This window comes from Streptomyces sp. NPDC001880, from assembly GCF_053594575.1.
Genome location: NZ_JBSFET010000003.1, coordinates 1 through 55105, shown reverse-complemented (window position 1 = coordinate 55105; position 55105 = coordinate 1). Strand labels below are relative to the sequence as shown.

The 55105-nt window shown below is 70.7% G+C and carries 55 protein-coding genes, 1 tRNA gene and 2 pseudogenes (1 of these 58 cut by a window edge); 33 read left to right on the top strand and 25 right to left on the bottom strand.

Annotated elements, in window-relative coordinates:
- A protein-coding gene (locus ACWCQ6_RS02915) for an MMPL family transporter (protein ID WP_451085001.1) crosses the window boundary here: on the top strand, positions 1–306 show its 3' end. It extends 1911 nt beyond the left edge of the window; 306 of the gene's 2217 nt are visible here — the last part of the coding sequence; the start codon falls outside the window, past its left edge; the stop codon is at positions 304–306.
- A gap of 218 nt (positions 307–524) precedes the next feature.
- Here ACWCQ6_RS02915 and ACWCQ6_RS02910 read toward each other — a convergent pair whose 3' ends face one another.
- The gene (locus ACWCQ6_RS02910) at positions 525–887 is read right to left on the bottom strand and encodes an SsgA family sporulation/cell division regulator (protein WP_451085000.1); all 363 of its coding nucleotides are present in this window, start codon (positions 885–887) and stop codon (positions 525–527) included.
- A 177-nt stretch (positions 888–1064) separates the two neighbouring features.
- Here ACWCQ6_RS02910 and ACWCQ6_RS02905 point away from each other — a divergent pair, with 177 nt between their 5' ends.
- The 5 genes from ACWCQ6_RS02905 to ACWCQ6_RS02885 all read left to right on the top strand — a co-directional run bounded on the left by ACWCQ6_RS02905 (position 1065) and on the right by ACWCQ6_RS02885 (position 5816).
- Complete coding sequence (locus ACWCQ6_RS02905) at positions 1065–2120, top strand: energy-coupling factor ABC transporter permease (RefSeq protein WP_451084999.1); 1056 nt, start codon at positions 1065–1067, stop codon at positions 2118–2120.
- Position 2121: 1 nt separating this feature from the next.
- Positions 2122–2961 carry a cobalt ECF transporter T component CbiQ gene (gene cbiQ / locus ACWCQ6_RS02900; protein ID WP_451084998.1) on the top strand — a complete coding sequence of 280 codons (840 nt, stop codon included), beginning with the start codon at positions 2122–2124 and terminating at the stop codon, positions 2959–2961.
- The gene (locus ACWCQ6_RS02895) at positions 2958–3734 is read left to right on the top strand and encodes an energy-coupling factor ABC transporter ATP-binding protein (RefSeq protein ID WP_451084997.1); all 777 of its coding nucleotides are present in this window, start codon (positions 2958–2960) and stop codon (positions 3732–3734) included. Before cbiQ ends, ACWCQ6_RS02895 begins: the two co-directional genes overlap by 4 nt.
- A 121-nt stretch (positions 3735–3855) precedes the next feature.
- Complete coding sequence (locus ACWCQ6_RS02890) at positions 3856–5019, top strand: serine hydrolase domain-containing protein (protein WP_451085111.1); 1164 nt, start codon at positions 3856–3858, stop codon at positions 5017–5019.
- On the top strand, positions 5016–5816 hold the full coding sequence (locus ACWCQ6_RS02885; RefSeq protein WP_451084996.1) for an SDR family NAD(P)-dependent oxidoreductase: 801 nt from the start codon (positions 5016–5018) through the stop codon (positions 5814–5816). The genes ACWCQ6_RS02890 and ACWCQ6_RS02885 overlap by 4 nt, the downstream gene beginning before the upstream one ends.
- A 41-nt stretch (positions 5817–5857) precedes the next feature.
- Here the strand turns inward: ACWCQ6_RS02885 and ACWCQ6_RS02880 are convergent, their stop codons facing one another.
- The 4 genes from ACWCQ6_RS02880 to ACWCQ6_RS02865 form a co-directional block, all read right to left on the bottom strand.
- Positions 5858–6709 carry an EamA family transporter gene (locus ACWCQ6_RS02880; RefSeq protein WP_451084995.1) on the bottom strand — a complete coding sequence of 284 codons (852 nt, stop codon included), beginning with the start codon at positions 6707–6709 and terminating at the stop codon, positions 5858–5860.
- Positions 6706–6867, bottom strand: a complete 162-nt coding sequence (locus ACWCQ6_RS02875; RefSeq protein ID WP_451084994.1) for a hypothetical protein — start codon at positions 6865–6867, stop codon at positions 6706–6708. Before ACWCQ6_RS02875 ends, ACWCQ6_RS02880 begins: the two co-directional genes overlap by 4 nt.
- Positions 6868–6936: 69 nt before the next feature.
- The gene (locus ACWCQ6_RS02870) at positions 6937–8574 is read right to left on the bottom strand and encodes a penicillin-binding transpeptidase domain-containing protein (protein WP_451084993.1); all 1638 of its coding nucleotides are present in this window, start codon (positions 8572–8574) and stop codon (positions 6937–6939) included.
- A gap of 159 nt (positions 8575–8733) precedes the next feature.
- Positions 8734–10500 (bottom strand): dolichyl-phosphate-mannose--protein mannosyltransferase, encoded by a 1767-nt coding sequence (locus tag ACWCQ6_RS02865; RefSeq protein ID WP_451084992.1) that lies wholly within the window; start codon positions 10498–10500, stop codon positions 8734–8736.
- A gap of 53 nt (positions 10501–10553) precedes the next feature.
- Between ACWCQ6_RS02865 and rsmI the strand changes: the two genes are divergently transcribed.
- From rsmI to ACWCQ6_RS02840, 5 genes are all read left to right on the top strand, one after another.
- Positions 10554–11450: a 16S rRNA (cytidine(1402)-2'-O)-methyltransferase gene (rsmI, locus tag ACWCQ6_RS02860; protein ID WP_451084991.1), complete on the top strand. Its 897-nt coding sequence runs from the start codon at positions 10554–10556 to the stop codon at positions 11448–11450.
- 172 nt (positions 11451–11622) lie between these two features.
- Positions 11623–11991, top strand: a complete 369-nt coding sequence (locus ACWCQ6_RS02855) for a hypothetical protein (protein ID WP_451084990.1) — start codon at positions 11623–11625, stop codon at positions 11989–11991.
- A 218-nt stretch (positions 11992–12209) separates the two neighbouring features.
- Entirely contained in the window at positions 12210–13076 is an 867-nt protein-coding gene (locus ACWCQ6_RS02850) for a TatD family hydrolase (protein WP_451084989.1), read from the top strand.
- Between the two features lie 70 nt (positions 13077–13146).
- Positions 13147–14070 carry a 16S rRNA (adenine(1518)-N(6)/adenine(1519)-N(6))-dimethyltransferase RsmA gene (gene rsmA, locus ACWCQ6_RS02845; RefSeq protein ID WP_451084988.1) on the top strand — a complete coding sequence of 308 codons (924 nt, stop codon included), beginning with the start codon at positions 13147–13149 and terminating at the stop codon, positions 14068–14070.
- Positions 14067–14966: a 4-(cytidine 5'-diphospho)-2-C-methyl-D-erythritol kinase gene (locus tag ACWCQ6_RS02840; RefSeq protein WP_451084987.1), complete on the top strand. Its 900-nt coding sequence runs from the start codon at positions 14067–14069 to the stop codon at positions 14964–14966. The genes rsmA and ACWCQ6_RS02840 overlap by 4 nt, the downstream gene beginning before the upstream one ends.
- Here ACWCQ6_RS02840 and ACWCQ6_RS02835 read toward each other — a convergent pair.
- The gene (locus ACWCQ6_RS02835; RefSeq protein WP_451084986.1) at positions 14954–15214 is read right to left on the bottom strand and encodes a Txe/YoeB family addiction module toxin; all 261 of its coding nucleotides are present in this window, start codon (positions 15212–15214) and stop codon (positions 14954–14956) included. The two genes, ACWCQ6_RS02840 and ACWCQ6_RS02835, sit on opposite strands and share 13 nt — an antisense overlap.
- Positions 15211–15462 (bottom strand): type II toxin-antitoxin system Phd/YefM family antitoxin, encoded by a 252-nt coding sequence (locus ACWCQ6_RS02830; protein WP_189545522.1) that lies wholly within the window; start codon positions 15460–15462, stop codon positions 15211–15213. Before ACWCQ6_RS02830 ends, ACWCQ6_RS02835 begins: the two co-directional genes overlap by 4 nt.
- A gap of 150 nt (positions 15463–15612) precedes the next feature.
- On the opposite strand from ACWCQ6_RS02830, the gene ACWCQ6_RS02825 reads away from it, so the two are divergent.
- The 10 genes from ACWCQ6_RS02825 (at position 15613) to ACWCQ6_RS02780 (ending at position 30900) form a co-directional block, all read left to right on the top strand.
- A complete protein-coding gene (locus ACWCQ6_RS02825) occupies positions 15613–17430 on the top strand; it encodes an ABC-F family ATP-binding cassette domain-containing protein (protein WP_451084985.1) in 1818 nt (605 codons plus the stop codon).
- A 60-nt stretch (positions 17431–17490) separates the two neighbouring features.
- Positions 17491–19299 carry a collagen-like triple helix repeat-containing protein gene (locus ACWCQ6_RS02820; protein WP_451084984.1) on the top strand — a complete coding sequence of 603 codons (1809 nt, stop codon included), beginning with the start codon at positions 17491–17493 and terminating at the stop codon, positions 19297–19299.
- Between the two features lie 247 nt (positions 19300–19546).
- Positions 19547–21298: an outer membrane protein assembly factor BamB family protein gene (locus tag ACWCQ6_RS02815; protein WP_451084983.1), complete on the top strand. Its 1752-nt coding sequence runs from the start codon at positions 19547–19549 to the stop codon at positions 21296–21298.
- A 248-nt stretch (positions 21299–21546) separates the two neighbouring features.
- A complete protein-coding gene (locus ACWCQ6_RS02810) occupies positions 21547–23334 on the top strand; it encodes an outer membrane protein assembly factor BamB family protein (RefSeq protein ID WP_451084982.1) in 1788 nt (595 codons plus the stop codon).
- Positions 23335–23467: 133 nt separating this feature from the next.
- A complete protein-coding gene (locus tag ACWCQ6_RS02805; RefSeq protein WP_451084981.1) occupies positions 23468–25399 on the top strand; it encodes an outer membrane protein assembly factor BamB family protein in 1932 nt (643 codons plus the stop codon).
- 302 nt (positions 25400–25701) lie between these two features.
- Complete coding sequence (locus ACWCQ6_RS02800) at positions 25702–26394, top strand: response regulator transcription factor (RefSeq protein WP_451084980.1); 693 nt, start codon at positions 25702–25704, stop codon at positions 26392–26394.
- Between the two features lie 140 nt (positions 26395–26534).
- The gene (galT, locus tag ACWCQ6_RS02795; RefSeq protein WP_451084979.1) at positions 26535–27578 is read left to right on the top strand and encodes a galactose-1-phosphate uridylyltransferase; all 1044 of its coding nucleotides are present in this window, start codon (positions 26535–26537) and stop codon (positions 27576–27578) included.
- On the top strand, positions 27575–28555 hold the full coding sequence (gene galE / locus ACWCQ6_RS02790) for a UDP-glucose 4-epimerase GalE (RefSeq protein ID WP_451084978.1): 981 nt from the start codon (positions 27575–27577) through the stop codon (positions 28553–28555). The genes galT and galE overlap by 4 nt, the downstream gene beginning before the upstream one ends.
- Positions 28552–29748 carry a galactokinase gene (gene galK / locus ACWCQ6_RS02785; RefSeq protein ID WP_451084977.1) on the top strand — a complete coding sequence of 399 codons (1197 nt, stop codon included), beginning with the start codon at positions 28552–28554 and terminating at the stop codon, positions 29746–29748. Before galE ends, galK begins: the two co-directional genes overlap by 4 nt.
- Before the next feature lie 315 nt (positions 29749–30063).
- Entirely contained in the window at positions 30064–30900 is an 837-nt protein-coding gene (locus tag ACWCQ6_RS02780; RefSeq protein WP_451084976.1) for a LuxR C-terminal-related transcriptional regulator, read from the top strand.
- Here the strand turns inward: ACWCQ6_RS02780 and ACWCQ6_RS02775 are convergent.
- Positions 30859–31356, bottom strand: coding sequence for a MarR family winged helix-turn-helix transcriptional regulator (locus ACWCQ6_RS02775; RefSeq protein ID WP_451084975.1), 498 nt, complete (start codon positions 31354–31356; stop codon positions 30859–30861). The genes ACWCQ6_RS02780 and ACWCQ6_RS02775 overlap by 42 nt on opposite strands.
- An 88-nt stretch (positions 31357–31444) precedes the next feature.
- Here ACWCQ6_RS02775 and ACWCQ6_RS02770 point away from each other — a divergent pair, with 88 nt between their 5' ends.
- On the top strand, positions 31445–32242 hold the full coding sequence (locus tag ACWCQ6_RS02770) for a trans-aconitate 2-methyltransferase (protein WP_451084974.1): 798 nt from the start codon (positions 31445–31447) through the stop codon (positions 32240–32242).
- On the top strand, positions 32242–32607 hold the full coding sequence (locus ACWCQ6_RS02765) for a VOC family protein (RefSeq protein WP_451084973.1): 366 nt from the start codon (positions 32242–32244) through the stop codon (positions 32605–32607). Before ACWCQ6_RS02770 ends, ACWCQ6_RS02765 begins: the two co-directional genes overlap by 1 nt.
- A 3-nt stretch (positions 32608–32610) precedes the next feature.
- On the opposite strand, the gene ACWCQ6_RS02760 is transcribed toward ACWCQ6_RS02765, so the two are convergent.
- The 4 genes from ACWCQ6_RS02760 to ACWCQ6_RS02745 all read right to left on the bottom strand — a co-directional run bounded on the left by ACWCQ6_RS02760 (position 32611) and on the right by ACWCQ6_RS02745 (position 34594).
- Positions 32611–33213, bottom strand: coding sequence for a Uma2 family endonuclease (locus ACWCQ6_RS02760; protein WP_451085110.1), 603 nt, complete (start codon positions 33211–33213; stop codon positions 32611–32613).
- 92 nt (positions 33214–33305) lie between these two features.
- Positions 33306–33533, bottom strand: coding sequence for a hypothetical protein (locus tag ACWCQ6_RS02755; RefSeq protein WP_451085120.1), 228 nt, complete (start codon positions 33531–33533; stop codon positions 33306–33308).
- A gap of 99 nt (positions 33534–33632) precedes the next feature.
- Positions 33633–33935 (bottom strand): hypothetical protein, encoded by a 303-nt coding sequence (locus ACWCQ6_RS02750; protein WP_451084972.1) that lies wholly within the window; start codon positions 33933–33935, stop codon positions 33633–33635.
- Positions 33936–33949: 14 nt separating this feature from the next.
- Complete coding sequence (locus ACWCQ6_RS02745; RefSeq protein WP_451084971.1) at positions 33950–34594, bottom strand: hypothetical protein; 645 nt, start codon at positions 34592–34594, stop codon at positions 33950–33952.
- Between the two features lie 77 nt (positions 34595–34671).
- Here ACWCQ6_RS02745 and ACWCQ6_RS02740 point away from each other — a divergent pair, with 77 nt between their 5' ends.
- Positions 34672–35553: a hypothetical protein gene (locus ACWCQ6_RS02740; protein WP_451084970.1), complete on the top strand. Its 882-nt coding sequence runs from the start codon at positions 34672–34674 to the stop codon at positions 35551–35553.
- 24 nt (positions 35554–35577) lie between these two features.
- Here the strand turns inward: ACWCQ6_RS02740 and ACWCQ6_RS02735 are convergent.
- Positions 35578–35787, bottom strand: a pseudogene (locus ACWCQ6_RS02735) (ISAzo13-like element transposase-related protein); the annotation flags it as partial.
- A gap of 41 nt (positions 35788–35828) precedes the next feature.
- Between ACWCQ6_RS02735 and ACWCQ6_RS02730 the strand changes: the two are divergent.
- The 5 genes from ACWCQ6_RS02730 (at position 35829) to ACWCQ6_RS02710 (ending at position 37981) form a co-directional block, all read left to right on the top strand.
- Complete coding sequence (locus ACWCQ6_RS02730; protein WP_451085109.1) at positions 35829–36263, top strand: hypothetical protein; 435 nt, start codon at positions 35829–35831, stop codon at positions 36261–36263.
- Between the two features lie 85 nt (positions 36264–36348).
- Entirely contained in the window at positions 36349–36567 is a 219-nt protein-coding gene (locus ACWCQ6_RS02725; protein WP_451084969.1) for a hypothetical protein, read from the top strand.
- Positions 36564–36785, top strand: coding sequence for a DUF397 domain-containing protein (locus tag ACWCQ6_RS02720; RefSeq protein WP_451084968.1), 222 nt, complete (start codon positions 36564–36566; stop codon positions 36783–36785). The genes ACWCQ6_RS02725 and ACWCQ6_RS02720 overlap by 4 nt, the downstream gene beginning before the upstream one ends.
- A 10-nt stretch (positions 36786–36795) precedes the next feature.
- A complete protein-coding gene (locus ACWCQ6_RS02715; RefSeq protein ID WP_451084967.1) occupies positions 36796–37113 on the top strand; it encodes a hypothetical protein in 318 nt (105 codons plus the stop codon).
- 160 nt (positions 37114–37273) lie between these two features.
- Positions 37274–37981, top strand: a complete 708-nt coding sequence (locus ACWCQ6_RS02710; protein ID WP_451084966.1) for a peptidoglycan DD-metalloendopeptidase family protein — start codon at positions 37274–37276, stop codon at positions 37979–37981.
- A gap of 416 nt (positions 37982–38397) precedes the next feature.
- Here the strand turns inward: ACWCQ6_RS02710 and ACWCQ6_RS02705 are convergent, their stop codons facing one another.
- Positions 38398–39084, bottom strand: coding sequence for a TetR family transcriptional regulator (locus ACWCQ6_RS02705; RefSeq protein WP_451084965.1), 687 nt, complete (start codon positions 39082–39084; stop codon positions 38398–38400).
- Positions 39081–40082, bottom strand: a complete 1002-nt coding sequence (locus ACWCQ6_RS02700; RefSeq protein ID WP_451084964.1) for an acyl-CoA desaturase — start codon at positions 40080–40082, stop codon at positions 39081–39083. The genes ACWCQ6_RS02705 and ACWCQ6_RS02700 overlap by 4 nt, the downstream gene beginning before the upstream one ends.
- Before the next feature lie 324 nt (positions 40083–40406).
- Between ACWCQ6_RS02700 and ppc the strand changes: the two genes are divergently transcribed.
- On the top strand, positions 40407–43136 hold the full coding sequence (ppc, locus tag ACWCQ6_RS02695; protein WP_451084963.1) for a phosphoenolpyruvate carboxylase: 2730 nt from the start codon (positions 40407–40409) through the stop codon (positions 43134–43136).
- 69 nt (positions 43137–43205) lie between these two features.
- Here ppc and ACWCQ6_RS02690 read toward each other — a convergent pair whose 3' ends face one another.
- From ACWCQ6_RS02690 to ACWCQ6_RS02655, 8 genes are all read right to left on the bottom strand, one after another.
- Positions 43206–43994: an LPXTG cell wall anchor domain-containing protein gene (locus ACWCQ6_RS02690; protein WP_451084962.1), complete on the bottom strand. Its 789-nt coding sequence runs from the start codon at positions 43992–43994 to the stop codon at positions 43206–43208.
- A 208-nt stretch (positions 43995–44202) separates the two neighbouring features.
- Entirely contained in the window at positions 44203–44673 is a 471-nt protein-coding gene (locus ACWCQ6_RS02685; RefSeq protein WP_451084961.1) for a hypothetical protein, read from the bottom strand.
- Positions 44674–44839: 166 nt separating this feature from the next.
- Complete coding sequence (gene pth, locus ACWCQ6_RS02680; protein WP_451084960.1) at positions 44840–45433, bottom strand: aminoacyl-tRNA hydrolase; 594 nt, start codon at positions 45431–45433, stop codon at positions 44840–44842.
- A 140-nt stretch (positions 45434–45573) separates the two neighbouring features.
- Complete coding sequence (locus tag ACWCQ6_RS02675; RefSeq protein WP_451084959.1) at positions 45574–46161, bottom strand: 50S ribosomal protein L25/general stress protein Ctc; 588 nt, start codon at positions 46159–46161, stop codon at positions 45574–45576.
- Between the two features lie 183 nt (positions 46162–46344).
- Entirely contained in the window at positions 46345–47319 is a 975-nt protein-coding gene (locus ACWCQ6_RS02670) for a ribose-phosphate diphosphokinase (protein ID WP_451084958.1), read from the bottom strand.
- A 120-nt stretch (positions 47320–47439) separates the two neighbouring features.
- Positions 47440–48888 (bottom strand): bifunctional UDP-N-acetylglucosamine diphosphorylase/glucosamine-1-phosphate N-acetyltransferase GlmU, encoded by a 1449-nt coding sequence (gene glmU, locus ACWCQ6_RS02665; RefSeq protein ID WP_451084957.1) that lies wholly within the window; start codon positions 48886–48888, stop codon positions 47440–47442.
- 109 nt (positions 48889–48997) lie between these two features.
- A tRNA-Gln gene (locus ACWCQ6_RS02660) sits at positions 48998–49068 on the bottom strand.
- Positions 49069–49096: 28 nt separating this feature from the next.
- Complete coding sequence (locus ACWCQ6_RS02655) at positions 49097–49582, bottom strand: hypothetical protein (RefSeq protein WP_451084956.1); 486 nt, start codon at positions 49580–49582, stop codon at positions 49097–49099.
- A gap of 155 nt (positions 49583–49737) precedes the next feature.
- Between ACWCQ6_RS02655 and ACWCQ6_RS02650 the strand changes: the two genes are divergently transcribed.
- Complete coding sequence (locus tag ACWCQ6_RS02650) at positions 49738–51054, top strand: sensor histidine kinase (RefSeq protein ID WP_451084955.1); 1317 nt, start codon at positions 49738–49740, stop codon at positions 51052–51054.
- A gap of 277 nt (positions 51055–51331) precedes the next feature.
- Here ACWCQ6_RS02650 and ACWCQ6_RS02645 read toward each other — a convergent pair whose 3' ends face one another.
- Positions 51332–51865, bottom strand: a complete 534-nt coding sequence (locus ACWCQ6_RS02645) for an SUKH-3 domain-containing protein (RefSeq protein WP_451084954.1) — start codon at positions 51863–51865, stop codon at positions 51332–51334.
- Between the two features lie 10 nt (positions 51866–51875).
- Positions 51876–52400 carry a YwqJ-related putative deaminase gene (locus ACWCQ6_RS02640; protein WP_451084953.1) on the bottom strand — a complete coding sequence of 175 codons (525 nt, stop codon included), beginning with the start codon at positions 52398–52400 and terminating at the stop codon, positions 51876–51878.
- Positions 52401–52713: 313 nt separating this feature from the next.
- On the opposite strand from ACWCQ6_RS02640, the gene ACWCQ6_RS02635 reads away from it, so the two are divergent.
- Together ACWCQ6_RS02635 and ACWCQ6_RS02630 are read left to right on the top strand one after the other, a co-directional pair.
- Positions 52714–53691 carry an SMI1/KNR4 family protein gene (locus ACWCQ6_RS02635; protein WP_451084952.1) on the top strand — a complete coding sequence of 326 codons (978 nt, stop codon included), beginning with the start codon at positions 52714–52716 and terminating at the stop codon, positions 53689–53691.
- 5 nt (positions 53692–53696) lie between these two features.
- Positions 53697–55105 (top strand): annotated as a pseudogene (locus ACWCQ6_RS02630) (SUKH-4 family immunity protein); the annotation flags it as partial.

The following is a 55105-nucleotide window of genomic DNA, read 5'->3' as shown; positions in this document are numbered from 1 at the left end:
CGGGTCGTCACGGCCGCGGCCGTGATCATGATGGCGGTCTTCGCGGGCTTCATCGGCTCCAGCGAGCAGATGATCAAGATGATCGGCTTCGCGCTCGCCATCGCCGTCTTCTTCGACGCGTTCGTGGTCCGGATGGCGATCGTGCCCGCGGTCCTCGCGCTGCTCGGCCGGCGCGCCTGGTGGCTGCCGCGCTGGCTGGACCGGCTCCTGCCGAACGTCGACGTGGAGGGCGAGGGGCTGCGCGAGCAGTTCGACGAGACGTCCCGCGGTGACGCCGGGGGCGAGCGCGAGCCGACCCGGGTCTGAGCCCTGCGGCCCAGGGCCTGTCGGAGCCCTGCGGCCCAGGGCGGGGCCCCCGGGAGCGCGCCTGGTCGAGCCGTGGATGAGCATTTGGGGCCGTGTCCGAGCGGAGCGCGGCCCCAAGGCGCCGGTCATCCGTGGGGGACGGGGGACCAGGGCGCAGGAAGAAGCCCCCGTGCGGACGGGGGCTTCTTCCTGCGCGTGCAGGTGCGTCGCGCGGGGCGTCAGGCGGGTGCCGCGTCGGGCGCGGGGCCGGCGCCCTCGTCGGTGTGCGTGCGGTGCAGAAAGCGGATCAGCGGCGCGCTGTCGAACTGCACCACCTCCACGCCCTCCTTCGAATGGACCTCCACGACCAGCTGCGTCCGCCCGCAGGGCCAGACACGGACACCGCCGCGCTCGGTGGGGGCGTGCAGCCCGCCCTCCAGCAGATCGCGGCCGAATGTCCATTCGTCGCCGCCGGGGAAGGCGACGTGGACGGTGCGCGGGTCCTTGTCGGCGTCGTACAGCAGGTCGACCGGGACGGCAGGGAGATCGGGGGTGTCGTTGACGAGCCAGGCATCTGTCTGTTCACGGATCACCGGGGGCATGGAACGACTCCTCCTGTGCGTACGGCTTCGCCATCCAATGTCCCATATTTTCCGCAAGCGGTGCGCTCGGCGGCTGTGACGAACTCGCTCTTGCGAAGGGTTTGCAACAAGGTCCTATCATTGAGCGGTTCACGACATCGTCCGCAGTGACGCAGGACCGCAGGGAGCGGAGCCCCCATGCATGTACCCGACGGATTCATCGACGCGCCCGTCTCCGCCGCCGCCGGAGTCGTCGCGGCCGGTGCGGTCGCCGTCAGCCTGCGGGGTGCCCGGCGCGAACTGGAAGAGCGCACCGCGCCGCTCGCCGGCCTCGTCGCCGCGTTCATCTTCGCCGTGCAGATGCTGAACTTCCCGGTCGCGGCGGGCACCAGCGGGCATCTGCTGGGCGGGGCGCTGGCGGCGATCCTGGTCGGGCCCTGTACCGGCGTGCTCTGCATCACCGTCGTCCTGCTCATGCAGGGCATCCTTTTCGCCGACGGCGGCCTCACCGCGCTCGGCGTGAACGTGCTCGTCATGGGCGTCACCACCGTCGTCGTCGCGTACGCGCTCTTCCGCGGGCTGTTCAAGGTGCTGCCGAAGACCCGCCGCTCCGTGACCGCCGCGTCCTTCGTCGCCGCCCTGGTCTCCGTACCGGCCGCGGCCTGCGCCTTCACGCTGATCTACTGGATCGGCGGCACCACAGACATCCCGATCGGCAAGGTCTTCACCGCGATGGTCGGGGTCCACGTCCTGATCGGCATCGGCGAGGCCGTGATCACCGCGCTGACCGTCGGCGCCGTCATCGCCGTCCGCCCCGACCTGGCCCACGGCGCCCGTGGGCTCACCTCCTCGCTCAAGCTCCGGGTCGACGGCGAACTCGTCGACGCCCCCGCCCGGCAGCCCGTCGCCCCGGTCGCCGCCCGCTCCCACCGGGGGATCTGGGCCACCGGCCTGGTCACCGCCCTCGTCCTGGCGGGCTTCGTCTCCTATTACGCCTCCGCCAGCCCCGACGGCCTGGAGAAGGTCGCCGCCGACCAGGGCATCGACAAGAAGACCGAGGAACACGCGGCCAAGGACTCCCCGCTCGCCGACTACGGCGTCAAGGACATCTCCGACGCCCGGATCTCCGGCGGCCTCGCCGGAGTGATCGGCGTCGGCGCCACGGTCGTGGTCGGCAGCGGAGTCTTCTACGCGGTCCGCCGCCGCCGTACGCACGCCGCCGACGACACCTCGCGCACCCGCGAAAAGGTCTGACATGGGCGCCGGCACTCCGTGGAAACCCACCACGCACAGCAACCACTCACGCCCCCGGCCCGGCCCGGCCCCGTACCCGGGTGCCGCAGGCCACGCACACAAGCTCTACCGGCACGGTCACTCGCCCGTCCACGACCTGCCGCCGCACTGCAAGATCGCCGCCGCCTTCTGCTTCGTCGTGGTCGTCGTCTCGACGCCGCGCGAGTCGGTATGGGCGTTCGGGCTGTACGCGGTGCTGCTCGGCGCGGTCACCGCGCTCGCCCGCATCCCGGCGGGCTTCCTGCTCAAGCGACTGCTCATCGAGGTGCCGTTCGTCGCGTTCGCGCTGCTCATGCCGTTCGTGGTGCCCGGCGAACAGACCCATGTCCTCGGCCTCTCCGTCAGCGTCCCCGGCCTCTGGGGCGCCTGGAACGTCCTCGCCAAGGGCACCCTCGGCGTCGCCGCGTCCGTACTCCTCGCCTCCACCACCGAACTGCGCTCGCTGCTGCTCGGCCTCCAGCGGCTGAAGCTGCCGCCGCTGCTCGTCCAGATCGCCTCCTTCATGATCCGGTACGGCGACGTGATCACCGACGAGATGCGCCGGATGCAGATCGCCCGCCGCTCCCGGGGCTTCGAGGCACGCGGCGTACGGCAGTGGGGCGTCCTGGCCAAGTCGGCGGGCGCGCTCTTCATCAGGTCGTACGAGCGCGGCGAACGCGTCCACCTCGCCATGGTCAGCCGCGGCTACGCCGGTTCCATGCCGGTCATCGACGAGGTGACGGCCTCCCGCGCCCAGTGGTCGTACGCCGCCGTACTCCCCGTGCTCGCCCTCGCAGTCTGTCTGCTGGGATGGACCCTATGAGTCAGCCCACCGCCCCCGCGCCGTCCCTGGAAGTCAGCGGCCTCGCCTACGCCTACCCCGACGGCCACCAGGCACTCTTCGGGGTCGACCTCACGGTCGGCCGGGGCGAGCGGGTCGCCCTGCTCGGCCCCAACGGCGCCGGCAAGACCACCCTCGTACTCCACCTCAACGGCATCCTCGACGCCGGAGCGGGCACCGTCCGGGTCGCGGGTCTCCCCGTCGAGAAGCGCAACCTCGCCGAGATCCGCCGCCGCGTCGGCATCGTCTTCCAGGACCCCGACGACCAGCTCTTCATGCCCACCGTCCGCGAGGACGTCGCCTTCGGCCCCGCCGCCTCCGGGCTGCGCGGCGCCGAACTGGAGGAACGCGTCACCGAGGCCCTGAAGCAGGTCGGCATGGAGGAGTACGCGGACCGGCCGCCGCACCACCTCTCCTTCGGCCAGCGCCGCCGCGTCGCCGTGGCCACCGTCCTCGCCATGCGGCCGGAGATCCTCGTCCTGGACGAGCCGTCCTCCAACCTGGACCCGGCCTCGCGGCGCGAACTCGCCGACATCCTGCGGTCCCTGGACGTCACCGTGCTCATGGTCACGCACGACCTGCCGTACGCCCTGGAACTCTGCCCGCGCGCGGTGATCCTCAGCGAGGGCGTCATCGCCGCCGACGACCGCACGCAGGACCTGCTCTGCGACGAGAAGCTGATGCGCACCCACCGCCTGGAGCTCCCCTTCGGTTTCGACCCGCGCTCGGTGACGCCGGACGTTCCGCGAGTGTGAGCATCTCGGCGACCGTGAACGGTCCGCGCCGGTGAAGCCGGTGAACATGAGGTGACCCGCCACACCTGCCACCCGCGCCGGGATGCACCATGGGGGGATGAGCGGGAGCGCAGGAGCAGGCGTGGACGTACGGGGCACGGTGGCGGCCGGATTCGAACCGGTCAGGGATGCCTTCATCCGTAACTTCGAGCAGCGGGGCGAACGCGGCGCGGCCGTCACGGTCTACCGGGACGGGCAGAAGGTCGTCGACCTCTGGGCCGGTACGAGAGACGTCGACGGCACCGAACCATGGGCCGTCGACACCGTGCAGGTCGTCCGCTCGGCGGGCAAGGGCATCGCCGCCGCCGTACCGCTGCTGCTGCACCAGCGCGGCCAGGTCGACCTCGACGCCCCGGTCGGCACGTACTGGCCAGAGTTCAAGGCGGCCGGCAAGGAACGCGTGCTCGTCCGGCACCTCCTGTCCCACCGGGCCGGGCTCCCCGCGCTCGACCGCCCGCTGAGCCCCTCCGAGGCGGCCGACGGGATCCTGGGCCCGCAGGCCGTCGCCGCCCAGTCGCCCCAGTGGGAACCCGGCACCGACCACGGCTACCACGCCCAGACCTACAGCTGGCTCATCGGCGAACTGGTGCGCCGGGTCACCGGCCGCACCGTCGGCCGCTGGATCGCCGAGGAGATCGCCCGCCCGCTCGGCCTGGACTTCTGGTTCGGCCTCCCGACGGACGAGGCACACCGGGTCGGCCGCATCGGGCCCGTCGAGCCGCCCGCCGCCCCGGGCAACGGCGGCACCCTGCGGGTGCGGCCCAAGCGGTCCGTCGCCGAGGCGTACCGCGACCCGCACTCCCTCACCCGCCGCGCCTTCGGCGCCATCGACCCGCTCCCCGACGAGAACGACCCCGGCTACCGGGCGGCCGAACTCCCCGCCTCCAACGGCATCGCCACCGCACGCGCGCTGGCCCGCTGCTACGCCGCGATGATCGGCCCGGTCGACGGGCACCGCCTGTTCGCCCCGGCCACCCTCACCCTCGCCCGCACCGAGGAGTCGGCGGGCCCGGACCGGGTCCTGGTCGTCAACACCCGGTTCGGCCTGGGCTACATGCTGCACGGCCCGGCGTCCCCGCTGCTCGCCCCCGGCTCGTTCGGCCACCCCGGCCGGGGCGGCTCGCTCGGCTTCGCCGACCCCGAATCCGGCATCGCGCTGGGCTATGTGACGAACGGTCTGCAGAAGGGAGTTACCGCCGATCCCCGTGCCCAGGCTTTGGTCAGGGCAGTACGGTCGGCGCTATGAATCCTTCTCACCCTGCTGGTTCACGGTTCGACGGATACGGCGTGCTCATCACCGGAGCGGGCCAGGGCATCGGCGCGGCCACGGCCCGCCGACTGGCCTCGGAGGGCGCGCGCGTCCTGGTCACCGACCTGGACGGGGACCGCGCCGAGCAGGCCGCCGCGGCGATACGCGAGACGGGCGGGGCCGCTGAGGCGCTGCCCTGCGACGTGGCCGACCGGGCGGCCGTCGAGGCGGCGGTGGCCCACGCGGTCGCCGCCTTCGGCTCTCTGGACGTGCTGGTCAACAACGCGTACTCCTGCACCAGGGACGTCCCGCTCTTCGAGGACGAGCCCGACGAGGCATGGCAGCGTGATCTGGACGTCACCCTCACCGGCCCCTACCGCTGCGCGCGGGCGGCCCTCCCGCACCTGGTGGCCTCCGGCCGGGGCGCGATCGTCAACATCGGCTCGGTCAACGGCGAACAGGGCTTCGGCAACCACGGTTACAGCGCAGCCAAGGCGGGGCTGGCCGGCTTCACCCGCACCCTCGCGGGCCACGCGGGACCGCGCGGCGTACGCGTCAATCTCGTCGCGCCCGGCACGGTCCGCACGGACGCCTGGGCGGGCCGGGACGCCGACCTCTCCCGGGTGAGCGGCCTCTACCCGCTCGGCCGGGTCGGCGAGCCGGAGGACATCGCGTCCGCCGTCGCCTTCCTCGCCTCGCGCGACGCGGCCTGGATCACGGGCACGACGCTGCGCGTGGACGGCGGGCTGACGGCGGTCAACTACGGCTTCCGGAACGCGGTTTCGGGGGAGTAGCCGCAGCCGGGCCCGGCGGGGCGAGCGGGTGCCGCCGGCGCTCAACTCGCGTGCAGCATCAGCCCGATGCCGACCACCATCAGCCCGGCGGCCGCGATGCGCGGCGCGCCGAACCGTTCTTTGAAGAACACCGTTCCTATGGCCGCCCCGACGATGATCGACGACTCCCGCAGGGCCGCGATCGGGGCCAGGGCGGCCCGTGTCTGGGCCCACAGGACGAGGCCGTACGCCGTCACCGACAGGACCGCGCCCAGCAGCCCGCGGGCGGCGTACGGCTTCAGCTGGTCCGCGAGTTCGCCCCGGCGTCGGTACAGCGCGTAGGCGGGGATGGCCAGTCCCTCCAGGATCATCAGCCAGGCGACGTAACCGAGCGAGCTGCCGGAGGCACGTACCCCGACACCGTCCACCGTGGTGTACCCGGCGATGGCCAGACCGGTCGCGAGGGCGGCCAGCAGGGCCGGCCAGTCGGGGCGCCTGCCGGAGCCCCGGATGCCCCAGAGGGCCAGCCCGACGAGCCCCGCCGAGGCCACCGCGACCCCGGCGGTGGCCCAGCCGTCCGGGCGCTCGCCGACGAAGACCGCGGCGAGGACCGTCACCACCAGCGGCGCCGTGCCCCGGGCGATCGGGTACATCTGCCCGAAGTCGCCCAGGGTGAACGAGCGCATCAGCAGCATCATGTACGCCACATGGAGCCCGGCCGAGACCAGCAGATACGGCCAGGCCCCGGCGGCCGGGAACGGAACGAAGCAGGCGCCGACCGCGCCGATCAGCACCCCGCCGCCGGAGATCAGGGTGAAGGAGAGGAGCTGGTCCTTGATCGCGTGCGCGATCGCGTTCCAACTGGCGTGCGTGACCGCCGCGATCAGGACCGCGAACGCGACCAGCGGTGTCACTTCGACTGCTCGCGCACGTCCACCACGGTTCCGCCGGCGTGCCCGATCAGCGACTTGGGGTCGAGCGGGCGGACCTCGACATCGAGTCCCAACTCCCGGAGGGCCTCGGCGAATCGGGGGTGGGCTTCGGCGGCAGAGGTGGCATCGGAAGTGCTCATGCCCCGCATGCTAAGGGCTGTCCCGTAATCCCCGGCGGGCGCGCGACGGGGTTCCACGCGGGCGGCGTCTCACGACCCCGCGCGGAGTACCGCCGCGACCACCGGGCCCGCCGCGTCGCCGCCGTGGCCGCCGGACTGGACCACCGCGGCGGCGGCCAGGTCGTTGCTGAAGCCGGTGAACCAACTGTTGGATGTGGCCTGGCCGTCCACCTCCGCCGAGCCGGTCTTGGCGCCCTTGTCGCCGCCTACCGAGGCCATCGCGGCCTTGCCGGTGCCCCAACTCGCCGTCTGGCGCATCATGTTGGTGAGCTGCTGGGAGACGTACCCGGGCAGTGAACGGGAGGCGGTGGCGATCGGCCGGCCGTCGAGTCCGCGGTCCACGAGGATCGGCTGGTGGAAGGTGCCGGTTTTCGCGGTGGCGGTGATGGAGGCCATGTTGAGGGCGTTCATCTGGACCGTGCCCTGGCCGATGTACTGCGCGGCCGCCTCGCCCTGGGTCTCCTCGGGCACGCTGCCGTCGAAGGAGACGACGCCGGTCTGCCAGTCCAGGCCGATCCCGAAGACGTCGCGGGCCTCCTTGGCGAGCGCCGCGTCGTCCTTGGTGTCGTCGATCAGCTTGATGAAGGCCGTGTTGCAGGACCGGGCGAAGCTGGTCGTCAGGGTGCCGTCCGGAATGGAGAAGTCGTCCAGGTTCTTGAAGGTGCGGCCGTAGTACGTCGCGGTCGGCGGGCACTCGATCTGCCGGTCGGCGGAGGCGAGTCCCTTCTCGATCAGCATCGCCGCCGTCACGATCTTCATCGTCGAACCGGGCGCCTGCTTGCCCTGCATCGCCGCGTTGAAGCCGGTGGCCGGGTTGTTGGCGACCGCGCGGATCGCGCCGGTGGACGGCTGGACCGCCACCACCGAGGCCTGGCTGAACTTCTTCACGGCCACCTCGGCCGCTGCCTGCGCGTCGGCGTCCAGGGTGGTCTGCAGCTTGCCCGGTGTGCCCTTGGTGAGAGTCAGCAGGGTCCTGTCCGGGCTGCCCGCGTCCGCGTTCTCGATCCAGGTCTCGATGCCGGCGGTGCCGCCGGCCTTCTGGCCGTACTTCTCGCGCAGGGCGTCCAGGATCGAGCCGAGCGAGGGGTACTTCTCCTTGGTGAGGGCCCTGCCGTTGCGGTCGACGGCCTCGATCGACGGGGCCGCCGCCTCGCCCGTCCTGAGCGAGGCACCGTCCGTCAGGTCCGGATGGAGCACGGCGGGGGACCAGTCCACCAGCGGCCTGCCGGTGGTCAGTCCGCGCACCACGGTCAGCTCGGAGGAGTACGACCAGGGCTTGGACGTGCCCTCGAAGGAGATGGTCGCCTTCACCGTGAACGGCACCTTCGAGCCGACGGCGGGGCCCGGGGTGATCACCGCCTTGGTGACATGGGCGTTCTCGCGGTAACCGGTGAGGGCCGGACCGGCCTCGGCCGCGTTGTTGGTGAGCTGGGACGCGGTGTCCGGGTCGCCGCTCGCCCAGGCCTTCAGGAACTTCTTCGACGCGTCGTCGATCTCCGCCTCGGTGACCGGGCCGGTCCTCACCTCGGCGGAGGTGGACTTGCTGTCCGTGCCTCCGCCTCCGCCGCCGCCCAGTCCGTCCAGGATGTTGTACGCCCCGTAGCCCACCCCGCCGGCCACGACCGCGAACACCCCGCCGACTATCGCAACCTTCGCTCCACTGCGCATCGTTGCAGTCCCCTCCCCAGGAGCCCCCTTGAACGTGTTCAAGGGGATGCTGCCGGGCACCCTACGGGACGGTGGCGAGGGCCGGGACGGTTGTTATCGGAACGCGATATGTGTGGCGTGGGCACGTTGTTCCGGACACACCCGGACGACGCGCTCCCGTCAGATCCAGGTGTCCAGCCACATCCGGTCGCGCCACGCCTCGTCGGGGATGGGGGTGCCCGTGAAGATCGGCCAGAAGTAGATGAAGTTCCAGATGATCAGCAGGACCAGGACGCCCGCCGCGATCGCGCCCAGCGTCCGTCTGCGCTCCCCCGAGGGATCGCCGGTCGCCAGGCCCAGCTCGTGTTTCGGCCCCGTCCCGGCTGCCGGGCCCAGCATCGCGCCGATCATCATCGTCACCGCCAGACACAGGAACGGCACGAACACGACCGCGTAGAAGAGGAAGATCGTCCGCTCCTGGTAGAAGAACCAGGGCAGCCAGCCCGCCGCCACACCGCAGGCGATCGCGCCCGCCCGCCAGTCGCGCCGGAAGAACCACCGCCACAGCACGTACACCAGGGCGAAGCACGCCGCCCACCACAGCAGCGGCGTCCCGATCGCCAGCACCTCGCGCGCGCACTTGCCGGTCTCCGACCCCTCGCAGCCCGACTGCTCCTCCCAGAAGTACGAGACGGGCCGGCCGAGCACGATCCAGCTCCAGGGATTGGACTCGTACGTGTGGCCGGAGGTCAGGCTCACATGGAATTCGTAGACCTGGTACTCGTAGTGCCACAGGCTGCGCAGCCAGTCCGGCAGCCAGGTCCAGTTGCCGCCCTGGCCGTCGGTCTGCGCCCAGTCGCGGTAGTAGCCCTTGCCGGTGACGATCCAGCCGGTCCAGGAGGCCACATACGTGAGGATCGCGACCGGGACCGTCGACACGAAGGCCGGCACCAGATCCCGCTTCAGCACCGCCAGATACGGACGCACCGCGCCCGCGGTGCGTCGCGCGCCCACATCCCACGCCACCGTCATCAGCCCGAACGCGGCCAGGATGTACAGGCCGTTCCACTTGGTGGCGAAGGCCAGCCCCAGCATCAGGCCCGCGGTGATCCGCCACGGACGCCAGCCGAGCCGCAGTTTCTCCGCGATCTCCGCGTCGGGACGCAGCACCCCCTCCTCGTCGACCGGCAGCGCCGCGGCGAATCTGCGCCGCGCCCAGTCGCGGTCGATGAGGAGCGCGCCGAACGCCGCCACCACGAAGAACATCAGCACCAGGTCGAGCAGCGCGGCGCGGCTCATCACGAAGTGCAGACCGTCGACGGCGAGCAGGGTGCCCGCCAGGCAGCCCAGGAACGTCGAGCGGAACAGCCGCCGGCCGATCCGGCACAGCATCAGCACCGACAGCGTGCCGAGCACCGCCACCATGAACCGCCAGCCGAACGGCGTGAACCCGAAGAGGAGCTCACCGAGCCCGATGATCCACTTGCCGACCGGCGGGTGCACCACATAGCCCGGGTCCACCGGGACGTCCACCTGCGACGGGTCCGCGAGGATCAGCTTGTCGACGTCCTTGGGCCAGTCGCCCTCGTAACCCTGGTTGATCAGGGCCCAGGCGTCCTTGGCGTAGTACGTCTCGTCGAATATCAGCGCGTCCGGGCTGCCCAGACTCCAGAACCGCAGCACCCCGGCGATCAGCGCCACCAGCAGCGGACCGCCCCAGGCCGACCACCGCACCAGCCGCTCGGCCATCGGTGGGGAGATTCCGAGCACCGCCCACAGCTGGGTGCCGGGCCGGGTGTACGGCGGGACGAGCCGCTCGCGCAGCCCGATCACGGGCCGCGGTGAATGGCCGAAGCGGCGCAGCCGCCGCTGCCAGGGGGTCAGTTCTTCGCCGTGCGGTTCCCCGGCGTCTTGGCCCTGCCGGGCTTCGGGCGCAGTACTCGTCACCGCGCCATCGTAGGGAACGCATCTGTGCGAACGCTGCCGCCCGTGCTGGGAGGATGGCTCTTGTGACTGGAACGACTGGAACGCTGGTACTCGCAGGAACCCCCATCGGCGACGTGGCGGACGCCCCACCGCGTCTCGCCGCCGAGCTGGAGACGGCGGACGTCGTCGCCGCCGAGGACACCCGGCGGCTGCGCCGCCTCACCCAGGCGCTCGGCATCCACACCACGGGCCGGGTCGTCTCCTACTTCGAGGGCAACGAGTCGGCCCGTACGCCCGAACTCATCGAGGCACTGACCGGCGGCGCCCGCGTTCTGCTGGTCACGGACGCCGGGATGCCGTCCGTCTCCGACCCGGGCTACCGGCTGGTGGCCGCCGCCGTGGAGAAGGACATCAAGGTCACCGCGGTGCCCGGCCCGTCCGCGGTGCTGACGGCGCTCGCGCTGTCCGCGCTGCCCGTCGACCGCTTCTGCTTCGAGGGCTTCCTGCCCCGCAAGGCGGGCGAACGGCTCGGCCGGCTGCGCGAGGTGGCCGACGAGCGCCGCACCATGGTCTTCTTCGAGGCCCCGCACCGGCTCGACGACACCCTCGCCGCGATGGCCGAGGTCTTCGGTGCCGACCGCAGGGCCGCCGTGTGCCGGGAACTGACCAAGACGTACGAGGAAGTGAAGCGCGGCCCGCTGGGCGAGCTGGCGGCCTGGGCGGCCGAAGGGGTACGCGGCGAGATCACCGTCGTCGTCGAGGGCGCGGCCGAATCCGGGCCCGAGGAACTGGACGCCGAGGAGCTGGTGCGCAGGGTGCGGGTGCGCGAGGAGGCGGGGGAGCGGCGCAAGGAGGCGATCGCCGCCGTGGCCGCCGACGCGGGGCTGCCCAAGCGCGAGGTGTTCGACGCGGTCGTCGCGGCAAAGAACGCGGCGCGAACCGGTCCTGCGGAAGGCAAAGAACTGTCGTAAAAAGCAAAGCGATAGCCGCGTACCGGGCCTTTCTGTCACGCGCAGGCCAAAAGCGCTCCAACAGTCGGCAGGGCCCGATGCGTTCATGCCGGTAAAAGGCGTCCACTGAGTCAGGGACGCATTCTCCGGAGCGCTTGCCCGGAGTGCCTGTCCGAAGGACAAAGGAGCGGGCATGAGCGAGATCGCAGCAGCCACCGCACACGAGGCGTATGCCTTCGCCTGCATGAGGTGCGGACACGGCTGGGAACAGGCCTACGAGATAGAGCACCACGTCGACGGTTCCAACAACGCCTTCGTCATCTACAAGGCGGACGGGGAGCGGGTTCCCTCTCCCCTTTCCAGGCCCAGTTGCGCGAACTGCGGCGGACACGTGGTCCGGATCATGCGGGCCGGCCAGGTCTCGACCGTCCAGCGGCTGCTCCGTGGCCCCCGGCCGGCCCGGGCGGCGATCCAGGACGACGAGGCCGTGGCCGCCGCGCCCGCGGGCACCGGGCACCACTGGCACCTGTCCGACCTGCTGCACCCCTTCCACCGGAGGTAGGGCCCGTCCGGCGGATCATGGCCGGGGGCGCGGCGTCCGGCACGGCGCCTCGCGGCGTTGCCGAAACGTCCGAATAGCTCCGCTATTAAGACGCTCCGGCGCCTTGCGATGCACCGCACCGGACGCCGCGCCCTGTCCGACCCTGATCCGCCGGACAGGCCCTAGCCCCGCCGGTCCCACCGCGGGCGGGCACACCGGCGCGCCCTACGATCGTTCTCATGAGCCGTACCGAAGCCCCGCCGCTGCCCGAACCCCTCCGGGTACCGGTCGCCGATTCGCACACCCACCTGGACATGCAGGACGCGACCGTCGAGGAGGGCCTGGCCAGGGCCGCGGCGGTCAATGTGACCACCGTGATCCAGGTGGGGTGCGACGTGTCCGGCTCGCGCTGGGCCGCCGAGATGGCCGGTACGCACGCGAACGTGCACGCGGCGGTCGCCCTGCACCCCAACGAGGCACCGCGCATCGTGCACGGCGATCCCGACGGCACCGCACGCCAGGGGGCGCGCGAAGGGGGCGGCCGGGCGGCGCTGCACGAGGCACTCGCCCAGATCGACGCGCTGGCGGCGCTCGACCACGTACGCGGCGTCGGCGAGACCGGGCTGGACTACTTCCGCACCGGCCCCGAGGGCATCGCCGCCCAGGAGGAGTCCTTCCGGGCCCACATCGAGATCGCCAAACGGCACGGCAAGGCACTGGTCATCCACGACCGTGAGGCGCACGCGGACGTGCTGCGCGTCCTCGCCGACGCGGGCGCCCCCGACCGGACCGTGTTCCACTGCTACTCCGGCGACGCCGACATGGCCCGGATCTGCGCGGACGCCGGGTACTTCATGTCCTTCGCGGGCAATGTCACCTTCAAGAACGCCCGGCCGCTGCGTGACGCCCTGGCCGTCGCCCCGACGGAGCTGGTCCTGGTCGAGACGGACGCGCCGTTCCTGACGCCCGCCCCGTACCGGGGGCGGCCCAACGCTCCGTATCTCATCCCCGTCACGCTGCGTGCGATGGCCGAGGTGAAGGGGATCGACGAGGACACCCTGGCGGCGGCGATCGCGGACAACACGGCACGCGCCTTCGACTACTGAGCGGCCGGGCGGCGGGCTGCCGAGCGGCCGGGCGGCGGGCACGGACCGCGAGGGCCCTTACGCTTTACAGGTGAGCACCACTGAGCCCGATGCCCTCCTGGGCCCCGCAGACATCCGCGAGCTGGCCGCCGCGCTGGGCGTACGCCCGACCAAGCAGCGCGGCCAGAACTTCGTCATCGACGCCAATACGGTCCGCCGGATCGTACGGACGGCGGAGGTCCGCCCGGACGACGTCGTCGTCGAAGTCGGCCCCGGGCTCGGCTCGTTGACCCTGGCGCTGCTGGAGGCGGCGGACCGGGTCGTCGCCGTCGAGATCGACGACGTGCTGGCGGGCGCGCTGCCGTCGACCGTCGCCGCCCGGATGCCGGGGCGCGCCGACCGGTTCGCCCTGGTGCACTCCGACGCGATGCTGGTCCGGGAGCTGCCCGGCCCGGCGCCCACCGCGCTGGTCGCGAACCTGCCGTACAACGTCGCCGTGCCGGTCCTGCTGACCATGCTGGAGCGCTTCCCGTCCATCGAGCGCACCCTCGTCATGGTCCAGGCCGAGGTCGCCGACCGGCTCGCCGCCCGGCCGGGCAACAAGGTCTACGGCGTGCCGTCGGTGAAGGCCAACTGGTACGCGGACGTCAAGCGGGCCGGCTCCATCGGCCGCAACGTCTTCTGGCCCGCCCCGAACGTCGACTCCGGACTGGTGTCCCTGGTCCGGCGCACCGAGCCGATCGCGACGAAGGCGAGCCGGGCCGAGGTCTTCGCGGTCGTCGACGCCGCCTTCGCACAGCGCCGCAAGACCTTGCGGGCGGCCCTGGCCGGCTGGGCGGGCTCCGCGCCCGCCGCCGAGGCGGCCCTGGTCGGGGCCGGGATCTCGCCGCAGGCCCGCGGCGAGTCGCTGACGGTCGAGGAGTTCGCCGCCATCGCCGAGCACAAGCCCTCCGGGGCTGCCGGGAACGAGCCCTCCGTGGCTGCCGACAACGAGCCCTCCAGGAGTGGCGAGTGAGCGTCACCGTCCGCGTACCCGCCAAGGTCAACGTCCAGCTCGCGGTCGGCGCCGCGCGCCCCGACGGCTTCCACGACCTGGCCAATGTCTTCCTCGCCGTCGGCCTGTACGACGAGGTCACCGTCACCCCCGCCGACGGACTGCGGATCACCTGCTCGGGCCCCGACGCCGCCCAGGTCCCGCTGGACGCGACGAACCTTGCCGCCCGCGCCGCGATCGCGCTGGCCGAGCGGCACGGCATCGCACCCGATGTGCACATCCACATCGCCAAGGACATCCCCGTCGCGGGCGGCATGGCGGGCGGCAGTGCCGACGGCGCGGCCGCGCTGCTGGCCTGCGACGCCCTCTGGTCCACCGGCGCCGGCCGGGACGAGCTGCTCGCCATCTGCGCCCAGCTGGGCAGCGACGTCCCGTTCAGCCTGGTCGGCGGCGCCGCCCTCGGCACCGGACGCGGGGAGCGACTGACCCCGATCGATGTCGGCGGCACCTTCCACTGGGTCTTCGCGGTCGCCGACGGCGGGCTCTCCACCCCGGCCGTCTACGGCGAGTTCGACCGGCTCACGGCGGGCACCGACGTCCCCGAGCCGGAGGCCTCCCCGGCGCTCCTCGACGCCCTGCGCACCGGCGATGCCACCGCGCTCGCCGGGGCGCTCACCAACGACCTCCAGCCCGCCGCGCTCTCCCTGCGCCCCTCGCTCGCCGACACCCTCGCCGCAGGCACCGCGGCCGGTGCCCTGGCGGCCCTGGTCTCGGGCTCCGGGCCGACCACCGCGTTCCTGGTGGCGGACGCGGAGTCGGCGCGGAAGGTGGCCGAGGCCCTGCTCACCTCGGGCACCTGCCGGAACGCGCGGACCGCTCTCTCCCCGGCACCGGGCGCGACGATTCAGCGGCCGTAGTGGTAGCGGCAGGAGACGATGCGTACCTCGTCCTCGACCACGCGGTAGATGAGCCGGTGTTCCTCGCTGATCCTGCGGGACCAGTAGCCATGGAAGCCGTGCCGCAGGGGCTCGGGTTTGCCGATGCCCTCGTTCCCGTTGCGGGCGACGTCCTGGATCAAGGCGTTGATCCGCTTGAGGACCTTCCGGTCCTGGGTCTGCCACCACACGTAGTCCGCCCATGCGGACTCGTGCCAGATGAACTTCATTCGAGCAGCTCCCGTACCTCGCCGCCACCGTTCTCCAGATCGTCGATCGCCGCCAGGACGCGACGCGCGTTCTCGGGGCTGCGGTACAGGTAGGCCGTCTCCTTCAGGGACTCGTACTCGTCGAGAGCCACGATCACCACGGGCTCGTGGCCGGCGCGCGTCACTATGACTTCTTCGCGGTCGTTGACGACGGCACTCAAGGTCTCCGCGTACTTGGCGCGCGATTCCGTGTAGGTCATGGTTCGCATACTCGCCTCCCGGCGTGAGTCCATGTACAGGAAGTTGTACGTACAGAAAAATGTACGTACGGGACGTACGGGAAGCAAGGCCGCCAGGGGAATCCAGCCCCCGGGCCCCGTACCCTGGGAAGCCGATCGATCCTTCCGGGCAGGAGTGAAATGGCCGTCAATCTGGTCAATGTCGAGCAGGTCAGCAAGGTGTACGGCACCCGTGCCCTGCTCGACGGAGTGTCCCTCGGGGTGTCCGAGGGAGACCGGATCGGTGTCGTGGGCCGCAACGGCGACGGCAAGACGACGCTCATCCGGATGCTCGCCCGGCTGGAGGATGCGGACAGCGGACGCGTCACCCACAGCGGCGGACTGCGGCTCGGCGTCCTCACCCAGCACGACTCGCTCGACCCGCAGGCGACCATTCGCCACGAGGTGATCGGCGACCTCGCCGACCACGAGTGGGCGGGCAGCGCCAAGATCCGCGATGTGCTCACGGGGCTCTTCGGCGGGCTCGCCCTGCCCGGCTTCGAGCACGGCCTGGACACCGTCATCGCCCCGCTCTCCGGCGGTGAGCGGCGCCGGATCGCGCTGGCCAAGCTGCTCATCGCCGAGCAGGACCTCATCGTCCTCGACGAGCCGACCAACCACCTCGACGTCGAGGGCATCTCCTGGCTGGCCCGCCATCTGCAGGCCCGCCGCTCCGCGCTCGTCTGCGTCACCCACGACCGCTGGTTCCTCGACCAGGTCTGCACGCGCATGTGGGACGTCCAGCGCGGCACGGTCCACGAGTACGAGGGCGGCTACAGCGACTACGTCTTCGCACGGGCCGAGCGGGAGCGGATCGCCGCGACCGAGGAGGCCAAGCGGCAGAACCTGATGCGCAAGGAGCTGGCCTGGCTGCGTCGCGGCGCCCCCGCCCGCACCTCCAAGCCGCGCTACCGCATCGAGGCGGCCAACGAGCTGATCGCCGACGTGCCGCCGCCGCGCGACACCAGCGAGCTGATGAAGTTCGCCAACGCCCGGCTCGGCAAGACCGTCTTCGACCTGGAGGACGTGACCGTCCAGGCCGGCAGCAAGACGCTGCTCACCCACCTCACCTGGCAGCTCGGCCCCGGCGACCGGATCGGCCTGGTCGGGGTCAACGGCGCGGGCAAGACCTCGCTGCTGCGGACCCTCGCCGAGGCGGCCCGCACCCAGGGCGACGCACAGCCCGCCGCCGGGAAGGTCGTCGTCGGCAAGACCGTCAAGCTGGCCTACCTCTCCCAGGAGGTCCACGAGCTGGACCCGAACCTGCGAGTGCTCGAAGCGGTGCAGCAGGTACGGGACCGGGTCGACCTCGGCAAGGGCCGCGAGATGACCGCGGGCCAGCTCTGCGAGCAGTTCGGCTTCTCGAAGGACAAGCAGTGGACCCCGGTCGGCGACCTCTCGGGCGGTGAGCGGCGCCGGCTCCAGATCCTGCGCCTGCTGATGGACGAGCCGAACGTCCTCTTCCTCGACGAGCCCACCAACGACCTCGACATCGAGACCCTGACCCAGCTGGAGGACCTCCTCGACGGCTGGCCCGGTTCGATGGTCGTGATCTCCCACGACCGGTTCTTCATCGAGCGGACCACGGACCGGGTGATGGCGCTGCTCGGCGACCGCACGCTGCGGATGCTGCCGCGCGGGATCGACGAGTACCTGGAGCGCCGGCAGCGGATGGAGGAGGCGGCCACACCCTCCGCCGCACCCGCCCCGGCCAAGGAGACGGCCGCACCGGCCGCGGCGCTCTCCCCGCAGGCCGCCCGCGCGGCGAAGAAGGAGCTCCAGAAGGTCGAGCGGCAGCTCGACAAGATCTCCACCCGCGAGACCACGCTGCACGCACAGATCGCGGAGCACGCCACGGACTTCGAGAAGGTGGCCAAGCTCGACGCCGAGCTGCGCGAACTGGTCGCCGAGCGGGACGAGTTGGAGATGCGCTGGCTGGAACTGGCCGAGGACGCCTGACTGTTACCCTGCGTCAGGTGTGACGGCTGGGGCTCGTGGGGCGGGTGATAGAAAGAAACCTTGCCCGGCGCAGAAGCCGGATCCGTCTGCACGAAGGGGGACGTGCTGATGACCCAGCCGCCCGGCCAGCAACCGCCGCAGGGAGGCTTCGGGGCTCCGTACGATCCGCCGCCGGGGTCGGTTCAGCCGTCGTCGTCGCCACCACCACCTCCCGGATACGGCTCCGTGCCGCCGCCCGCTCAGGCCGCAGGTCCGTACGGCGCGCCCGCGCAGCCCGGTCCGTACGGTGCCCAGCAGCCGGGTCCGTACGGTGCGCCCGCGCAGCCCGGCCCGTACGGCCATCCGGGGCAGCCGCAGCCCGGATACGGCTACCCGCAGCAGCAGTCGCGGCAGCAGCCTCCGCAGCCCGGTGGCGGAGGGTTCTTCCGGCGCAGGCGCGGTGCGGTCATCGCTGCCGCGCTCGCGGTGGTGCTGCTGGCCGGCGGTGGCATCTGGTTCGTCACGAGCGGGGGCGACGACGGGGCGAAGCCCACGGTGAAGGAGAGCACCGACCCCGTGCCGGACTCCGGCGGCGGGGGCGGCGGCAAGGGCCAGGACCAGGACCAGGGCACGCACGACCTCCGTGCGGAGGCCGACGCGATCAACGCCAAGCGCAAGCCGGGCGAGGCGAAGGTCCTCTGGCTCCAGCAGGGCGGCGTCGACCTGCCGCTCAACGGCTCGAACGTATACGGCCCCTGGATCGTCGGTGACACCATCGTCAAGGCCATGTACCACACGGTCTCCGGCTACTCGGTCACCGACGGCGGCCAGAAGTGGAGCCTGCGTATGCCGGCGGAACTCTGCGCGGCGCCCTCGCAGGCCACCGCCGACGGCAAGATCGTCCTCGGGGTCAAGTCCGGCAACGGGGACCAGGCGTCCTGCGAAGCGCTCCAGATGGTCGACCTCACGACCGGCAAGGCCGGCTGGCACAAGACGTACGAGCGCCACGGTCTCTGGGACGGGCTCTCCCATGTCGCGATGGCGATCAACGGCGATACCGTGACCGTGGGGCGCACCACCAGGACGGATGCCTACCGGGTCAGTGACGGGAAGGTGCTCTGGGGCGAACTGCCGGGGAACTGCCAGCCGTTCGGCTTCGCCAGTGGCCCGCAGGGGATCGCCGCGGCCAGCTGCCAGACGGCGGCCGACGACCACAAGGAACAGCTGGTGGAGCGGATCGACCCGGTCAGCGGGAAGGTCCTGTGGAAGTACAAGGTCAAGAAGGGCTGGCAGGTCGCGCAGTTCTACTCGGCGAGCCCACCGGTCGTCTCGCTGAAGCAGGACGACAAGTGGGCCATCCTCGTGCTCAACGAGAACGGCACCTACCGCTCCCAACTGATCGGTGGCACCGAGGACTACGTGACGGAGTGCGACGACGAACTCCTCACCGACGGTCAGAGTCTCGACAACTGCCTCGGCGTGACGGCCGACGACCGGGCGGTCTACCTCGCGACGAAGCCCGCCCCGGTGGCCGGCTATCTCACCAACAAGGTCGTGGCCTTCGACCTGAACACCGGTCGGACCAAGTGGAAGGCGGCGGCGCCGCCCCGTCAGACCCTGATGCCGATGCGGGTGGAGGGCGGCAGGCTGCTGATGTATCTGACGGCGGAGAAGGACAGGGGCGGCGGTATCGCGTCCCTCCCGCCGACGGGTGGTACGCCGCAGATGGTGCTGCGGCACCCGGCGGCGGCCGACTTGGTCGAAAGGGGCTTCTCCCGCTCCCGGGTCGCCTATGAGAACGGGCGCTGTTTCCTTGTGCAGTCGAGCATCAGCGGGATCGACGACGAGGAGGAGAAGTCGATGAAGTCGATCGTGGGCTTCGGCAGCTGACGGGTACTGAGGCGTAACGCGGCATCACAGGCCGGTTCGCCCTTGGGAACGGGGGGTGGACCGGCCCGGTGCCCGGGAAGTTGCGGGTGGTACAAAGAAGCCCCGCTCGACTGACGTAACGCCGCGGAATCCATGCCCGATCCGCTCCTTCCCTTGGAGCTCAGGGGAGTTGTCGGCCCCTTCCGGCTTCGCGGGATCGCGGGGGAGAACGGACCGGGCACCGGACCGCACGAAGGGGGACGTGCTGATGACCCAGCCGCCCGGCCAGCAACCGCCGCAGGGAGGCTTCGGGGCTCCGTACGATCCGCCGCCGGGTCCGTACGGGCCGCCGAACCAGCCGTCGGGCCAGGCTGCCGGTCCGTACGGCGCCCAGCAACCGGGTCCCTACGGGCCGCCGCCTGCCCAGCCCGGTCCGTACAACGTGCCCACGCGGCCCGGTCCGTACAACGCACCGACCCAGCCCGGTCCGTACAACGTACCCACGCAGCCCGGTCCGTACGGCGTGCCGTCGCCACCGCAGTCCGGTGGCCCCGCGGGCGGCAGAGGTGGCGGAGGGTTCTTCCGGGGCAGGCGCGGGGCGGTCATCGGTGCCGTACTCGCGGTGGCGCTGCTGGCCGGCGGCGGGGTCTGGCTGGCCACGAGCGGGGACGATTCCGAGCCCGCGGCGAAGAAGAGCGCCGGCCCCGAGCCGGGCGCCTCCGCCACCGGCAAGCCCGAGGGCAAGGAGAAGGACCCGGGGCCGAGCGACCTGCGTGCGGAGGCCGACGGGATCAACACCCTGCGGGACCCGGGCGAGGCCAAGGTCCTCTGGCTCCAGGAGGGCGGCGTCGACCTGCCCCGCAGCGGCGCGAGCGTGTACGGCCCCTGGTTCGTCGGCGACACCGTAGTCAAGGCGATGTTCCACACCGTCTCCGGCTATTCGGTCGCCGACGGCAGCGAGAAGTGGAGCCTGCGCCTGCCCGGCAAACTGTGCGGGGCCCCCTCGCAGGCCACCGCCGACGGCAAGATCGTCTTCGGGGTCGAGAGCGGCAGCGGCAACAAGGCGCAGTGCAACGGGCTCCAGATGGCCGACCTCACGACCGGCAAGGCCGGCTGGTACAAGACGTACAAGCGGCAGGGCGCCTGGGACCTGCTCTCCTACCCCGCGATGGCGATCAACGGCGACACCGTGACCGTCGGGCGCAAGACCAGGACGGACGCCTTCCGGGTCAGTGACGGAAAGGTGCTCTTCGGGGAACTGCCGGGGAACTGCCAGCCGTTCGGCTTCGCGAGCGGTCCCGTGGCGATCGCCGCGGCCAGCTGTCAGACGGCGGCCGACGACCACAAGGAACAGCTGGTGGAGCGGATCGACCCGGTCAGCGGGAAGGTCCTGTGGAAGTACAAGGTCAAGAAGGGCTGGGAGGTCTCGCAGATCTACTCGGTCAGCCCGCTGGTCGTCTCCCTGAAGAAGGAGCGCTCCTGGGGCATCGTCACGCTCAACGCGAACGGCACCTACCGTTCCCAGCTGGTCGGCGGCAACGAGAACTACCGGGTGGAGTGCGACACCGATCTCATCGTCGGCGGCGGGAACCTCGACAACTGCCTCGGGGTGACGGCCGACGACCGGACGGTCTACCTGGCGACCGAGGCCACCAAGTCCGGTTCCGGCCCCACCAACAAGGTCGTGGCCTTCGACCTGAACACCGGCAGGACCAAGTGGAAGGCCGCGGCCCCGGCCGGGCAGACCATGATGCCGATGCGGGTGGAGGGCGGCCGGCTGCTGCTGTTCGTCGAGTCGTCGCTGCACCAGGCCGGCGCCATCGCCTCGCTGCCGTCGGCCGGTGGCACACCGCAGCTGCTGCTGCGGCACCCGGACGGTGGGGTGCGGACCGAGCGCTCTCTCTTCCAGCCCCGGGTCGCCTATGTCAACGGCCGTTCTCTCCTGATGAGTACGAGCATCATCGGGGTCGAGAGCGAGGACGAGAAGCGGGCCAAGTCGATGGAGATGTTCGGCAACTGACGGATACCGAGGCGTAACGGAGGCATCACGGGCCGGTTCTCCCTTGGGAACAGGGGGTGGACCGGCCCGGTGCCCTGGGTGTTGCGGGTGGTACAAAGAAGCCCCGCTCGACTGACGTAACGCTGCGGGATTCATGCCCGATTCGCTCCTTTCCGGGGAGTTCAGGGGGGTCTAATCCCCGTGGTGCTCCGCGGAATCGCGGGGGAGAACGGACCGGGCACCGGACCGCACGAAGGGGGGACGTGCTGATGACCCAGCCGCCCAGCCAGCCACCGCCGCAGGGAGGCTTCGGCGCGCCGCAGGAACCGCCGCCGGGCAGTCCTCAGCCGCCCCAGGGCCCGCCGCAGACCCCGCCGCCCGCCCAGCCGGGCTACGGCTACCCGCAGGCCCCGGGCCAGGCCCCCGGTCACGGCTACCCGCAGCAGCCGGGCCCCTATGCCCAGCAGCCCGGCCCGTACGGGCAGCAGCCGGGCCCGTATGCCCAGCAGCCCGGCCCGTACGGGCAGCAGCCGGGTCCGTACGGTCAGCAGCCCGGTTACGGCTACCCGCAGCAGCAGTACCCCGGCGCACCGGCCCCCGGCGGTCCGGGCGGCGGCTCCTCCAAGCGCAAGCCCGCGGTCATCATCGGTGCCGCGGCCGCCGCGCTCCTGGTGATCGGCGGCGGCGTCTTCGTCGCCACGAGCGGGGGCGGCGACGAGAAGCCGGTCGCGAAGGAGAGCGGGGACGCCGAGCCGAGCGTCTCACCCTCCGTCAACGAGGGTGACGGCAACGGCGACGGCGAGGGCCGCGGCGCCGACGGCGACCTCAACGCCGGGCGCAAGGCCGGCGAGGCGAAGGTCCTCTGGCTGCAGAAGAACGACATCGACCTGCCGCGCAACGGCTCCGACGTGTACGGCCCCTGGGTGGTCGGCGACACGATCGTCAAGGGCATGTACCGCTCGCTCTCCGGCTACTCGGTGGCCGACGGCAAGCAGAAGTGGACCCTCAAGCTGCCCGCCGACCTGTGTGCGGCGCCCTCGCAGACCACGGACAACGGCAAGATCGTCATCGGGGTCAAGAACGGCACCACCGACAAGGCGGACTGCGCGGATCTCCAGATGATCGACCTCACCACCGGCAAGGCCGGCTGGAAGAAGGCGATCAAGCAGAACGGCACCTGGGACTTTCTGTCGGACATCTCGCTGGCCATCAGCGGCGACACCGTGACGGTCGGGCGCACCGGAAATTCCAATGCCTACCGGGTCAGTGACGGCAAGGAACTGTTCGGCAAGCCGTCGGGCATCTGCCAGCCGTTCGCCTTCGCCGGCGGAGCCAAGCTGATCGCCGCCTCCAGCTGCCGCACCGACGACGTCGACAACCCGCAGCACCAGCTCCAGGAGCTCGACCCGAACACGGGGAAGCCCAGGTGGACCTACCGGCCCAAGCGCGGCTGGGAGATCGACCGGGTCTACTCGGTGGACCCGCTGGTGGTCTCGCTGAAGAAGGACAAGGAGTGGAGCGTCCTGTCGCTGAAGCAGAACGGATCCTTCCGCTCCGGCATCGTCAGCGACAAGGGCGACAAGTTCGCACCGGACTGCGGCAGTACCTTCGCCATCTTCGGCAAGTCCCTCGACGGCTGCACCGGAGTCGCCGCCGACGCCAACACCTTCTACATGGCGACCGCGCCGGACTCAAGCGGCACCGCCCGTACGAACAAGGTCGTGGCCTTCGACCTGAACACCGGCAAGACCAAGTGGAAGGCCGCGGCCCCGGCCGGACGCACGGTGAAGCCGCTGCGCATGGAGGGCGGCAATGTGCTGCTCTACGTGGCGGCCGGCTACGAGAAGGGCGGCGGCATCGCCACCCTCGCACCGACCGGCGGCACCCCGCGGATGCTGCTGCAGCACCCCGCGTCGACGGCCGAGATCGAGATCGACTTCTACAACTCGAAGGTCCTCTACGCGGGCGGCCGTTCCTTCATCGCGAGTGGCCGGGTCAGCGCCAGGAACGACAAGGAAGAGCTGGAGACGAAGACCATGATGGCCTTCGGCAACTGACGGCTCACGAAGCGTTTCGACGGCAACTCCCGGCCGTCGGAGCCCCACGGCTCACGACCGGCGGCGGTCGGAGCACAACCGACCGCCGCCGGTTCCGTCCCACCGACTCCCTTTCCCCAGAGGTACGTACGCCATGACGCAGCCGCCCCAGCCGCCCAACGATCCGCCCCAGGGCGGATTCGGCGCCCCGCAGGACCCCCCGCCGGGCGGATTCGGTGCCCCGCAGGACCCCCCGCCGGGTGGGTTCGGCGCACCGATCCAGCCGCCCGCCGGGGCCCCGCAGCAGCAGCCGGCCACCCCGCCCGCCGGCGGCTTCGGCGCCCCGACGCCGCCTCCCGCGGACGCCCAGCCGCCCGCCGGGGCCCCGCAGCAGCCGGTCCCGGGCTACGGCTACCCGCAGGGGCCGCAGCCGGGCTACGGCTACCCGCAGAACCAGCCCCCGCAGCCCGGTTACGGCTACCCGCAGGCACCCGTGCCCGGCCAGCCGCAGCAGGGCTACGGATTTCCGCAGGGCCTGCCGCCCGGCCAGCCGCCGCTGCAGGGCTACGGCTACCCGACCGCGCCGATGCAGCAGCAGCCGCCGCAGCCGCCGCAGAACAACGGCGGCAAGAAGCTCTCCACCCAGATGCAGATCATCGTCGCCGCCTCGGTCGCCGTGGTGCTGATCGTTGCGGGCGGCATCTGGTACTCCTCCTCCGGCGACGACGACAAGAAGGACCAGGCGTCCTCGTCCAGCGGCGCCACCGGGGGCAAGGGCGGCGAGGAGGAGGGCGGCGCCGCCTCCGACGGCGCGGGCAAGGAGAAGGCACCCGCGGACCCCAAGTCCAAGGTCGCCTTCCAGCTGCCGCTGCCGAAGGTCACCGACGTCACCAAGGTCGACGGCTCCTGGCTGACCGACAAGGCGTACGTGAAGACCGGTCTGAACGAGATCGTCGCCTACGACCCGGCCAAGGGCACCAAGCTCTGGTCCATCCCGCTGGCGGGCCAGGTCTGCGCCGCCTCGCGGCACATGTCCAAGGACAACAAGACCGCGATCGCCTTCGAGCAGAGCAAGCCGAGCAAGGCGGCCAAGTACCCGCCGTGCAGCCAGATCGGCGCGATCGACCTGAACACCGGCAAGCTGATGTGGAGCAAGTCGGTGACCGCGGCCACCAGCGGTGACGAGGCGGTCAGGTTCGCCGAGGTCACGGTCAGCGGCACCACGGTCGCCGCGGGCGGAAGCGAGGGCGGCGCCGCCTTCGACCTGAACACCGGCGCCGAGCGCTGGAAGCCCAAGGCCAGCACCGACGGCTGCTACGACATGGGATACGGCGGCGGCGAGGCCCTCGCGGTGGTCCGCAAGTGCGGTACGTACGACGACCCGCAGCTCGTCGTCCAGGCGCTGAACCCCACCACCGGGGCCCCGCTCTCCTCGTACAAGATGCCGCCCGGCGTCGACTACGCGAGCATCGTCTCCACCAAGCCGCTGGTCGTCGCGGCCGATGTCGGCGACACCGCCGGTGACGGCAGCGGCATTTCGGACTTCTTCTCCATCGACGCCTCCACCGGCAAGCTGCTCACCAGGATCGCGGCGGACGGCGAGAAGTACGCCGCGCGCTGCGCCTCCACCAAGGTCGAGAGCTGCAGCCAGCTGGCCGTCGGCAACAACCGGATCTACGTGCCGACCGAGGACCACGAGGGCACCGGCGAGTACGGCGACACCAACGAGATCGTCTCCTTCGACCTCACCACCGGCAAGCAGACCAGCGACCGGGCCGACGCGGGCGACCGCTACACGATGTTCCCGATCCGCATGGACGGCGGCAACATCATCGCCTACCGGGTCCCCCCGTACGACAAGGGCGGCCAGGTCGTCTCCATCGACGGCGCCACGTTCAAGCAGACGGTGCTGATGGAGAACCCGAGCGACGAGTCCATCCGTGACGCGGAGACCAGCTTCACGCCGGACTACTCCGAGTTCCGCTACAGCGACGGGCACCTGTACCTGGCCAGCACGATGGTCAGCAAGCCCCTTGGCTCGCTGGACGCGAGTCGCCGACTGGTGGTCAGCTTCAGCAGGGACTGAGCAGACAAGCCGCATGCGCGCGGGGGTGGTGTCCGGTCGACGGACACCACCCCCGCGCGCATGCAAGGGGACAGCCCGCAGGGCGCGTGCGTACCCCGGGGAGCGATCCCTGACGATCGACGGGCAGATCACAACGGCGACCAGTCGGACGCGGCGCACCGTCAACCGGCCCTGAACGCACGCCGATTCGGGGTTCTGGAGCCTTTTGGCCGGTAACGGCCCGCGGCGTCGTACAAGCGTGTAGCTTGCCGGGTCAGGGAGGCCGGGGGGCCTGGTGTGCCGGTGCTACGGGGGTGTGCTCGATGGGCGTGCGGCTGATGGTGGTCGATGATCACAGACTGCTCGCCGAGGCGTTGGCCTCGGCGCTGAAGCTGCGGGGCCATCGCGTCCTCGCTGCGGCTGCCCCGACTTCGGGGGCGGCGGAACTGGTGGTCGCCAGGGCCCCGGAGGTCTGCCTGTTCGGCACCTCGGCGCCCGCCGAACCCGGCGCCTTCGACCCGATCGTACGGATCCGGCGCGAGCGCCCGCAGGTGGCCGTCGTGGTCCTCGGGCCGGTACCCAGCCCGCGCGGGATCGCGGCGGCCTTCGCGGCGGGCGCCGCGGGATACGTCCGCCACGACGAGCGCATGGAGGGCGTCGAACGGGCGATGTTCAAGGCGCGGGCCGGCGAGGCGGCGGTGGCGCCGCAACTCCTCCAGGGCGCCTTCGCCGAACTGCTCGATCCCACCGCGGCGCCGGACGACGAGGGGCAGCGGCTGCTGCACCTGCTCACCCCGCGCGAGATCGAGGTCCTGGTGCGGGTCGCCGAGGGGGAGGACACCCGGCTGATCGCGGCCGGGATGCGGATCGCGCCGAGCACCGCGCGCACGCATGTGCAGCGGGTGCTGATGAAGCTGGGCGTCGGCTCCCGGCTGGAGGCCGCGGCGCTCGCGGCCCGTACCGGGCTGCTGGACCGCGCCGCTCCGGCCGGCCGGCCGGAGCGGCCGAGCCTCTGAGTCGCCCCACCACCTCTCCACGTACACAACCTGACGCCTGACGCCGGACCGCGACTGCCCGAGCCGCCCGGCGTGGACCACTCATTGACGCCTTTGTTGAGTTGTGGTTCATTGTGTTTGGTTATGTTTGGAGGAACCTGGTGAAGAAGACGGTTACGACGCTCGCCGACGGCCGGGAGCTGCTCTACTACGACAGCCGCGACGACGTCGTACGGGACGCCGTCGACCGACGCCCCCTCGACGCCGTGTCGACCTCGTCCGAGATCCGTCGCGACCCGTTCCTCGGGGACAGCGTCGCCATCGCCTCGCACCGCCAGGGCCGCATCTACCACCCGCCGGCCGACGAATGCCCGCTCTGCCCCTCGCGGGACGGCCGGCAGAGCGAGATCCCCGAGGCCGACTACGACGTCGCCGTCTTCGAGAACCGCTTCCCCTCGCTCGCCGGCGACTCCGGCCGCTGCGAGGTCGTCTGCTTCACCTCGGACCACGACGCCTCCTTCGCCGACCTCACCGAGGAACAGGCCGCCCTGGTCCTTTCGGCCTGGACCGACCGCACCGCCGAACTCGCCGAACTCCCGCAGGTCAAGCAGGTGTTCTGCTTCGAGAACCGGGGCGCCGAGATCGGTGTCACGCTCGGCCACCCGCACGGGCAGATCTACGCGTACCCCTTCGTCACCCCGCGCACCGAGCTGATGTTCCGCTCCATGGCGGCCCACCGCGCCGAGACCGGCGGCAACCTCTTCGACGACGTGGTGGCCCGCGAGGAGACGGACGGCTCCCGGATCGTCATCGACGGCGAGCACTGGGTCGCCTTCGTGCCGTACGCCGCGCACTGGCCCTACGAGGTCCACCTCCACCCCCGGCGCCGCGTCCCCGACCTGCGGGAACTCGACGAGGCCGCACGCACGGAGTTCCCACAGGTCTATCTGGAACTCCTGAGGCGATTCGACCGGATCTTCGGCCCCGGCGAGCCGCCGACCCCGTACATCTCGGCCTGGCACCAGGCCCCGTTCGGTGTCCCCGGACGGGAGGACTTCGGGCTCCATCTGGAGCTTTTCACCATCCGACGTACCTCCGGCAAGCTGAAGTTCCTCGCGGGTTCCGAATCCGGCATGAACGTGTTCATCAACGATGTGCCGCCGGAGGTCGCGGCCCAGCGACTGCGAGAGGTAGCGAGCCAGTGAGCAAGCCCCAGAAGAAGTACCTGGTCACCGGTGGTGCGGGATACGTCGGCAGCGTGGTGGCCCAGCACCTGCTGGAGGCCGGGCACGCGGTCACCGTTCTCGACGACCTCTCGACCGGGTTCCGGGAGGGCGTCCCGGCCGGGGCCGAGTTCATCGAGGGCCGCATCCAGGACGCGGCGAAGTGGCTGGACCCCTCCTACGACGGAGTGCTGCACTTCGCCGCGTACTCCCAGGTCGGCGAGTCCGTCACGGACCCGGAGAAGTACTGGGTGAACAACGTCGGCGGGTCCGTCGCCCTGCTCGCCGCGATGCGCGACGCCGGAGTGCGCACTCTGGTCTTCTCCTCCACCGCCGCCACCTACGGCGAACCGGCCACCACCCCCATCACCGAGTCCGACGCGACCGCTCCCACCAACCCCTACGGCGCCACCAAGCTCGCCGTCGACCACATGATCACCGGCGAGGCGGCCGCGCACGGCCTGGCCGCCGTCTCGCTGCGGTACTTCAACGTGGCCGGGGCGTACGGAAGTTGCGGGGAGCGGCACAGCCCCGAATCCCACCTCATCCCGCTGGTCCTCCAGGTCGCCCTCGGCCGGCGCGAGTCGATCTCGGTGTATGGCGACGACTACCCGACCCCCGACGGCACCTGCGTCCGCGACTACATCCATGTCGCCGACCTCGCCGAGGCCCATCTGCTGGCCCTGGACGCGGCCACCGCGGGCGAGCACCTGATCTGCAACCTCGGCAACGGCAACGGCTTCTCGGTGCGCGAGGTCATCGAGACCGTCCGCGAGGTCACCGGCCACCCCGTCCCGGAGACCGCGGCCCCCCGCCGCGCCGGTGACCCCGCCGTGCTGGTCGCCTCCGCCGCCACCGCCCGGGAGCGGCTCGGCTGGTCGCCGTCCCGCGCCGACCTGACCGGAATCGTCGCCGACGCGTGGACGTTCGCCCGCCGAGAGGAACCCACCGCCCCATGACCGAGACCAGTGAGCCGACCACCTCCTTCACCGGGAACAGCGAGCTGACCGCCTCCTTCACCGAGCTCTACGGGCGTGCGCCCGAAGGGATCTGGGCGGCCCCCGGCCGGGTCAACCTGATCGGCGAGTACACCGACTTCAACGACGGCTTCGTGATGCCGCTCGCCCTGCCGCACACCGCGCGCGCGGCCGTCGCCCGCCGCACCGACGGCGAACTGCGGCTCCACTCCACCGACGTGCCCGGCGGCGTCGTCCGGCTCCGGATCGACGAGCTGGCCCCGCAGCAGGGGCACGGCTGGGCGGCGTACCCGGCCGGGGTCGTCTGGGCGCTGCGCGAGGCCGGCCACCCGGTCACCGGGGCGGACATCCAGCTCACCTCCACCGTCCCCACCGGCGCGGGCCTGTCCTCCTCCGCCGCGCTGGAGGTCGTCACCGCACTCGCCCTGAACGACCTCTTCGGACTCGGGCTGTCCGCCCAGGAGTTGGCGGTCCTCGGCCAGCGTGCCGAGAACGCCTTCGTGGGCGTGCCGTGCGGGGTCATGGACCAGATGGCCTCCGCCTGCTGCACCGAGGGCCACGCCCTCCACCTCGACACCCGCGACCTCACCCAGCGCCAGGTCCCCTTCGACCTGGCCGCGAGCGGACTGCGGCTGCTCGTGGTCGACACCCAGGTCAAGCACGCGCTCGGCGACGGCGCCTACGCGGAGCGGCGGGCCGGCTGCGAGGCGGGCGCGGCGGCGCTCGGCGTACGGACGCTGCGCGAAGTGCCGTACGAGAGCCTCGGCGCGGCCCTGGACACCCTGGCCATGGCCGACGTCGACGAGTCCGTGGTGCGCTACGTACGCCATGTGGTCAGCGACAACCAGCGCGTCGAGCAGACCATCGCCCTGCTCGACGCGGGAGACGTGCGGGCCGCGGGCCCGGTCCTCGACGCCGGGCACGCCTCGCTCCGCGACGATCTGCGGGTCTCCTGCCCGGAGCTGGACCTGGCGGTGTCGGCGGCGGGCGAGGCCGGGGCGCTCGGTGCGCGGATGACCGGCGGCGGCTTCGGCGGCTCGGCGATCGTGCTGGTGGAGGAGGAGCAGGCGGACACGGTCTCCCAGTCCGTCCTCGCGGCCTTCGCCGCGGCGGGCCACGCGACGCCGCGGATCTTCCCCGCCGTGCCCTCGGCGGGTGCCCGCAGGCTCTGCTGAGCCCCGCAGGGCGCGCCGTACTTCGTCCACTTCTCTCGCAGGACGAAACACACACCACATCTCGGGGGTGGCGGGAGCCGGCCAGTTCTGTGAATTGCCTTCCGCCACGGCCCGTCGGCCGTACGCTGATGCACAGCACCGGTGGGGGCCGGTGCTGATTCAGGGGTACGAGACAGTCGGGTGCGGCGCCCGGGGCGGGTGATGGCCAGGACACGGCGGCGGCCGTGGAACCACGGTCCATCTCCCCGGTCCGGGGGCCGCACCCGCACTGGTCGGTCCCTTCCGGTGGGCCGGGGGCCCAGGAACAGACGCGGCATGGGGGTGCCTGTGGTTCGTATCCGGGTTCTCGTGGTGGACGACCACCGAATTTTCGCCGAGTCGCTCGCAGCGGCGCTCGCGGCCGAGCCGGATGTCGAGGTGTCGGCGGCGGGCAGTGGCCCCGCCGCGTCACGGTGCCTGGAGCGGGCCGCCGCCGAGGGGCGCGGCTACGACGTGATGCTGGTCGACGCCGAACTGGGCATCGCGGGCGACCGCCGGGCACCCGCCCCGGTCCCCGGCGGCGGGGAGAACGCCCCGGTGGCGGGCATCTCCCCGGTGGACGGCATCTCCCTGGTGGCCGGGGTCAGTTCGGGCCGTCCGTCCGTTCGCACGGTGGTGCTCGCCGAGAAGGACGACCCGGTCCGGGCCGCGCTGGCACTGCAGGCCGGGGCCTCCGGCTGGGTCGCCAAGGACTGCTCGCTGCAACGGCTGCTCGCGGTCGTGCGCGGGGTGCTGCGGGACGAGACGCATCTGCCCCCGGCGCTGCTCACCGGCGTACTGCGGGAGCTGACGGCGGCACGCAAGCACCGCACCGAGAGCGAGCAGTTGGTCGAGTCGCTGACCCCGCGCGAACGCGAGGTGCTGCGCTGCATGGTGGCGGGCCTGGGCCGCAAGGCGGTGGCCGAGCGGCTCTACCTCTCCCCGCACACGGTCCGTACCCATATGCAGAACGTGCTGGGGAAGCTGGGCGTGCACTCCACGCTGGCCGCGGTCGCCCTGGCCCGCCGGGCGGGCGTCGGCCCGGCCGACCCGGCCCCAGGGCCCGTCCGGCGGATCGAGGCCGGACAGGTCCTAGCCGGGAATGTTGTCGAACGGGGCGGTCAACTGGCGTAGCAGCCCCGCCAGTTCGCCCCGCTGCTGGGTGGAGAGCTCGCTCAGGATGGCACGCTCCTGGGCGAGCAGTCCGGCCAGCGACTGGTCGGCCTTGTCGCGACCCTGGGCGGTGAGCCGGACGAGCACGCCGCGGCGGTCGCTGGGGTCGGGGAGGCGCTCGACGAGGCTCTTCTTGGTCAGGCGGTCGATGCGGTTGGTCATCGTGCCCGAGGTGACCAGAGTCTGCGTGAGGAGCTGGCCGGGGGAGAGCTGGTAGGGGTCGCCGGCGCGACGCAGGGACGTCAGTACGTCGAACTCCCAGGGCTCCAGGTCGTGCTCGGAGAAGGCGATCCGGCGGGCCCGGTCCAGATGACGGGCCAGACGGGAGACGCGACTGAGCACCTCGAGTGGTTCCACGTCGAGGTCCGGGCGCTCGCGGCGCCATGCAGCGACCAGTCGGTCGACCTCGTCCTCCATGCGGATCAGTGTAGAGGGTCTGTCGACATGAAGTCTCTTGAGCTCAAGTGTCTTGACATCAAGATATCTCTGCCGTGATCCTGAGCCCATGACCACACCCACCTGGGACCCGCAGCAGTACCTGCGCCACGCCGACCACCGCACCCGCCCCTTCCTCGACCTCCTCGCCCGCATTCCCGACCTCCCGGCCGCCCCCGCACCCCGTATCGCCGACCTCGGCTGCGGCGCGGGCAACGTCACCGTTCTGCTCGCCGACCGCTGGCCCGAGGCCCGGATCACCGGCTACGACAACTCCCCGGAGATGCTCGAACGGGCCCGCGCCCACGCCGGCCCCCACCTCGACTTCGCCGAGGCCGACGCCACGACCTGGACCCCCGCCGAGCGTCACGACCTGATCGTCTCCAACGCCCTGCTCCAGTGGGTCCCCGACCACGCCGCCCGCTTCCCGGCCTGGCTGGACGCGATCACCCCCGGCGGCACCCTCGCCTTCCAGGTCCCCGGCAACTTCGACCAGCCCAGCCACGTACTGATGCGCGAACTCGCCGCCTCCCCGCGCTGGCGCGACCGCCTCGCCGACCGGTTGCGCCACGCCGACGCGGTGCTCACCCCCACCGCCTACCTCGACGCGCTGACCGCCCCCGGCATCACGGCGGACGTCTGGGAGACCACCTATCTGCACCTCCTGCCCGGCCAGGACCCGGTCCTCGACTGGGTGAAGGGCACCGGCCTGCGCCCCGTCCTGACCGCCCTCGCCGACGACTCCGAGGCCCGCGACGCCTTCCTCACCGAATACCGCGACCTGCTCCGCACCGCCTATCCCCAGGGCCCGCACGGCACCGTCTTCCCGTTCCGCCGCATCTTCGCCGTGGCCCGCAAGGAGAAGTGATGATCGCCGCCGTCGACCATGTCCAGCTCGCCGCCCCGGAGGGCTCCGAGGACGCCCTGCGCGCCTACTACGAGGACATCCTCGGCATGACGGAGATTGCCAAACCCCCGGCCCTCGTGCCCCGTGGCGGCTGCTGGTTCCAGGCGGGCCCCGTCCAGCTCCACCTGGGCATCGACCCCGACTTCCACCCGGCGAGGAAGGCCCACCCCGGGCTGCGCGTCACGGACATCGAGGCGTACGCGGCCCGGCTGGAGGAACGGGGCGCCGAGGTGCGCTGGGACGGCGACCTGCCGGGACACCGTCGCTTCTTCAGCCACGATCCGGTGGGGAACCGGCTGGAGTTCCTGGAACCGGTGGACGGCTGACCGTCACAGCGCGTCCAGCGCCTCCCGGGTGATGTCGATGTCGATCGGGAACGGCACGCCCGTCTTGAGGCGGTCGTGGTGGATCCCCGTCAGGGCATACGCCCTGGTCACCGGGTCCAGTTCGTACACCCGCACCACCGGGTGGTTGTCGGTGCCGGCCATGTCGACCAGCCAGAAGTTCGGGATCCCGGCCGCCGCGTACTTCTGCGGCTTGGCGTCGCGGTCGCGGGCCTCGGAATCGGGTGAGACGACCTCGACGGCGAGCAGGACGTCGGCGGCGTGGAAGCGGGTCAGGTCAGGTCCGGTGACGGTTTCGGCACGAACGACGGAGATGTCGGGCTCGGGGCCGTTGCGGGGGTCGAGAACGACCGTCATCTCGCGACGGATCTTCATTGCGGGTGGTGCACAGCTGCGCAGCCCGATCGCCAGCAGATCGATCATCGTGCTGTGGAAATCTCGCTGTGGACTCACAAAGACCAGGCTCCCGTCGAGCAACTCCGTGTGCGGCGGGAGATCCGGCAAGGTGAACAGATCGTCCACCGTGTATCCGTCCTGGGGCGGCACCGGCCAGCGGGAGCTGTGCGCGGTGAACGGCTCGGCGGTCATGATTCCTCCCATGGACGGGATTCTTGGCCCTACGGACCACAGTAGGTGCCGCTTCCCCGAGCCGTCATCACAACGGGTGATCAACCCCCCGTTCAGCTCTTGCGGTGCCCCACCAGCCGGGGTTTCGACTGAGCCTGTCCGTGTCCGGTGTCGACCTCGGCCCAGACGAGGAGACCGCAAGAGACGCCTGAGGCCTCGGCGACGGCGGCGATCCCGCCGTATCCGAGCTGGCGCGCCTCCGCCGCGTACAGCAGTCGGCGCTGACGTTCGTCCAGATACGGCGCCACCGCCTCCAGCTTCGCCTGCAATGCCTCGATCAACCCACCGAAACGCCCCATATCACATCAACGAGTTGAAATCCCGGAAGCAACCAGTAGTTCCTCGACGGGCCCACGTCAGGCCGAGACAGGCCGGTTTGCTCACCGGAGTGCTTGGGCTGCGGCCTCTGCGACCAGCTCACTGCGCGAAGCCGTGAGTGATTCCAGCACCTGATGTGCGGACGGATGCGACGCCAGGGCGAGCACAGCGGCATGCCGGCCTCTGGCATCGGCCCGCTCGTCGGAGGCGAGTTCGGTGAGGGGCTGTTCAGCGTCATCACCCAGCTTCGCGTGCAGCAGTGTGACGGCGAGCTGCGGCGACAGTGCCGTGCTCTCACCGCGGGCGGCTTGCAGCAGCTCCTCGACCGTGAAGTCGTCTGACTGGTAGACAAAGGAATCGGACATGACATGAGTTCCTCTCAGGGGCCTATCAAATCGGGAGGAATTCCTGGACGTATCACGCAATGGCCGAGCATGGTAGTCCGGTCGGAGGAATTGACACTCACCGCATCGAACGGATTCCCGCTCGTCACAGACCTCGACTGCGTCATGAGGCTGTTGTCGTGAGGATCGGGGTGTCCCGTGGCCGTGTTGGCTACGGCACCCAGGTAGTGCCCTATTTCATGAGCGAGTGTTCTCCCCGTTCTCTCCCCCTCGATATCGACGACCACCGACCGCATACCTGTTCCAGTCCGTGGTGAACACGGCCCGGGCTGGGGAGAACGCCCCAACGTCTCGATCACGCTAGTACCGCTAGTCGTGGTCACATTCATGTTCGCTGGCAGGACGACGGGAACGAAATCCCCATCAGCAGTGAGATCGTGGCCGGCGTTGTCGATGTCTGCGCTGCTCGTCACCGTCGCATGACCCGACGAGTTTGCCGCTGTCCGCAAGTCCCAGGTCACCCGACCCACCCCGATGCCAGCCGCCATGCAGATGTCGCGCAGGCGGAATATCGCATAGTCGATGGTGTTCCGATCGTTGGCGGTGATCAGATCGGATCCGGCGATGATCAGTCGCACATGGATATGCTGGCCCTGCAGGCTATTGGCGAGACGGTTCATGCTGACCATGGGCCGGGGACGTGTCGACACGACAGCGGTGGTGCGTGTCGCGTCAACTCGTCGTTGATGTCACGCTCATGACGTATCTGGCGAGTTCGCAGGCGCGGGTGGTGACGCTGACCGAGTGCGGTACCCACGCACAGATCGACGCGGCGGTGGGCGGATTCAACGGCGGCGAGCCGGAGCTGGCGATCAAAATGGCCGACGCGGCGGCCGGGATGCTGGTCATCATGGACCGCGGCGCTGTGGAAGGCACCGGGACCGGGGCTCATCTACTGATCCGTGCCCGGTCGAGCGTCGCTGCTCGCCCGGTCGAGTATCTGCCCGACGGTACTTACCTGGCGAGGATGAACCTGGCCGGGCAGAAAGGCGCGCATCCCGGAGGTGTGCTGGTCCGCGTGATCGAGTACCGCGTCGACGGCGGCGAGGTGGTCAGGTTGTTGACCGACCTGGTGGAGCCGGTCGCCTATCCGGCGGCGGAGTTGGCAGGGCTGTACCACTCGCGGTGGGAGGCGGAGTCGGCATTCCGGCAGATCAAGAACTTTCAGCGCGGGCCGGCCGAGGTCCTGCGCTCAGGTGACCCGGATCTGGTGCGTCAGGAGGTCTGGGCGCATCTGGTCGTACACCACTGCCTCACGCGGGTCATCATCACTCTGGCCGACGACAACGGGATCGCCCCGGACCGGGTCTCCTTCGTCAAGGTCCTCAAGCATGCACGGCGCAGCGTGGTCCGCCAGTGCACGGACACGCCCACGAAGATCAAGGACTTCTTGGTGGTGCTGGCGGCAAAGGTTCGCCGCAAGCTCGACAACGGCGCCAGGCGCCTGCGGGAGGCGGACCGACATCTGAAGCGTCCGGACTCGAAGTACTCCTCAAAGCTCTCCTACTGGATCAACACCCGTGACCGGCGGCCGACACGACGGATCACAGCCGAGGTCATCACGCTGCAGCCGCGATAGTTCAGTAGTCAAGCAACGGCATTGGGTGCTGGGCGGCAGGTGACACACCGTGATCTCAAGGCCGGTCTCGGCAGCGAGGACAACGACATGGGTCTTCCAGCCGCGGGTGCGGCAGCCGTTGGAGCCCCCGCCGTCGGCGGTGATCAGCAGCCGACGGGCGCAGGGGTAGTCGTGTCGGCCGCGGCCCTGCCACCAGCGCCGGGTCGAGGCGACGGCGAACGCCGCGGTGTCGTGTAGTTGAGTCGTGGTGGGGCGTGGGAGTCTGGCCCTTGATCGTGGCGATGACCTGTGTGGGGGGAGAGGGCTGGATGAGCGTGGCGTGGGCAGCGACATCGCCAGAATCGGGGCGCTTCTCGCCGGTTGAGAAACGTTCAGAGGTGAGAGATCTGTCAGATCGTTTAAACGAACTGCGTTCCCGTGGCCAGGGGTACATCGAGGTTCGGTCGCCGAACCAGGAGTTTCCGGTGCTGATGCTGGCCTTCCGAGATGATCAGGCGGTCGTCCATCTGATGAGTGATGCTGAGCGGATGTCTCTGCTCGCGGGAGACGGCACCCTGTTCTCGGACGCCGAGGTTGCGGTCCCGATCACGGACGAACTCGCTGCGTTCACAGGTGACTTTGTCCTGGGGCTCGATCGGGCGTGGGACCTGGTGCACAACTTCGCCTGGACAGGGGTGGTCGGCACTGCGGGTGAGTGGTGTGAGTTGTAGCTGAAAGCCCGTGACACGATCACGGTTGGTGCTTCTTGAGGCGTCTCCAGCAGATGAGGCTACAGGCCAGGGAGGCGAAGGCGTCGTGAAGGTTGGTGCGGCGTTCCCAGCGGACAGCGAGGCGCTTGAAGTGATGGGCATGAACGTGGTCTATCTCGAACTGCACAAGCGTGGCCTGTATCTCGACGCTGCCACCGGAGTGCAGAGCTACAAGCTCGTGATTGATTACTTGCGATCCCAAGCGGCAGATACTTCGCGCATCGTCGAACTACTGGCCGAGGCACGGCAGGAGCTCACCCGATGAACAACACACCAATCGATGTCCAGTTCGCAGCTATGAACTGGATAAAGAGCAGTTACAGCGCGGCCGACAACGAGTGTGTCGAGGTCGCACCCGCCCGGCCGTTGGTCGGAGTCCGGGACTCGAAGGTGACGCAGGGGCCCGAACTTGCCCTGACGGCCGACGCGTTCGCCACGTTCCTCGACGGAGTCAAGGACAGCGGACTGGACCGGACTGTCTGACGTAGCCGCCTTGAGGAACAGACGCGAGGTGGGCGGCCCCGGCCGGGGCCGCCCACCTCGTTGTCCGGTCCGGCAGACCAAGGTCACCGGTGGCCCCGACGACGGCCGCACCACCAGCTTCGAGTACGACAACAGCGGCAACACCACCAAGCGCACGACCGGGGCAAATGTCCAGGATCTGAAGTGGGATGCCGAGGTCCACCTCGCGAATCTCACCGAGGTCGGCAAGACCAGCAGCTGCGTCTACGACGCGGGCTGCGTGATCTGCCGGCTCCACTCGTCTTCGAGGAACCGGGCGACCGGGCCCGGGGCGGGATTCCTTGTGTGAGCAGCGACTTCGGCTTGAAGACGCATGGACGTCGCTGCCCGCGGTGGTGAAGACTTCGCTCCTCGTCTCCGGTTTGGCTCGAAGAAGGTGAGTTTGAGCCGGCCAGGCCAGACGGCGGTGCTTCCCGGGCCTTACTGTTCAGGAGGATTCCGTGCGAGTCATGTACACATCCCGTGCCGCACTGCGACGCCTCGTCATAGGCACCGTCACCGCGGCTTCCCCGGTCACTTCCGCTCTTGTCTCCGCCGAGCCCGCAATGGCGGAGACAGTCTTTCAGGCTCCGTTCGCCTGCGGTGAGACCTGGAGAGGCGCCACCCGGTCCAGCCACAACAACTACCACTCCATCGACTTCAACTGGGGTTCGGGCAGTGACGACTACCTGCGGCCGGTGCCCGCCAGCAGCGCCGGCAAGGTGACCGGATCCGGGGTCTACAACGACGGCGTGTCCTACGTCCTCATTGACCATGGCGGCGGCTGGGCCACACGTTACCTGCACATGCAGGTCAGCAGCCTGCTGCCTGTCGGCACCACGGTGCGGATGGGCGACGTGGTCGGAAAGGTCAGCGACGTCGGCTCGCCCGGCGCCTACCACCTTCACTACGAGCAGCGCTACAACGGTGGGATCGTCGCCGCCAAGTTCGACGGTGTGCCCTTCGGCTACCCCTCTCAGTCCATCACCAGCAAGAACTGCGGGTCCGCCGCTTCCGGCGGTTTCGGTGACTGGTCGGGAGACGGCAAGCCGGACGTACTGGCCCGGCAGACCACCACGAGCAACCTGTACCTGTACAAGGGCACCGGCGCAGGCGGGCTGCAGGCCGGCAACACCCAGGTCGGCAGTGGCTGGGGCGGGATGAACGCGCTCTTCTGAGCACGGTATTTCCCGAGGCCCAGGTTGAAATCGTCGTGTCCGGATCCTGGCCAGGCCCGAAGGCGCGGACTGGATCGAGGCCGCACGGCACGCCACAGGCCTCCCTGACTCCGCCCTGCGGGCGATGGCGATCGGCTACCGCCACGGCGGTCGGCCGGCGCCCGTGCCACCCTCGCCGTCGCCCCGCCACAATGGACGTCCTCGGACGGGCACAAGAGGCCGTCCATGCCTCCCGCGCTGTTGCCCTCGGGGCCATCGGCATCGACGGCAACGCGCTCACCGACACGACCGTCGGAGTCAAGATCCGCTCAGGCCCCGACGGCCGTGAACCGTCGTTCCCGGGAAGGCGGATCCGAGAACGGCGCTCCACTCGCCCGATTCGAGGTGATCCGGCCGAGCGGGTGACCAGCCCCCGTTCAGCTCTTGCGGTGCCCCACCAGCCGGGGTTTCGACTCCAGGTTCTCCAGGCCGTGCCAGGCCAGGTTCACCAGGTGGGCGGCGACCTCCGACTTCTTCGGCTTGCGGGCGTTGACCCACCACTGGCCGGTCAGGGCGACCATGCCGACCAGCGCCTGCGCGTACAGCGGGGCCAGCTTCGGGTCGAAGCCGCGGGCCTTGAACTCCAGGCCCAGGATGTCCTCCACCTGGGTGGCGATGTCGCTGATCAGAGAGGCGAACGTGCCGGTCGACTGGGCCACGGGGGAGTCGCGGACCAGGATGCGGAAGCCGTCGGTGTACGTCTCGATGTAGTCGAGCAGGGCGAACGCCGCCTGCTCCAGGAGCTCGCGGGGGTGGCCCGCGGTCAGCGCGCCGGTGACCATGTCCAGGAGCTGGCGCATCTCGCGGTCGACCACGACGGCGTACAGGCCCTCCTTGCCGCCGAAGTGTTCGTACACGACCGGCTTGGAGACACCGGCGCGGGAGGCGATCTCCTCGACCGAGGTGCCCTCGAAGCCCTTGTCGGCGAAGAGTGTGCGACCGATGTCCAGCAACTGCTCGCGGCGTTCCTTGCCCGTCATCCGCACCCGGCGGGTACGCCGGGGGGAGGAAGGACGGTTTTTCTCGCTGTTGGTGCTGGAGTCGGTCGCCACGTCGTCAATCATGCCGCGTCGGCGCGCGCGGGGTCGCGCCGGGAGTCGATGCGGCGGGATTCGATCCGGGCGGAGTCCGGCCAGCGCACGTCGTGCGCCCAGCCCAGCTTCTCGAACCAGCGGATCAATCGGGCACTCGAATCGATCTGGCCGCGCATCACGCCGTGCCGGGCGCTCGTCGGATCGGCGTGGTGCAGGTTGTGCCACGACTCCCCGCAGGACAGGACCGCGAGCCACCACACGTTCCCGGACCGGTCGCGCGACTTGAAGGGCCGCTTGCCGACCGCGTGGCAGATCGAGTTGATCGACCAGGTGACGTGGTGCAGCAGGGCCACCCGGACCAGCGAGCCCCAGAAGAAGGCCGTCGCCGCACCCCACCACGACATCGTCACCAGACCGCCGACCAGCGGCGGGAACGCCAGCGACAGGGCCGTGAAGGTCATGAAGTGGCGGGAGATGCCGCGGAGCGCCGGGTCCTTGAGCAGGTCGGGGGCGTACTTCTGCTGCGGAGTCTGCTCCTCGTCGAACATCCAGCCGACGTGGGCCCACCACAGGCCCTTCATCAGGGCGGGCAGGCTCTCGCCGAAACGCCACGGCGAGTGCGGGTCGCCCTCCGCGTCGGAGAAGCGGTGGTGCTTGCGGTGGTCGGCCACCCAGCGCACCAGCGGACCCTCCACGGCCAGCGAACCCGCGACGGCGAGAGCGATGCGGAGCGGGCGCTTCGCCTTGAAGGAGCCGTGCGTGAAATAGCGGTGGAAACCGATCGTGATGCCGTGGCAGGCGATGAAGTACATCGCCACGAGCAGACCCAGGTCGAGCCAGCTCACGCCGCGGCCCCAGGCCAGCGGCACCGCCGCGACGAGCGCCACGAACGGCACCACGATGAACAGCAGAAGGGCGATCTGCTCGATCGACCGCTTGTTGTCCCCGCCGAGCGTGGCGGAGGGAAGGGCCCGACCGTCGGCCGCCGATGGCTGGGCGTCGTCGATCACAGCGGGGCTGGTGTTCATGGGGAGTCCCCTGGGGATGAGGAATACGACGGATAGCTCTGGCTACGGTTCCGTAACCTACGGCAACGTAAGTATGGCAGTGCGAGAGCCCGCCGCACGAGAGCGCGACGGGCCGCTCCCGAAGGGGAAACCCGATCGGGCCGCGATCAGCGCCGACGGAGTGGACACCTATCCTGGTGGGGTCGGACAGCGCGGTCCGCACTCTGCTTTCCGGGGTGGCGTCAGCACCGCTGCCTGCCGTGGCCCCGGAGACCCCCTGTGGCCGCTGCCTGCCGCGGCCCCGGGAGAACCCCCGTGCTCAACCACTGCAAGGAGCCGCACACCGTGAGCAGTGCCGACCAGACCCCTGCCGCCAGCGCCGAGCTGCGCGCCGACATCCGCCGCCTCGGCGACCTGCTGGGCGAGACCCTCGTACGCCAGGAAGGCCAGGAACTCCTCGACCTCGTCGAGCGGGTCCGCGCCCTGACCCGCACCGACGGCGAAGCCGCGGCCCAGCTCCTCGGCGACACGGACCTGGAGACCGCCGCACAGCTCGTGCGCGCCTTCTCCACCTACTTCCACCTGGCCAACGTCACCGAGCAGGTCCACCGCGCCCACGAGATGCGTGATCGCCGCGCCGCCGAGGGCGGGCTGCTCGCCCGCACCGCCGACCGGCTCAAGGACGCCGACCCCGTCCACCTGCGCGAGACCGTCAAGAACCTCAACGTCCGGCCCGTCTTCACCGCGCACCCCACGGAGGCTGCCCGGCGCTCCGTGCTCAACAAGCTCCGCCGCATCGCCGCCCTCCTGGAGACCCCCGTCGTCGAGGCCGACCGGCGCCGCCAGGACCTGCGCCTCGCCGAGAACATCGACCTCATCTGGCAGACCGACGAGCTGCGCGTCGTCCGCCCCGAGCCGGCCGACGAGGCCCGCAACGCCATCTACTACCTCGACGAACTGCATGCCAACGCAGTCGGCGACGTACTGGAGGACCTGGCCGCCGAACTCGAACGCGTCGGCGTCGAGCTGCCCGCGGGCACCCGCCCCCTCACCTTCGGCACCTGGATCGGCGGCGACCGCGACGGCAACCCCAACGTGACGCCCGCCGTCACCTGGGAAGTACTGATCCTCCAGCACGAGCACGGCATCACCGACGCCCTCGAACTCATCGACCACCTGCGCGGACTGCTCTCCAACTCCATCCGCTACACCGGCGCCACCGACGAGCTGCTGACCTCCCTCGAAGCGGACCTCGAACGCCTCCCCGAGATCAGCCCGCGCTACAAGCGGCTGAACGCCGAGGAGCCCTACCGCCTCAAGGCCACCTGCATCCGGCAGAAGCTCCTCAACACCCGCGAGCGCCTCGCCTCCGGAACCCCGCACCGCCCCGGCTGCGACTACCTCGGCACCGCCGAACTCATCGCCGACCTCGAACTCATCCAGACCTCACTGCGCGAGCACCGCGGTGGACTCTTCGCCGACGGGCGGATGGACCGCACCATCCGCACCCTGGCCGCCTTCGGCCTCCAGCTCGCCACCATGGACGTCCGCGAGCACGCCGATGCCCACCACCACGCGCTGGGCCAGCTCTTCGACCGGCTCGGCGAGGAGTCCTGGCGCTACGCCGACATGCCGCGCGACTACCGGCAGAAGCTCCTCGCCAAGGAACTGCGCTCCCGCCGCCCGCTCGCCCCGACCCCGGCCCCGCTCGACGCCGCCGGAGAGAAGACCCTCGGCGTCTTCCACACCGTCAAGGAAGCCTTCGAGCGCTTCGGCCCCGAAGTCATCGAGTCCTACATCATCTCGATGTGCCAGGGCGCCGACGACGTCTTCGCCGCCGCCGTGCTCGCCCGCGAGGCCGGCCTGATCGACCTGCACGGCGGCTGGGCCAAGATCGGCATCGTGCCGCTCCTGGAGACCACCGACGAGCTGCGCGCCGCCGACGTCATCCTCGACGAGATGCTCGCCGACCCCTCGTACCGCCGCCTCGTCTCGCTGCGTGGCGACGTGCAGGAGGTCATGCTCGGCTACTCCGACTCCTCCAAGTTCGGCGGCATCACCACCTCCCAGTGGGAGATCCACCGCGCCCAGCGCCGACTGCGTGACGTCGCGCACCGCTACGGCGTACGGCTGCGGCTCTTCCACGGCCGCGGCGGCACCGTCGGCCGCGGCGGCGGCCCCTCGCACGACGCGATCCTCGCGCAGCCGTGGGGCACCCTGGAGGGCGAGATCAAGGTGACCGAGCAGGGCGAGGTCATCTCCGACAAGTACCTCATCCCGGCGCTCGCCCGGGAGAACCTGGAGCTGACCGTCGCGGCCACCCTCCAGGCCTCCGCCCTGCACACCGCACCCCGCCAGTCCGACGAGGCCCTGGCCCGCTGGGACGCCGCGATGGACACCGTCTCCGACGCCGCGCACGCCGCGTACCGCAAGCTCGTCGAGGACCCGGACCTGCCCGCGTACTTCTTCGCGGCCACCCCCGTCGACCAGCTCGCCGACCTCCACCTCGGCTCCCGCCCGTCCCGCCGCCCCGACTCGGGCGCCGGACTCGACGGACTGCGGGCCATCCCGTGGGTCTTCGGCTGGACCCAGTCCCGCCAGATCGTCCCCGGCTGGTACGGCGTCGGTTCCGGGCTCAAGGCGCTGCGCGATGCCGGTCTGGACACCGTCCTGGACGAAATGCACGAACACTGGCACTTCTTCCGGAACTTCATCTCCAACGTCGAGATGACGCTGGCCAAGACCGATCTGCGGATCGCCCGCCACTACGTCGACACACTCGTCCCCGACGAGCTGAAGCACGTCTTCGACGACATCGAGGCCGAGCACGCGCTCACGGTACGGGAAGTCCTCAGGGTCACCGGCTCCACCGAACTGCTCGGCACCAGCCCCGTGCTCCAGCAGACCTTCGCCATCCGCGACGCCTACCTGGACCCCATCTCCTACCTCCAGGTCTCGCTGCTGGCCCGCCAGCGCGAAGCCGCGGCACGCGGTGAGGAGCCCGACCCGCTGCTCGCCAGGGCCCTGCTGCTGACCGTGAACGGTGTCGCCGCGGGTCTGCGCAACACCGGCTGACCTGCTCGCCCGCAGCATGACAGTGCCCCCACCGGACGCATCCGGTGGGGGCACTTCGCTGCCTGGACGTCAGTGCTGCTGGGCCTTGCGGCGGCGCATCACCAGGAAGCCGCCGACCGCGGCGAGCGCCACGGCGACTGCCGCCATTGCGCCGACCGGGGCACTGCTTCCGGTCTCGGCGAGGTTGCCGGACGCGCCGTCCTGGGTGGCCGGAGCACCGGCCGGGCTGCTTTCCGAGGGGGCCGGAGCACCGGCCGGGCTGCTTTCCGAGGGGGCCGGGGTGCCGGACGGCTGCTCGCCGCCGGGAGTGGACGGGCCGGTGGACGGCGTGGCTGTGGGCTTCTCACCGGGCTTGGTGGGCTCGGTGGGCTTTTCGCCTGGCTTCGCGGGCTCTTCGCCGGGCTCGGTGGGCTTCTCACCGGGCTCGGTGGGCTTTTCGCCGGGCTTGCCCGGCTCGCAGTCGGTCTTGAAGACCTTGTGCTTGGCCTTGCCGTTCTCGCCCTCGAAGTTCCAGAACAGCTTGTACTGGCCGTCGGGCAGGGTCATGTCCGTGGTACGGCCGTGGCCGGAACCATCGAGCGTGAAGGCGCCCGTCTTGACCGTCTCGCCCTTGTCCAGATCGTTGTTGGCCCAGGCCTCGATGTGCCACTGGACCTTCTGTGTGGCGTCGAAACCGAAGGCGTCGAGGTAGAAGGAGCAGACCTTCGGCTCGTTCCTGCGAAGCTCCTCGCCGGTCTTGGCGTCATGGATCTTCACCGTGCCGTTGTCGCCCTTGGGCGCAGCGGAGGCGGAAGGTGCCAGCAGCAGCGAAGCGGTCACCGCGGTGACCAGGGCGCCGGCGGGTATGAAAGTGCGCATGGGCAGTCCAACGTGAGAGGTGAGGGATGCCGTGGGGGGTCGGCTCAGCTTCTTGTGGCTGCTTCGGCCAGTCAAGGTTGATGTGTTCATATCTGCCCGACTGTGCGCCGATCTGTCCCAATGGCTTTGGGTAACGATCGGGCGAACATGCGGCGCCGGCACGGGAGTACGTGCCCCGGGGCGGCCCGGGAGCCGCTCGGGGTGCGGCTCAGAGGGCGAAGAACGTCGCCACGAGCAGGGTCGTACCCGCGAGTCCCGTGCACCAGCCGGTCCGCGACAGCCGCAGACCGCCACCGATCACCAGGCCGGCCAGCAGCAGCGCACCGCCCAGCGGCACCCAGGCATGCAGAAAACCGGCTGTCCCGGTACGCACCACGTCGTCCGTGCCCGGCTTCACCACCACGGGGAACCGGTCACCCCTGCGTGCCGCGACGGACCTGTCGATCGTCACCCGGGACCGCGCGGCCGCCTGCCCCGACGGCGAGAACGGACCGGTGCAGACATCGGCGCCGCACCCCGTCACGGTCATCGTGCCGTGCTCACGGCCCTTGGCCAGAATGATGTGATGCGCCTCGGTCCAGGACGACTGCACACCCGCCACCAGCAGCAACAGGACGACACAGCCCATGGCGGCGTTGCGGGCGTAGACCAGGGCGCGGTGGGAGGAGCTCCGCTTCATGGGGAGCGATCCTTGGGCAGACCGGCACCGCCGGTCAACTCATGGCCGAAAATCGCCGGGGTACTGGCAGGAATGCCGGAGATGCATGCGCCGCCGCGCGAACGAGACCGCTAGGACGCGAACGAGGCCGCTAGGAGTTGTACGTGCCACCGCGCGAAGGCGACCGCTAGGAGTTGTACGCGCTCTGCGCGCGCTCCAGGCCCTCCGCCAGCAGGCATTCCACCGAGTCCGCCGCCCGGTCCACCAGGTACGCGAGTTCCTTGCGCTCGGTGGACGAGAAGTCCTTCAGCACGAAGTCCGCGACCTGCATCCGCCCCGGCGGCCGCCCGATCCCGAACCGGACCCGGTGATAGTCCGAACCCATCGCCTTGGTCATGGACTTCAGCCCGTTGTGCCCGTTGTCGCCGCCGCCCAGCTTCAGCCGCAGCGTCCCGTAGTCGATGTCCAGCTCGTCGTGGATCGCCACGATGTGGTCGGTCGGCACCTTGTAGAAGTCGCGCAGCGCCGTGACGGGGCCGCCGGAGAGGTTCATGTACGACATCGGCTTGGCCAGGATCACCCGCCGGTTCGCCGGTCCGGGCGGGCCCATGCGGCCCTCCACGACCTGCGCCTGCGCCTTCTGCGCCCGCTTGAACTTCCCGCCGATCCGCTCGGCCAGGAGGTCGGCCACCATGAAGCCGACGTTGTGCCGGTTCGCCGCGTACTCGGGACCGGGATTGCCGAGGCCCACGATGAGCCAGGGGTCGGTGGTGTCTGACATCTGGGCGGTCTCCTCGCGTGCGACGGCTGGTTGCGCTGATCACAGGGCGCTGATCACAGGGCGCTGATTAAAGGAAAACGGGGCGGCGGGTCCTCGTACAAGGAACCGCCGCCCCGTCAGTCAAGCAGTGCGGGCGGGGCTCAGGCCTCCGCGCCCTCGCCCTCGGCGGCCTCGGCGGCCGGCTCCTCGGCCTGGGCGGCGACGACCTGGAGCACGATGGCGTCCTCGTCACCGGCCAGCATGGCGCCCTTCGGCAGCGCGATGTCCTTGGCGAGAACGGACGCACCGGCGTCCAGGCCCGCGATGGAGACCGTGACCGACTCCGGGATGTGGGTGGCCTCGGCCTCGACGAGCAGGGTGTTCTGCACGTACTCCAGGAGGTTGCCGCCCGGGGCCAGGTCGCCCTCGACGTGCACGGCGATCTCGACGTTGACCTTCTCGCCGCGCTTGACGGTCAGCAGGTCGACGTGCTCGATGTCGCCCTTGAGCGGGTTGCGCTGCACGGCCTTCGGGATGACCAGGGCGTCCTTGCCGTCGATCTCCAGGCTGATCAGGACGTTCGCGGTCTTGAGCGCCATCATCAGGTCGTGGCCCGGCAGGGTGACGTGGACCGGCTCGGCACCGTGGCCGTAGACGACCGCGGGAACCTGGTGGGCGCGGCGGGTGCGACGGGCGGCGCCCTTGCCGAACTCGGTACGGACCTGGGCGGCGAGCTTGACCTCAGCCATGACTGCACTCCTCGTAAGGTGACGAAAAACGGACGGTCACCCGGCCCACGACAGGCCTGCTACGAAGAGCGCGTCGATAACGGACCGCCGTACACATGAGTACGGCCTCCCTCGCCGAGCAACTCGCTGAGTCTACCCGCCGGGGAGGCCGCCCCCCAAAGTGGATCTTCGGGACCGCTGTTCCTACTGCTCCTCGAAGAGGCTGGTCACCGAGCCGTCCTCGAAGACTTCGCGCACCGCACGCGCGATCGTCGGCGCGATCGACAGCACCTTGATCTTGTCGAGCTCCAGCTCGCCCGGGGTCGGCAGGGTGTCCGTGAACACGAACTCGCTGACCTTGGAGTTCTTCAGCCGGTCCGCGGCCGGGCCGGAGAGCACACCGTGCGTCGCCGTCACTATGACGTCCTCGGCTCCGTGCGCGAACAGGGCGTCGGCGGCGGCGCAGATGGTGCCGCCGGTGTCGATCATGTCGTCGACCAGGACACAGACCCGGCCCTTCACGTTGCCGACGACCTCGTGGACCGTCACCTGATTGGCGACGTCCTTGTCACGGCGCTTGTGCACGATGGCCAGCGGGGCGTCCAGACGGTCGCACCAGCGGTCGGCGACGCGCACCCGGCCGGCGTCCGGGGAGACGATCGTCAGCTTCGTGCGGTCGACCTTGGCGCCGACGTAGTCGGCCAGGATCGGCAGCGCGAAGAGGTGGTCCACCGGGCCGTCGAAGAAGCCCTGGATCTGGTCCGTGTGCAGGTCGACGGTGAGGATGCGGTCGGCACCCGCCGTCTTCATCAGGTCGGCGATCAGACGGGCCGAGATCGGCTCGCGGCCGCGGTGCTTCTTGTCCTGGCGGGCGTAGCCGTAGAACGGCACGATCACCGTGATGGAGCGGGCCGAGGCGCGCTTCAGCGCGTCCAGCATGATGAGCTGCTCCATGACCCACTTGTTGATCGGAGCGGTGTGGCTCTGGATCAGGAAGCAGTCGGCGCCGCGGGCCGACTCCTGGAAGCGGACGTAGATCTCACCATTGGCGAAATCGAAGGCCTTCGTCGGCACGAGGCCGACACCCAGCTGGTGCGCAACCTCCTCGGCCAGCTCGGGGTGGGCGCGGCCGGAGAAGAGCATCAATTTCTTCTCGCCGGTCGTCTTGATCCCGGTCACAGCACAGTCTCCTCAGACGTGTTCCTGGCGCTGCACGCATGTGTCCCGATGCGTAACGAGCCAGCCGAAATGGGGTGAGCATCTATCACGGTACGCCGTGCGCGGCGTACCTGTTTCCGGTCAGCTTTCGCTGTCGAGCTCCGATGCCGCGGCCTGAGCCGCCTGTGCGGCGCCGCTTCCCGGACGCTTGCGGGCCACCCAACCTTCGATATTCCTTTGCTGGCCGCGGGCGACGGCCAGCGAACCGGGCGGTACGTCCTTGGTGATGACCGAGCCCGCGGCGGTGTACGCGCCGTCCCCGACCGTGACAGGCGCCACAAACATATTGTCCGACCCGGTACGGCAGTGGGAGCCGATCGTGGTGTGGTGCTTGGCCACGCCGTCGTAGTTCACGAAGACGCTGGCGGCGCCGATGTTGGTGTGGTCGCCGATCGTCGCGTCGCCGACGTAGCTCAGGTGCGGGACCTTGGTGCCCTCGCCGATCGTGGCGTTCTTCATCTCCACGTACGTACCGGCCTTGGCCTTCGTGCCGAGCCTGGTGCCGGGCCGCAGATAGGCGTACGGGCCGACCGCCGCGCCCTCGCCGACCTCCGCCCCGTCGGCGACCGTGTTGTCCACGCGCGCCCCCGCACGGACGACGGTGTCCTTGAGTCGGGAGTTGGGGCCGACCTCGGCGTCCTCGGCGAGGTGCGTGGTGCCGAGCAGCTGGGTGCCCGGGTGAACGATCGCGTCCCGCTCGTAGGTGACGGTGGCGTCGATCAGCGTGGACGCCGGGTCCACGACGGTCACACCGGCCAGCATGGCCCGCTCCAGCAGCCGCTCGTTCAGCAGCCGCCGGGCCTCGGCCAGCTGGACCCGGTTGTTGATGCCGAGGATCTCGCGGTGGTCGCCGGCCACCGAGGCGCCGACCCGGTGCCCGGCCTCGCGCAGGATGGAGAGGACGTCGGTGAGGTACTCCTCGCCCTGGCTGTTGTCGGTGCGGACCTTGCCGAGGGCCTCGGCGAGCAGCCGGCCGTCGAAGGCGAAGACGCCGGAGTTGATCTCCCGGATCTCGCGCTGGGCGTCGGTGGCGTCCTTGTGCTCGACGATCTCGGTGACCGCGCCGTCGGCCGGGTCGCGGACGATGCGCCCGTAGCCGGTGGAGTCCGGGACCTCGGCGGTCAGCACGGTGACGGCGTTGGAGTCGGCCGTGTGGGTGGCGGCGAGCGCGACGAGCGTCTCGCCGGAGAGCAGCGGGGTGTCGCCGCAGACGACGATCACGGTGCCGTCGACGGTGCCGCCCAGCTCGTCGAGCCCGACGCGCACCGCGTTGCCGGTGCCCTTCTGCTCGGTCTGGTGGGCGGTCCGCAGCCGGTCGTCGACGGCGGTGAGGTGCGCGGTGACCTGCTCGCTGCCGTGGCCGACGACCACGACGAGGTGCTCGGGGTCCAGCTCGCGGGAGGCGGTGACGACATGTCCGACGAGCGAACGCCCGGAGATCTCGTGCAGGACCTTGGGGGTCTTCGACTTCATGCGGGTGCCTTCACCCGCTGCGAGGACGACGACGGCTGCCGGGCGTTCGGAGCTCACAGAAATGCCCTTCGGCTTCGGGTGGTGGACACCCGAAGGATACCGGGGGGCTGGTGAGCGGACATGGGTGAGGGCCCCGGCCTTGGAGGCCGGGGCCCTTGAGTCTGAGCTCCCCTGCCAGGATTCGAACCCGGACAAATGGCACCAAAAGCCACTGTGCTGCCGTTACACCACAGGGGATGGCAATGTGGCCGAATCGGACAACTCGCTAGCTGACCGAACGTGCGACACCCAACACTATGCCGTACCAAGTGCCTTCCACGCGACGATAAAGATCAGCGCTCTTGGTGACGTAGATGATCAGGCATCCGCGGTAGGTCTCGGCGGTGTTCCTGCGCGTGGTCTTGGGGTTGTGCTTCCGCTCCGCGTCGGTATGGCGAGGTTCTGGCTTTGGAAGATCCCGTACCCACAGCGAGATAGAGCTCTTCGAGCACCCCAGCTCCACCTGGATCTGGTCGTACGTCATGCCCTGGCTGCGCAGCTCTCGCGCCTTCTCCCGGAGGTCGTCCTTGGTGCGCGGGCGTTTCGTCCACTCCGGGGCCGGTTCGCCTTTGATCAGGCGGCCGAGGATGTCGTTGTTGTGGATGTGGAGGCGGTCCCTGATCTGCCGCAGGCTGAGGCCCTCCCGGCGCAAGGTGATGGCCTGCTCGCGCAGGTCTTCGAAGTTGGCGTACTTGCTCGTGATCTCCGTCATGTGACGAGCGTCGTCCGGAATGCGGACGTCCGGTGCGAAAGTCTGCTCGATTCACCATTTCAAGCGATAAGTGGTCGTTCTGACTCTGTTCGGCTGACGTACGTGCTGTCCAGGTCGCCCGAAAATGAGGTGCGGTCGCCCGTAGGGTGGACGGCATGACCGCAATGGGGGCAGACCGGGAAGCAGTGGGAGGGACCACCCGCGGCTACTGGTGGTGGGAGCGGCGGCGCAGTGTCGCCCTGGACGTGGGGCTCGGGCTCCTGTCGGCGCTGGAATGCGCGCTGGAGGGGGTGTCGTTCGCCGGGGACACCGGGTTGCCGGTGCCGGTGGGCGTGCTGTTCGGGCTGCTCGCGGGGTCGGTGCTGGTGCTGCGGCGGCGGTGGCCGATCGCGGTGGTGCTGGTGGCGATCGCGACCACGCCGGCCGAGATGGGCTTCCTGATGGGGCTGGTCGGCCTCTACACGCTGGCCTCCTCCGACGTGCCGCGCAGGATCACCGCGGTGCTCGCGGGGATGTCCTTCGCGGGGATGTTCATCGTCACCTATGTACGGCTGCGGCAGAGCGTCGCGGAGCAGGACGGCTTCGGGCCCGGTGACTGGTACGTACCGCTGATCTCGCTCTTCATGTCGCTGGGGCTCACCGCGCCGCCCGTGCTGTTCGGCCTCTACATCGGGGCCCGGCGGCGGCTGATGGAGAGCCTGCGGGAGCGTGCGGACTCGCTGGAGCGGGAGCTGTCGCTCCTCGCCGACCGGGCGGAGGAGCGGGCGGAGTGGGCGCGTACGGAGGAACGCCACCGGATCGCCCGCGAGATGCACGACGTGGTCGCCCACCGGGTCAGCCTGATGGTCGTGCATGCCGCCGCGCTCCAGGCCGTCGCGCCGAAGGACCCGGCGAAGGCGGTGCGGAACGCGGCGCTGGTCGGTGACATGGGCCGGCAGGCGCTGACGGAGCTGCGGGAGATGCTCGGGGTGCTGCGGGCCGGGGAGTCGGTGACGGCCCGGCCGGCCCAGGTGCCGCTGGCCTCGGTCGGTCGGGCGGCGGCGGCCGCGGCTGCCGCGGCGACGGAGGACGGGCCGCGGCTGCACGAAGTGGAGACCCTGGTGGGGGAGTCCAGGGCGGCGGGGATGACGGTGGAGCTGTCGGTGGACGGCGAGGCCCGCACGTATCCGCCCGAGGTCGAACAGACCGCGTACCGGGTGGTGCAGGAGGCGCTGACGAACGTCCACAAGCACGCGGCGGGTGCGAGAACGTGGGTCCGGCTGGCGCACCGGGAGGCGGAGGTCGCGATGCAGGTGGAGAACGGCCCGTCGGACGCGGCCACGGCGGACGCGGGGCTGCCGAGCGGGGGCAACGGCCTGGTCGGCATGCGGGAGCGGGTGCTGGGGCTCGGCGGGGTCTTCGTCTCGGGGCCGACGGACGCGGGCGGCTTCCGGGTGTCGGCGGTGCTGCCGACCCAGGTGGAGGCGGCCTGAGCCGCGGGGCCGGCGGGGTGTCGTGCGGGTTCGGGGCCTGCCCGGTCCCGGCGGGGTGTCGTGCGGTTCGGGGCTTGCCTGGTCGCGTGTGGTGTCGTGCGGAGCCGGGGCCCGGCCGGTCCTGAGGGGTACCGCAAGGGTTCGGGGCCTGCCCGGTCCCGGCGGGGTGTCGTGCGGTTCGGGGCTTGCCCGGTCGCGTGTGGTGTCGTGCGGAGCCGGGGCCCGGCGGGGCCCGAGGGGTGTCGTGCGGGTTCGGGCCCGGCCGGGCCCCGTGGGCTCAGCCCGGGGTGAGGCGTTCCGGCTGGATGCCGGTGACCAGGGTCGCCAGGGCCTGGTCGATGTCCGGGCCGAGGTACCAGTCGCCGGTGTGGTCGATGCTGTAGACGCGGCCTTCGACGTCGATGGCCAGGACCGCCTGGCCGTCCCCTTCCTCGCCCAGGGGACTGACCTCGGTCTCCAGCGCCCGGCCGAGGTCGCCGAGGGTGCGGGCGAGGTGGAGTCCGCTCAGCGGGTCGATGCGCACCGGGGCGGGTGCGATCTGGCGGCCCGGCGCGGACGCGGTGATGCGGAGTCCGCCGAATTCGGCCCAGGCCTCCACCGCCGCGGGGAAGACCGCGTGCTGGTGGCCTGCGGGCGAGGTGTGCGAGCGCAGTGCGTCGGCCCACTCCTCGGCCTGCCGGATGTCCCAGCGGCCGGGCTGCCAGCCCGCGGCGCGCAGGGCGGCGTCGACGGCGACGGGGAAGCGGGTGGAGGCGAGCCGGTCGCGTTCGGCAGGGCCCGTCTGTTCGGGCAGGTCGGTTCGGTCGCGCATCGGCGTGCGGTCAGCCCTTCTCGGCGGTGGTCGCCGCCCCGGTGGTCGTGAGGTCGACGGGACGTACGCCGAAGTGGGCGAGCATCGGCGCGCAGGAGCGGCACGGCGGCGCGTAGCTGCCGTGCATCGGGTCGCCGTCCTCACGGATGCGCCGTGCGGTGAGCCGCGAGTGCTTGAGGGCGCGCCGGGCCTCGCCGTTGGTCAGCGGCTTGCGCCGGGCGCGCTTGGAGCGGTTCGACTCCGCGGCGGTGAGCTGCCGGGAGAGCAGTATCGCCTCGGGGCAGCGGCCGGTGAAGCGTTCGCGCCGGCTGCTGGGGAGGGTGTCGAGGAAGTCCTGGACGAGCGGGTGCAGCACGGGGGGCTGGTCGCCCTTGCCCGCGGTGCAGGTCAGTGTCTCGCCGCGTACGGACAGCGCCGCCGCGACCGCGGGCAGGATGCCGTCGCGGCGTTGGTGCAGACGGGGTGTGCGGTCGGCGTCGGTGCTGCTCCAGCTGAGGCGCGGATCCCCGGATGTGACTGATTGTGCAGTGTGCATGGTGCTTTCCCTCCCGTGCCCGCAGCGGTAGCTGCGCGATGTGCACGCCCCCGAGTTGCGGTGACAGCCTGCCAAATGTCCCGGCTGGTGGGGAAGCTGGGGCGGTGAAACGTGTCTCCGTGTCGCCGGGGCGCGGCGGCGGCATCGCTTGTCCGTCACGTGGGTGTGACGGTTCGTGACGGATGCGGAGGGGAGGCGTAGGACAGGTCACATGGGCGAGACCCGCCCTTGCGCCACCGCATAGGCTGTGCCCGGACCGTCCCCCTCGGGCAGGCCGGTCCTCACCAGCCAGACGCAGCAGGGGGCAACCGCCATGACGACAGGTCGGCTCGGGCAGCAAGCCGCGCCACCGAACGCGGCCTACGCCGGGCAGCTCGTGCATTTCCCGGACCCGGTCCGGGCGTCCCGCCATCCCGGCGGTGTGCGTATGGACGAGAACGGCAGCCCGGACTTCGCGCCGTACGCGCGCGCCGCCGCCGAGATCGCCGAGCCGCCGCAGGGCTTCGGGGTCGACGAGCTCCGACTCACCGACTACGTCTCGGCCAACGCGGCACTGGCGGCCAGCGGCCACGAGCTGTGGGACACGATTCCGGCGGTCGCCACTCCGCACGGCTGGACGTGGCACCACGTGCCCGGCGGCCGGCGCATGGAGTTGATCCCGGTCGAGGTGAAGGCACTGCTCAGGCACCACGGCGGCCTGGCCACCACGGCGGTCGACCACAACAAGCGGGGCACCCGCCCGTTGCAGGAGACCCGGCCCGCGCACTTCCGGCTGCCGAAGGGCGCCGTGTCGGTGAGCGAGGCACAGGTGCTGAACGTCGAGGAGGACCTCGGCTACCGGCTGCCGGGCGCCTACCGCTCGTTCCTCAAGGCGGCGGGCGGTTCGGCGCCGGTCGGCGCGGCGCTCGACGCGGAGCTGGGGCTGCTGGTCGACCAGCCGTTCTTCACGGTGCGCGAGCAGGCCGCCGCGAACGACCTGGTGTACGTCAACAAGTGCCTGCGCGACCACCTCACCAAGGACTTCCTGGGCGTCGGCTTCGTCCAGGGCGGCCTCATCGCGGTGAAGGTGAAGGGCAACGGTGTCGGCTCGGTCTGGTTCTGCGCCTACGACGACGCCCGGGACCAGGACGGCTGGACCGTGCAGGAGCGGGTGGACCGGCTGCTGCTGCCGTGCGGCAGTGACTTCGACGCCTTCCTGCAGCGTCTGGCGGGCAATCCGCCGGAGCTGGAGACCGTGGCGAACCTGATGGTGGACGGCGGCTTCGCGCGGGCCGTCCCGGTGGAGGGGTGAGCGCGATGGTGACCTTTGCGCAGGCGCAGGAGCGCGCGGACGAGTGGATCAACGGCGACGTGCCCGCGTACCAGCACCGCGAGGTGCGGGTACGGGAGTTCGAGCTGGGCTTCGTGGTGTGGGGCGAGGACCGGGCCGAGGGCCCGGTCTCGGACGGCGGCAAGCAGCGGCTGGTGATCGCCCGGGACAGCGGTGAGGCCACCCTGTGGCCGGGGCTGCCGGTGGGCGAGGTGATCCGGCGGTACGAGGAGGAGTACGGCGCGCAGGCGACGGCCGTGGCCGCTCCGGAGCCGCCGCAGCGCATCGACCTCAATCAGACGTCGTTCCTGTTGAGCCCCCCGGAGTGGCTCCAGGAAGCGGCGGACAAGCTGGGCATCCCGGACCGCCGGGGGGACCGCGACCAGGACCGTAACCGGGACCAGGGCCGTAACGGCGACCAGGACCGGGGCCAGGACCGGGACGCCGCGTCGCCGGATTCGCCCGGTGGGCAGGTCGCGTACGAGCCCACGGCCAACGATGGTGTCCCGGCATCCCCACCGAATGTGCCCGCCGGGTCCACCCCCTGGGCCGGTACGGACACGAACGCGGGTTCCGACGACAAGGCCGTGCCGCTGCCGGCCACGGTGTTCGCGCCGCCGCTCTCGGGTTCCGACGACGACGGCACCCCGCCGCCGATCGTGCCGGCCGATGCGCCGACCGCCCTGATGTCGGGCGGCAGCCAGCTGCCCCGGACCGCGGTCGTGCCGGGTCTGGACCCGCAGGCAGGCCCCCCGGGCGTTCCCCCGGGTGCTCCGGGGCCGGGTGCTCCGGGCCAAGGTGCCTCGGGCCAGGGTGCTCCGGGGCCGGGTGCCGGTGACATCGCCGATGCGACCACCAGCAAGGCCGCCGTGCCGCCGCGTGGTGCGCGTGGTGGCGGTCCGTCGACGCCACCGCCGCCCGGTGCCCCCGGAACCCCGGGCGCCAGGCCGGGGCCGCCCGTGCCGTCGCCGTCGGGTCCGGGCGCGCCCGGCGCCCCGGCGGGCGGGTACCTGCCGACTCAGCTCGCCCCTCAGACGGGTCCGCCCGGTCCGCCCGGTCCGCCCGGTGCTCCTGGTGCCCCGGTGCCTCCGCCTAGCGCTCCTGGTGCGCCTGGTGCTCCGGTGCCTCCGCCTCCGCCGCCGGGTTCGACGCCGCCGCCCGGTGGTGGGATGCACCATGCCGCGACGATGCTGGCCGATCCGAGCATGGGTGGCCCGGGTGGGATTCAGCGGCCCGGTCCGCCCGGTCCGCCCGGTCCGCCTGGTCCGCCCGGTGCGCCGGTGCCTCCGCCTAGCGCTCCGGGTGCGCCTGGTGCTCCGGTGCCTCCGCCTCCGCCGCCGGGTTCGACGCCGCCGCCCGGTGGTGGGATGCACCATGCCGCGACGATGCTGGCCGA

Coding starts and splice junctions, on each gene's coding strand:
- ACWCQ6_RS02750 (WP_451084972.1), bottom strand. CDS start 33,935: ATGTCCGATTCCTTTGTCTACCAGTCAGACGACTTCACGGTCGAGGAG.
- ACWCQ6_RS02830 (WP_189545522.1), bottom strand. CDS start 15,462: ATGCGAACCATGACCTACACGGAATCGCGCGCCAAGTACGCGGAGACC.
- ACWCQ6_RS02705 (WP_451084965.1), bottom strand. CDS start 39,084: ATGATTGACGACGTGGCGACCGACTCCAGCACCAACAGCGAGAAAAAC.
- pth (WP_451084960.1), bottom strand. CDS start 45,433: ATGTCAGACACCACCGACCCCTGGCTCATCGTGGGCCTCGGCAATCCC.
- ACWCQ6_RS02895 (WP_451084997.1), top strand. CDS start 2,958: ATGAGTCAGCCCACCGCCCCCGCGCCGTCCCTGGAAGTCAGCGGCCTC.
- ACWCQ6_RS02655 (WP_451084956.1), bottom strand. CDS start 49,582: ATGACGGAGATCACGAGCAAGTACGCCAACTTCGAAGACCTGCGCGAG.
- ACWCQ6_RS02640 (WP_451084953.1), bottom strand. CDS start 52,400: ATGCACACTGCACAATCAGTCACATCCGGGGATCCGCGCCTCAGCTGG.
- ACWCQ6_RS02780 (WP_451084976.1), top strand. CDS start 30,064: ATGGGGGTGCCTGTGGTTCGTATCCGGGTTCTCGTGGTGGACGACCAC.
- ACWCQ6_RS02850 (WP_451084989.1), top strand. CDS start 12,210: ATGAGCCGTACCGAAGCCCCGCCGCTGCCCGAACCCCTCCGGGTACCG.
- ACWCQ6_RS02910 (WP_451085000.1), bottom strand. CDS start 887: ATGCCCCCGGTGATCCGTGAACAGACAGATGCCTGGCTCGTCAACGAC.
- ACWCQ6_RS02740 (WP_451084970.1), top strand. CDS start 34,672: ATGACGTATCTGGCGAGTTCGCAGGCGCGGGTGGTGACGCTGACCGAG.
- ACWCQ6_RS02835 (WP_451084986.1), bottom strand. CDS start 15,214: ATGAAGTTCATCTGGCACGAGTCCGCATGGGCGGACTACGTGTGGTGG.
- ACWCQ6_RS02700 (WP_451084964.1), bottom strand. CDS start 40,082: ATGAACACCAGCCCCGCTGTGATCGACGACGCCCAGCCATCGGCGGCC.
- ACWCQ6_RS02815 (WP_451084983.1), top strand. CDS start 19,547: ATGACCCAGCCGCCCGGCCAGCAACCGCCGCAGGGAGGCTTCGGGGCT.
- ACWCQ6_RS02760 (WP_451085110.1), bottom strand. CDS start 33,213: ATGACCGCCGAGCCGTTCACCGCGCACAGCTCCCGCTGGCCGGTGCCG.
- ACWCQ6_RS02855 (WP_451084990.1), top strand. CDS start 11,623: ATGAGCGAGATCGCAGCAGCCACCGCACACGAGGCGTATGCCTTCGCC.
- ACWCQ6_RS02770 (WP_451084974.1), top strand. CDS start 31,445: ATGACCACACCCACCTGGGACCCGCAGCAGTACCTGCGCCACGCCGAC.
- ACWCQ6_RS02885 (WP_451084996.1), top strand. CDS start 5,016: ATGAATCCTTCTCACCCTGCTGGTTCACGGTTCGACGGATACGGCGTG.
- cbiQ (WP_451084998.1), top strand. CDS start 2,122: ATGGGCGCCGGCACTCCGTGGAAACCCACCACGCACAGCAACCACTCA.
- ACWCQ6_RS02720 (WP_451084968.1), top strand. CDS start 36,564: ATGAACAACACACCAATCGATGTCCAGTTCGCAGCTATGAACTGGATA.
- ACWCQ6_RS02645 (WP_451084954.1), bottom strand. CDS start 51,865: ATGCGCGACCGAACCGACCTGCCCGAACAGACGGGCCCTGCCGAACGC.
- ACWCQ6_RS02765 (WP_451084973.1), top strand. CDS start 32,242: ATGATCGCCGCCGTCGACCATGTCCAGCTCGCCGCCCCGGAGGGCTCC.
- galK (WP_451084977.1), top strand. CDS start 28,552: ATGACCGAGACCAGTGAGCCGACCACCTCCTTCACCGGGAACAGCGAG.
- ACWCQ6_RS02685 (WP_451084961.1), bottom strand. CDS start 44,673: ATGAAGCGGAGCTCCTCCCACCGCGCCCTGGTCTACGCCCGCAACGCC.
- ACWCQ6_RS02825 (WP_451084985.1), top strand. CDS start 15,613: ATGGCCGTCAATCTGGTCAATGTCGAGCAGGTCAGCAAGGTGTACGGC.
- ACWCQ6_RS02675 (WP_451084959.1), bottom strand. CDS start 46,161: ATGGCTGAGGTCAAGCTCGCCGCCCAGGTCCGTACCGAGTTCGGCAAG.
- ACWCQ6_RS02810 (WP_451084982.1), top strand. CDS start 21,547: ATGACCCAGCCGCCCAGCCAGCCACCGCCGCAGGGAGGCTTCGGCGCG.
- rsmI (WP_451084991.1), top strand. CDS start 10,554: ATGGCTCTTGTGACTGGAACGACTGGAACGCTGGTACTCGCAGGAACC.
- ACWCQ6_RS02905 (WP_451084999.1), top strand. CDS start 1,065: ATGCATGTACCCGACGGATTCATCGACGCGCCCGTCTCCGCCGCCGCC.
- ACWCQ6_RS02775 (WP_451084975.1), bottom strand. CDS start 31,356: ATGGAGGACGAGGTCGACCGACTGGTCGCTGCATGGCGCCGCGAGCGC.
- ACWCQ6_RS02875 (WP_451084994.1), bottom strand. CDS start 6,867: ATGAGCACTTCCGATGCCACCTCTGCCGCCGAAGCCCACCCCCGATTC.
- ACWCQ6_RS02710 (WP_451084966.1), top strand. CDS start 37,274: ATGTACACATCCCGTGCCGCACTGCGACGCCTCGTCATAGGCACCGTC.
- ACWCQ6_RS02650 (WP_451084955.1), top strand. CDS start 49,738: ATGACCGCAATGGGGGCAGACCGGGAAGCAGTGGGAGGGACCACCCGC.
- ACWCQ6_RS02870 (WP_451084993.1), bottom strand. CDS start 8,574: ATGCGCAGTGGAGCGAAGGTTGCGATAGTCGGCGGGGTGTTCGCGGTC.
- ACWCQ6_RS02690 (WP_451084962.1), bottom strand. CDS start 43,994: ATGCGCACTTTCATACCCGCCGGCGCCCTGGTCACCGCGGTGACCGCT.
- ACWCQ6_RS02635 (WP_451084952.1), top strand. CDS start 52,714: ATGACGACAGGTCGGCTCGGGCAGCAAGCCGCGCCACCGAACGCGGCC.
- ACWCQ6_RS02800 (WP_451084980.1), top strand. CDS start 25,702: ATGGGCGTGCGGCTGATGGTGGTCGATGATCACAGACTGCTCGCCGAG.
- ACWCQ6_RS02745 (WP_451084971.1), bottom strand. CDS start 34,594: ATGAACCGTCTCGCCAATAGCCTGCAGGGCCAGCATATCCATGTGCGA.
- ACWCQ6_RS02805 (WP_451084981.1), top strand. CDS start 23,468: ATGACGCAGCCGCCCCAGCCGCCCAACGATCCGCCCCAGGGCGGATTC.